The organism is Escherichia sp. WS1152 (genome assembly GCF_046487665.1).
GTDB classification, from domain to species: Bacteria; Pseudomonadota; Gammaproteobacteria; order Enterobacterales; family Enterobacteriaceae; genus Escherichia; species Escherichia coli.
This window is the reverse complement of the sequence record NZ_JBJQJA010000002.1, coordinates 1-57671: the sequence shown is the minus strand read 5'-3', so window position 1 is coordinate 57671 and position 57671 is coordinate 1. Positions and strand designations below refer to the sequence as shown.

52 protein-coding genes, 2 rRNA genes and 1 pseudogene (1 of these 55 running past the window's edge) are annotated in these 57671 nt (G+C 52.2%); 20 read left to right on the top strand and 35 right to left on the bottom strand.

Annotation, left to right across the window (positions count from 1 at the left end):
• Window positions 1–347 carry the 5' end (the start) of a DNA-binding transcriptional regulator HcaR gene (gene hcaR, locus ACJHW7_RS04205; RefSeq protein WP_000423257.1) on the bottom strand. The gene continues 544 nt to the left of window position 1, outside the view, so the window shows 347 of its 891 coding nt (coding positions 1–347); the start codon lies at window positions 345–347; the stop codon falls past the left edge of the window.
• 135 nt (window positions 348–482) lie between these two features.
• Here hcaR and hcaE point away from each other — a divergent pair, with 135 nt between their 5' ends.
• From hcaE to ACJHW7_RS04175, 6 genes are all read left to right on the top strand, one after another.
• On the top strand, window positions 483–1844 hold the full coding sequence (gene hcaE / locus ACJHW7_RS04200) for a 3-phenylpropionate/cinnamic acid dioxygenase subunit alpha (protein ID WP_000211172.1): 1362 nt from the start codon (window positions 483–485) through the stop codon (window positions 1842–1844).
• Window positions 1841–2359, top strand: coding sequence for a 3-phenylpropionate/cinnamic acid dioxygenase subunit beta (gene hcaF / locus ACJHW7_RS04195; RefSeq protein WP_001276072.1), 519 nt, complete (start codon window positions 1841–1843; stop codon window positions 2357–2359). Before hcaE ends, hcaF begins: the two co-directional genes overlap by 4 nt.
• Window positions 2359–2679, top strand: coding sequence for a bifunctional 3-phenylpropionate/cinnamic acid dioxygenase ferredoxin subunit (locus ACJHW7_RS04190; protein WP_021557085.1), 321 nt, complete (start codon window positions 2359–2361; stop codon window positions 2677–2679). The genes hcaF and ACJHW7_RS04190 overlap by 1 nt, the downstream gene beginning before the upstream one ends.
• Window positions 2676–3488, top strand: a complete 813-nt coding sequence (gene hcaB, locus ACJHW7_RS04185; protein WP_001281377.1) for a 3-phenylpropionate-dihydrodiol/cinnamic acid-dihydrodiol dehydrogenase — start codon at window positions 2676–2678, stop codon at window positions 3486–3488. The genes ACJHW7_RS04190 and hcaB overlap by 4 nt, the downstream gene beginning before the upstream one ends.
• A 9-nt stretch (window positions 3489–3497) precedes the next feature.
• Window positions 3498–4700: a phenylpropionate dioxygenase ferredoxin reductase subunit gene (gene hcaD / locus ACJHW7_RS04180; RefSeq protein WP_021557086.1), complete on the top strand. Its 1203-nt coding sequence runs from the start codon at window positions 3498–3500 to the stop codon at window positions 4698–4700.
• A 96-nt stretch (window positions 4701–4796) separates the two neighbouring features.
• Window positions 4797–5219: a DoxX family protein gene (locus ACJHW7_RS04175; RefSeq protein WP_021557087.1), complete on the top strand. Its 423-nt coding sequence runs from the start codon at window positions 4797–4799 to the stop codon at window positions 5217–5219.
• Window positions 5220–5272: 53 nt separating this feature from the next.
• On the opposite strand, the gene ACJHW7_RS04170 is transcribed toward ACJHW7_RS04175, so the two are convergent.
• From ACJHW7_RS04170 to ACJHW7_RS04145, 6 genes are all read right to left on the bottom strand, one after another.
• Window positions 5273–6139: an aldose 1-epimerase gene (locus ACJHW7_RS04170; protein ID WP_072847840.1), complete on the bottom strand. Its 867-nt coding sequence runs from the start codon at window positions 6137–6139 to the stop codon at window positions 5273–5275.
• Between the two features lie 11 nt (window positions 6140–6150).
• Window positions 6151–7245 (bottom strand): zinc-dependent alcohol dehydrogenase family protein, encoded by a 1095-nt coding sequence (locus tag ACJHW7_RS04165; RefSeq protein ID WP_072769041.1) that lies wholly within the window; start codon window positions 7243–7245, stop codon window positions 6151–6153.
• 32 nt (window positions 7246–7277) lie between these two features.
• Complete coding sequence (locus ACJHW7_RS04160) at window positions 7278–8276, bottom strand: ABC transporter permease (protein WP_001276664.1); 999 nt, start codon at window positions 8274–8276, stop codon at window positions 7278–7280.
• 23 nt (window positions 8277–8299) lie between these two features.
• A complete protein-coding gene (locus tag ACJHW7_RS04155) occupies window positions 8300–9811 on the bottom strand; it encodes a sugar ABC transporter ATP-binding protein (protein ID WP_000493446.1) in 1512 nt (503 codons plus the stop codon).
• Between the two features lie 22 nt (window positions 9812–9833).
• The gene (locus ACJHW7_RS04150) at window positions 9834–10817 is read right to left on the bottom strand and encodes a substrate-binding domain-containing protein (protein ID WP_001124889.1); all 984 of its coding nucleotides are present in this window, start codon (window positions 10815–10817) and stop codon (window positions 9834–9836) included.
• A gap of 96 nt (window positions 10818–10913) precedes the next feature.
• Window positions 10914–14195, bottom strand: coding sequence for a DUF5107 domain-containing protein (locus tag ACJHW7_RS04145; protein ID WP_040234883.1), 3282 nt, complete (start codon window positions 14193–14195; stop codon window positions 10914–10916).
• A gap of 117 nt (window positions 14196–14312) precedes the next feature.
• On the opposite strand from ACJHW7_RS04145, the gene ACJHW7_RS04140 reads away from it, so the two are divergent.
• On the top strand, window positions 14313–15506 hold the full coding sequence (locus ACJHW7_RS04140; protein WP_072847839.1) for an ROK family protein: 1194 nt from the start codon (window positions 14313–14315) through the stop codon (window positions 15504–15506).
• Between the two features lie 197 nt (window positions 15507–15703).
• Here the strand turns inward: ACJHW7_RS04140 and glyA are convergent, their stop codons facing one another.
• Window positions 15704–16957, bottom strand: a complete 1254-nt coding sequence (gene glyA / locus ACJHW7_RS04135; protein WP_000919159.1) for a serine hydroxymethyltransferase — start codon at window positions 16955–16957, stop codon at window positions 15704–15706.
• A gap of 327 nt (window positions 16958–17284) precedes the next feature.
• Between glyA and hmpA the strand changes: the two genes are divergently transcribed.
• Window positions 17285–18475, top strand: a complete 1191-nt coding sequence (hmpA, locus tag ACJHW7_RS04130; protein WP_021557090.1) for an NO-inducible flavohemoprotein — start codon at window positions 17285–17287, stop codon at window positions 18473–18475.
• 44 nt (window positions 18476–18519) lie between these two features.
• Here hmpA and glnB read toward each other — a convergent pair whose 3' ends face one another.
• The 5 genes from glnB to purL form a co-directional block, all read right to left on the bottom strand.
• Window positions 18520–18858 (bottom strand): nitrogen regulatory protein P-II, encoded by a 339-nt coding sequence (glnB, locus tag ACJHW7_RS04125; RefSeq protein WP_000717694.1) that lies wholly within the window; start codon window positions 18856–18858, stop codon window positions 18520–18522.
• A 60-nt stretch (window positions 18859–18918) separates the two neighbouring features.
• Window positions 18919–20253 (bottom strand): two-component system response regulator GlrR, encoded by a 1335-nt coding sequence (glrR, locus tag ACJHW7_RS04120; RefSeq protein WP_001307948.1) that lies wholly within the window; start codon window positions 20251–20253, stop codon window positions 18919–18921.
• Window positions 20243–20956 (bottom strand): two-component system QseEF-associated lipoprotein QseG, encoded by a 714-nt coding sequence (gene qseG / locus ACJHW7_RS04115; protein WP_021557091.1) that lies wholly within the window; start codon window positions 20954–20956, stop codon window positions 20243–20245. Before qseG ends, glrR begins: the two co-directional genes overlap by 11 nt.
• Window positions 20957–21120: 164 nt before the next feature.
• Window positions 21121–22548, bottom strand: a complete 1428-nt coding sequence (qseE, locus tag ACJHW7_RS04110) for a two component system sensor histidine kinase QseE/GlrK (protein WP_001297612.1) — start codon at window positions 22546–22548, stop codon at window positions 21121–21123.
• 575 nt (window positions 22549–23123) lie between these two features.
• A complete protein-coding gene (purL, locus tag ACJHW7_RS04105; RefSeq protein ID WP_000970087.1) occupies window positions 23124–27011 on the bottom strand; it encodes a phosphoribosylformylglycinamidine synthase in 3888 nt (1295 codons plus the stop codon).
• 257 nt (window positions 27012–27268) lie between these two features.
• Here purL and mltF point away from each other — a divergent pair, with 257 nt between their 5' ends.
• Window positions 27269–28825, top strand: coding sequence for a membrane-bound lytic murein transglycosylase MltF (gene mltF, locus ACJHW7_RS04100; protein ID WP_021557092.1), 1557 nt, complete (start codon window positions 27269–27271; stop codon window positions 28823–28825).
• Here the strand turns inward: mltF and tadA are convergent.
• Both tadA and yfhb read right to left on the bottom strand, forming a co-directional pair.
• A complete protein-coding gene (gene tadA / locus ACJHW7_RS04095; RefSeq protein WP_001301544.1) occupies window positions 28822–29325 on the bottom strand; it encodes a tRNA adenosine(34) deaminase TadA in 504 nt (167 codons plus the stop codon). The genes mltF and tadA overlap by 4 nt on opposite strands.
• Window positions 29326–29382: 57 nt before the next feature.
• Window positions 29383–30018 carry a phosphatidylglycerophosphatase C gene (yfhb, locus tag ACJHW7_RS04090; RefSeq protein WP_000190644.1) on the bottom strand — a complete coding sequence of 212 codons (636 nt, stop codon included), beginning with the start codon at window positions 30016–30018 and terminating at the stop codon, window positions 29383–29385.
• Between the two features lie 208 nt (window positions 30019–30226).
• Here yfhb and ACJHW7_RS04085 point away from each other — a divergent pair, with 208 nt between their 5' ends.
• Both ACJHW7_RS04085 and yfhL read left to right on the top strand, forming a co-directional pair.
• A complete protein-coding gene (locus tag ACJHW7_RS04085; protein ID WP_001013779.1) occupies window positions 30227–31075 on the top strand; it encodes a MurR/RpiR family transcriptional regulator in 849 nt (282 codons plus the stop codon).
• A 55-nt stretch (window positions 31076–31130) separates the two neighbouring features.
• Window positions 31131–31391 carry a 4Fe-4S dicluster ferredoxin YfhL gene (yfhL, locus tag ACJHW7_RS04080; RefSeq protein WP_001196285.1) on the top strand — a complete coding sequence of 87 codons (261 nt, stop codon included), beginning with the start codon at window positions 31131–31133 and terminating at the stop codon, window positions 31389–31391.
• A 194-nt stretch (window positions 31392–31585) separates the two neighbouring features.
• Here yfhL and shoB read toward each other — a convergent pair whose 3' ends face one another.
• From shoB to rseD, 13 genes are all read right to left on the bottom strand, one after another.
• The gene (gene shoB, locus ACJHW7_RS04075) at window positions 31586–31666 is read right to left on the bottom strand and encodes a type I toxin-antitoxin system toxin ShoB (RefSeq protein WP_000128773.1); all 81 of its coding nucleotides are present in this window, start codon (window positions 31664–31666) and stop codon (window positions 31586–31588) included.
• A gap of 420 nt (window positions 31667–32086) precedes the next feature.
• Entirely contained in the window at window positions 32087–32467 is a 381-nt protein-coding gene (gene acpS, locus ACJHW7_RS04070) for a holo-ACP synthase (protein ID WP_000986037.1), read from the bottom strand.
• On the bottom strand, window positions 32467–33198 hold the full coding sequence (pdxJ, locus tag ACJHW7_RS04065; protein WP_001307950.1) for a pyridoxine 5'-phosphate synthase: 732 nt from the start codon (window positions 33196–33198) through the stop codon (window positions 32467–32469). The genes acpS and pdxJ overlap by 1 nt, the downstream gene beginning before the upstream one ends.
• An 11-nt stretch (window positions 33199–33209) precedes the next feature.
• Window positions 33210–33938, bottom strand: a complete 729-nt coding sequence (gene recO / locus ACJHW7_RS04060) for a DNA repair protein RecO (protein ID WP_000399404.1) — start codon at window positions 33936–33938, stop codon at window positions 33210–33212.
• Between the two features lie 11 nt (window positions 33939–33949).
• Complete coding sequence (era, locus tag ACJHW7_RS04055) at window positions 33950–34855, bottom strand: GTPase Era (RefSeq protein WP_000020749.1); 906 nt, start codon at window positions 34853–34855, stop codon at window positions 33950–33952.
• Window positions 34852–35532, bottom strand: coding sequence for a ribonuclease III (rnc, locus tag ACJHW7_RS04050; protein WP_001068343.1), 681 nt, complete (start codon window positions 35530–35532; stop codon window positions 34852–34854). The genes era and rnc overlap by 4 nt, the downstream gene beginning before the upstream one ends.
• Before the next feature lie 272 nt (window positions 35533–35804).
• Window positions 35805–36779 carry a signal peptidase I gene (gene lepB, locus ACJHW7_RS04045; protein WP_000002542.1) on the bottom strand — a complete coding sequence of 325 codons (975 nt, stop codon included), beginning with the start codon at window positions 36777–36779 and terminating at the stop codon, window positions 35805–35807.
• A gap of 15 nt (window positions 36780–36794) precedes the next feature.
• Complete coding sequence (gene lepA, locus ACJHW7_RS04040) at window positions 36795–38594, bottom strand: translation elongation factor 4 (protein WP_000790168.1); 1800 nt, start codon at window positions 38592–38594, stop codon at window positions 36795–36797.
• A gap of 197 nt (window positions 38595–38791) precedes the next feature.
• Window positions 38792–39271: a SoxR-reducing system protein RseC gene (gene rseC, locus ACJHW7_RS04035; RefSeq protein ID WP_000589072.1), complete on the bottom strand. Its 480-nt coding sequence runs from the start codon at window positions 39269–39271 to the stop codon at window positions 38792–38794.
• Window positions 39268–40224, bottom strand: a complete 957-nt coding sequence (gene rseB, locus ACJHW7_RS04030; RefSeq protein WP_000812053.1) for a sigma-E factor regulatory protein RseB — start codon at window positions 40222–40224, stop codon at window positions 39268–39270. Before rseB ends, rseC begins: the two co-directional genes overlap by 4 nt.
• Window positions 40224–40874 carry an anti-sigma-E factor RseA gene (gene rseA, locus ACJHW7_RS04025; protein ID WP_001168459.1) on the bottom strand — a complete coding sequence of 217 codons (651 nt, stop codon included), beginning with the start codon at window positions 40872–40874 and terminating at the stop codon, window positions 40224–40226. The genes rseB and rseA overlap by 1 nt, the downstream gene beginning before the upstream one ends.
• A gap of 32 nt (window positions 40875–40906) precedes the next feature.
• Window positions 40907–41482, bottom strand: coding sequence for an RNA polymerase sigma factor RpoE (rpoE, locus tag ACJHW7_RS04020; RefSeq protein WP_001295364.1), 576 nt, complete (start codon window positions 41480–41482; stop codon window positions 40907–40909).
• Window positions 41479–41634 carry a rpoE leader peptide RseD gene (rseD, locus tag ACJHW7_RS04015; RefSeq protein ID WP_001303621.1) on the bottom strand — a complete coding sequence of 52 codons (156 nt, stop codon included), beginning with the start codon at window positions 41632–41634 and terminating at the stop codon, window positions 41479–41481. The genes rpoE and rseD overlap by 4 nt, the downstream gene beginning before the upstream one ends.
• Window positions 41635–41889: 255 nt before the next feature.
• Between rseD and nadB the strand changes: the two genes are divergently transcribed.
• Entirely contained in the window at window positions 41890–43512 is a 1623-nt protein-coding gene (gene nadB, locus ACJHW7_RS04010) for an L-aspartate oxidase (protein ID WP_021557094.1), read from the top strand.
• Here nadB and trmN read toward each other — a convergent pair.
• A complete protein-coding gene (trmN, locus tag ACJHW7_RS04005) occupies window positions 43497–44234 on the bottom strand; it encodes a tRNA(1)(Val) (adenine(37)-N(6))-methyltransferase TrmN (RefSeq protein ID WP_021557095.1) in 738 nt (245 codons plus the stop codon). The genes nadB and trmN overlap by 16 nt on opposite strands.
• A 131-nt stretch (window positions 44235–44365) precedes the next feature.
• Here trmN and srmB point away from each other — a divergent pair, with 131 nt between their 5' ends.
• The gene (srmB, locus tag ACJHW7_RS04000) at window positions 44366–45700 is read left to right on the top strand and encodes an ATP-dependent RNA helicase SrmB (RefSeq protein WP_000219193.1); all 1335 of its coding nucleotides are present in this window, start codon (window positions 44366–44368) and stop codon (window positions 45698–45700) included.
• 32 nt (window positions 45701–45732) lie between these two features.
• On the opposite strand, the pseudogene ACJHW7_RS03995 reads toward srmB, so the two are convergent.
• A pseudogene (locus ACJHW7_RS03995) lies at window positions 45733–46613 on the bottom strand (LysR family transcriptional regulator).
• Window positions 46614–46715: 102 nt separating this feature from the next.
• On the opposite strand from ACJHW7_RS03995, the gene eamB reads away from it, so the two are divergent.
• On the top strand, window positions 46716–47303 hold the full coding sequence (gene eamB, locus ACJHW7_RS03990) for a cysteine/O-acetylserine transporter (RefSeq protein WP_021557097.1): 588 nt from the start codon (window positions 46716–46718) through the stop codon (window positions 47301–47303).
• Window positions 47304–47358: 55 nt separating this feature from the next.
• Here eamB and grcA read toward each other — a convergent pair whose 3' ends face one another.
• A complete protein-coding gene (gene grcA, locus ACJHW7_RS03985; RefSeq protein ID WP_000627804.1) occupies window positions 47359–47742 on the bottom strand; it encodes an autonomous glycyl radical cofactor GrcA in 384 nt (127 codons plus the stop codon).
• Between the two features lie 304 nt (window positions 47743–48046).
• Between grcA and ung the strand changes: the two genes are divergently transcribed.
• Entirely contained in the window at window positions 48047–48736 is a 690-nt protein-coding gene (gene ung / locus ACJHW7_RS03980) for a uracil-DNA glycosylase (protein WP_001262723.1), read from the top strand.
• Window positions 48737–48783: 47 nt separating this feature from the next.
• On the opposite strand, the gene ACJHW7_RS03975 is transcribed toward ung, so the two are convergent.
• Window positions 48784–49821 carry a tRNA/rRNA methyltransferase gene (locus ACJHW7_RS03975; RefSeq protein ID WP_000997418.1) on the bottom strand — a complete coding sequence of 346 codons (1038 nt, stop codon included), beginning with the start codon at window positions 49819–49821 and terminating at the stop codon, window positions 48784–48786.
• A gap of 206 nt (window positions 49822–50027) precedes the next feature.
• On the opposite strand from ACJHW7_RS03975, the gene trxC reads away from it, so the two are divergent.
• The 5 genes from trxC to ACJHW7_RS03950 all read left to right on the top strand — a co-directional run bounded on the left by trxC (window position 50028) and on the right by ACJHW7_RS03950 (window position 55744).
• Window positions 50028–50447 (top strand): thioredoxin TrxC, encoded by a 420-nt coding sequence (trxC, locus tag ACJHW7_RS03970; RefSeq protein ID WP_001098726.1) that lies wholly within the window; start codon window positions 50028–50030, stop codon window positions 50445–50447.
• 68 nt (window positions 50448–50515) lie between these two features.
• Window positions 50516–51214, top strand: a complete 699-nt coding sequence (gene tapT / locus ACJHW7_RS03965; RefSeq protein WP_001362449.1) for a tRNA-uridine aminocarboxypropyltransferase — start codon at window positions 50516–50518, stop codon at window positions 51212–51214.
• A 31-nt stretch (window positions 51215–51245) separates the two neighbouring features.
• The gene (gene patZ, locus ACJHW7_RS03960; protein ID WP_000082981.1) at window positions 51246–53906 is read left to right on the top strand and encodes a peptidyl-lysine N-acetyltransferase PatZ; all 2661 of its coding nucleotides are present in this window, start codon (window positions 51246–51248) and stop codon (window positions 53904–53906) included.
• Between the two features lie 113 nt (window positions 53907–54019).
• Window positions 54020–55375, top strand: coding sequence for a CDP-diacylglycerol--serine O-phosphatidyltransferase (gene pssA / locus ACJHW7_RS03955; protein WP_000949265.1), 1356 nt, complete (start codon window positions 54020–54022; stop codon window positions 55373–55375).
• 45 nt (window positions 55376–55420) lie between these two features.
• Window positions 55421–55744, top strand: a complete 324-nt coding sequence (locus ACJHW7_RS03950; protein WP_001300818.1) for a YfiM family lipoprotein — start codon at window positions 55421–55423, stop codon at window positions 55742–55744.
• Here ACJHW7_RS03950 and kgtP read toward each other — a convergent pair.
• The 3 genes from kgtP to ACJHW7_RS03935 all read right to left on the bottom strand — a co-directional run.
• A complete protein-coding gene (kgtP, locus tag ACJHW7_RS03945; RefSeq protein WP_000841103.1) occupies window positions 55741–57039 on the bottom strand; it encodes an alpha-ketoglutarate permease in 1299 nt (432 codons plus the stop codon). The two genes, ACJHW7_RS03950 and kgtP, sit on opposite strands and share 4 nt — an antisense overlap.
• A gap of 322 nt (window positions 57040–57361) precedes the next feature.
• Window positions 57362–57477 (bottom strand): 5S ribosomal RNA (gene rrf, locus ACJHW7_RS03940).
• A 95-nt stretch (window positions 57478–57572) separates the two neighbouring features.
• Window positions 57573–57671, bottom strand: a 23S ribosomal RNA gene (locus tag ACJHW7_RS03935); the annotation flags it as partial.

The following is a 57671-nucleotide window of genomic DNA, read 5'->3' as shown; positions in this document are numbered from 1 at the left end:
TGTCTGAGACGAAACATCGGTAATACTTTTGGCAGTAAATTCACTTCCGCCGATGGCACAAAGCCAATGGTTAATTGTCTGTCTTCCTGAACAATTTTCCGCGCCCGTAATTTGGCATTTTCCGCTTGTTCGAGGATTGCCAGCGCGTCCTGGAGAAAACATTCTCCCGCCGCCGTCAACGCGACTTTACGCTTATCCCTCACCAGTAACGGAACACCGACACAGTTTTCAAGATCGCGGATCTGGCTGCTTAACGAAGGCTGTGAGGTATGCAGTTTTTCCGCCGCACGGGTAAAGTTCAGTGCCTGCGCCACTGCGACGAAATAGCGTAAATGCCGTAGTTCCATCACCTTCCCCTTGTTATCGAAAAAACGTCTCAGCTGGTAGAAATTAACTATTTCACATATTAGCAACCAACCAGCAACATCTTTATGGCACAAAAATAGAAGGTCAATACATCTTATCTTTCAGGATTAAAAAATATGACCACACCCTCAGATTTGAACATTTACCAACTGATTGACACCCAAAACGGTCGGGTCACTCCGCGTATTTATACCGACCCGGACATTTACCAACTGGAGCTTGAGCGTATTTTCGGTCGTTGCTGGCTATTTCTCGCCCACGAAAGCCAGATCCCAAAACCCGGTGATTTCTTTAACACCTACATGGGAGAAGATGCAGTTGTCGTGGTGCGCCAGAAAGACGGCAGCATCAAGGCGTTTCTCAACCAATGCCGCCACCGGGCCATGCGTGTGAGTTATGCAGATTGCGGCAACACTCGCGCCTTTACCTGCCCGTATCACGGCTGGTCTTATGGCATTAACGGCGAGTTGATCGATGTACCGCTGGAACCTCGCGCCTACCCACAAGGGTTGTGTAAATCCCACTGGGGGCTAAACGAAGTTCCTTGTGTGGAGAGTTATAAAGGGCTGATTTTTGGCAACTGGGATACCAGCGCACCGGGCCTGCGTGATTACCTGGGTGACATTGCCTGGTATCTGGATGGCATGCTGGATCGTCGCGAAGGCGGCACCGAAATTGTCGGCGGCGTACAAAAGTGGGTGATCAACTGCAACTGGAAATTCCCGGCAGAGCAGTTCGCCAGTGACCAGTATCATGCTCTGTTCAGCCATGCTTCTGCCGTTCAGGTATTAGGGGCGAAAGATGATGGCAGCGATAAGCGCCTCGGTGATGGACAAACCGCCCGCCCGGTGTGGGAAACCGCCAAAGATGCGCTGCAATTTGGTCAGGACGGTCACGGTAGCGGTTTCTTCTTTACTGAAAAACCGGATGCTAATGTCTGGGTCGATGGCGCAGTTTCAAGCTATTACCGCGAAACCTATGCCGAAGCAGAACAACGTTTAGGTGAAGTTCGCGCCCTGCGCCTGGCGGGTCATAACAATATTTTCCCCACGCTTTCATGGCTCAACGGCACTGCCACGCTCCGCGTCTGGCATCCGCGCGGCCCTGATCAAGTTGAAGTGTGGGCGTTCTGTATTACTGACAAAGCCGCCTCCGATGAAGTTAAAGCCGCTTTTGAAAACAGCGCCACTCGTGCTTTTGGTCCTGCTGGTTTTCTCGAGCAGGATGACTCGGAGAACTGGTGTGAAATCCAGAAATTGCTTAAAGGCCACCGCGCCCGCAACAGCAAACTGTGTCTGGAAATGGGGCTTGGTCAGGAAAAGCGCCGCGACGACGGCATTCCTGGCATTACTAACTATATCTTTTCAGAAACTGCCGCTCGTGGAATGTACCAACGCTGGGCCGATCTTCTGAGTAGCGAAAGCTGGCAGGAAGTGCTCGATAAAACCGCCGCTTACCAGCAGGAGGTGATGAAATGAGTGCGCAAGTTTCACTAGAGTTACATCACCGCATTAGCCAGTTTCTCTTTCACGAAGCCAGCTTACTGGACGACTGGAAATTTCGTGACTGGCTGGCGCAGCTCGACGAAGAGATTCGTTACACCATGCGCACCACGGTTAACGCGCAAACGCGCGACCGCCGCAAAGGCGTCCAGCCGCCGACGACCTGGATTTTTAATGACACTAAAGACCAGCTGGAGCGGCGAATCGCCCGTCTGGAAACGGGCATGGCCTGGGCAGAAGAGCCACCGTCACGCACCCGTCACTTAATCAGCAACTGCCAGATAAGCGAAACCGACATCCCAAACGTATTTGCCGTGCGGGTAAATTATTTGCTTTATCGGGCACAAAAAGAGCGCGATGAAACGTTCTATGTCGGGACTCGTTTTGACAAAGTTCGCCGTCTGGAAGATGACAACTGGCGCTTGCTGGAACGGGATATCGTCCTGGATCAAGCGGTAATCACTTCCCATAACCTGAGTGTACTGTTCTGATGAATCGAATTTATGCGTGTCCCGTTGCGGATGTGCCGGAGGGTGAGGCTCTCCGGATCGATACCTCGCCCGTCATCGCCCTGTTCAACGTTGGCGGCGAGTTTTATGCCATTAACGATCGTTGCAGCCATGGTAATGCGTCGATGTCAGAAGGGTATCCGGAAGATGACGCCACGGTGGAGTGCCCGCTACACGCCGCCAGTTTTTGCCTGAAAACGGGGAAAGCGTTATGCCTGCCCGCCACCGATCCGCTCACCACTTATCCAGTACACGTTGAAGGTGGTGACATTTTCATCGACTTACCGGAGGCGCAGCCATGAGCGATCTACATAACGAGTCCATCTTTATTACCGGCGGCGGATCGGGATTAGGCCTGGCGCTGGTCGAGCGATTTATCGAAGAAGGCGCGCAGGTTGCCACGCTGGAACTGTCGGCGGCGAAAGTCGCCAGTCTGCGTCAGCGATTTGGTGAACATATTCTGGCGGTGGAAGGCAACGTGACCTGTTATGCCGATTATCAACGCGCGGTCGATCAGATCCTGACTCGTTCCGGCAAGCTGGATTGTTTTATCGGCAATGCGGGCATCTGGGATCACAATGCCTCACTGGTTAATACTCCCGCAGAGACGCTCGAAACCGGCTTCCACGAGCTGTTTAACGTCAACGTACTCGGTTACCTGCTGGGCGCAAAAGCCTGCGCTCCGGCGTTAATCGCCAGTGAAGGCAGCATGATTTTCACACTGTCAAATGCCGCCTGGTATCCCGGCGGCGGTGGCCCGCTGTACACCGCCAGTAAACATGCCGCAACCGGGCTTATTCGCCAACTGGCTTATGAACTGGCTCCGAAAGTGCGGGTGAATGGCGTCGGCCCGTGTGGTATGGCCAGCGACCTGCGCGGCCCACAGGCGCTCGGGCAAAGTGAAACCTCGATAATGCAGTCTCTGACGCCGGAGAAAATTGCCGCCATTTTACCGCTGCAATTTTTCCCGCAACCGGCGGATTTTACGGGTCCGTATGTGATGTTGGCATCGCGGCGCAATAATCGTGCATTAAGCGGTGTGATGATCAACGCTGATGCGGGTTTAGCGATTCGCGGCATTCGCCACGTAGCGGCTGGGCTGGATCTTTAAGGAAGTACGATGAAAGAAAAAACGATCATTATTGTCGGTGGCGGGCAAGCGGCGGCAATGGCTGCGGCCTCGCTACGCCAGCAAGGGTTCACCGGTGAGCTGCATCTGTTTTCCGATGAGCAACATCTTCCTTATGAACGCCCCCCGCTCTCGAAATTCATGTTGCTGGAAGATTCCCCACAGTTGCAGTCTGTGTTACCCGCTCACTGGTGGCAGGAAAACAATGTTCATCTGCATTCCGGTGTAACCATCAAAACATTGGGCCGCGACACACGAGAGTTAGTGTTAGCCAACGGCGAAAGCTGGCACTGGGATCAGCTTTTTATAGCAACCGGCGCGGCAGCTCGACCGCTGCCGTTGCTTGATGCACTGGGAGAACGCTGCTTTACCCTGCGCCATGCCGGTGATGCCGCCAGACTGCGAGAAGTTCTGCAGCCCGAACGGTCAGTCGTGATTGTCGGTGCCGGAACTATTGGTCTGGAACTGGCTGCCAGCGCCACGCAGCGCAGATGTAAGGTGACAGTGATTGAACTGGCGGCAACCGTCATGGGCCGTAATGCACCACCGCCCGTGCAACGCTATCTTTTACAGCGCCATCAACAGGCTGGTGTGCGCATTCTGCTCAATAATGCCATTGAACATGTGGTCGATGGTGAAAAAGTAGAACTGACGCTGCAAAGTGGCGAGACGCTTCAGGCCGATGTGGTGATTTACGGTATTGGTATCAGCGCCAACGACCAACTGGCTCGCGAGGCCAACCTTGATACTACCAATGGCATTGTCATTGATGAGGCTTGCCGCACCTGCGATCCCGCGATCTTTGCCGGTGGCGATGTGGCAATCACCCGTCTTGATAATGGCGCACTACACCGCTGCGAAAGTTGGGAAAACGCCAATAACCAGGCGCAAATTGCCGCTGCCGCAATGTTAGGGCTACCGCTTCCGCTACTGTCGCCGCCGTGGTTCTGGAGCGATCAGTACAGTGATAACTTACAGTTTATGGGCGATATGCGTGGCGATGACTGGCTTTGTCGTGGCAACCCGGAAACTCAGAAGGCGATTTGGTTTAATCTGCAAAACGGCGTGCTTATCGGTGCGGTAACGCTGAATCAGGGACGTGAGATTCGCTCAATCCGCAAATGGATCCAGAGCGGCAAAACGTTTGATGCGAAACAGCTGACAGATGAGAACATCGCGCTTAAATCACTGTAACCAGGATAATTAGCGAATATCTCAACGCCTGGGGCGTGGCGAGGTACCAGAGTGTGTATTACGTTTAAATCACATTATCTTGCAAAGGGATTGGTTATGAACTCACTACGTTATTTTGATTTTGGTGCTGCCCGCCCCGTTTTGTTATTAATTGCCCGTATCGCCGTGGTCCTAATTTTCATTATTTTTGGTTTTCCCAAAATGATGGGCTTTGACGGTACGGTCCAATATATGGCCTCGCTGGGCGCACCGATGCCGATGCTGGCAGCGATTATTGCGGTAGTTATGGAAGTGCCCGCCGCGATATTAATCGTGCTTGGCTTTTTCACCCGTCCGCTGGCGGTACTGTTTATTTTCTACACGCTGGGTACGGCGGTGATTGGTCACCATTACTGGGATATGACCGGCGATGCCGTCGGGCCAAATATGATTAATTTCTGGAAGAATGTCAGTATCGCTGGCGCGTTCTTGCTATTGGCAATTACCGGGCCGGGGGCAATTTCTCTCGATCGCCATTAGGAAAGATGCCGGATGCGGCGTGAACGCCTTATCCGGCATTTTATAAATTACAGTCACTCTACCCGCAACGACATCTCTGAGGTTGTTGATTCCCCCGGCGCAAGCGCAATGAGGTCCCCCCCTTCCGGGCGATGATGGTCATCCGGCGCATGGCTCATCGGCTCCAGACAGAAGAAATCAAACGCATATCCTTTATCAAACGCCGGGTCGGAAACAAAGATGAAATAACACGGTGCAGGTGGCGTCGTTTCTATGATGATGGCATAACCCTCCTGCGGCTGCTCGATGCGGGCCTGACCATTCCATCCGGCAAAACCATTGTTCACCCACTGGCGCGGCAACGGCGCGAGCTGGTTAAAATCCAATTCTTGCGGTAGCTGCTCGCAAAACTCACCCGCCAGCCACTGCTCCCGCTCCAGCCAGTAACCGCTCGCCTGTGCCTGAATCCGCGTTTGCGGCGACAACGGAAAATAAGGATGCCAGCCGGTACCAAATGGCAGCGTCTCTGCCCCTTGATTGGTGACAGAGAGCGTCACCGTCAGCGTATCCGCCGTTAAATGAAACGCCTGACTTACCCGATAGTGATAGACACCGCTGCGATGTTCATACACCAGACACAAACTATCATCGCTGTGCGAGACACATTGCCACTCGCCCAGCCAGCCATCGCCGTGTAGATAGTGCGCATCCCACTCAACATTCGGTTGCAGTTGATACTCACGCCCCTGCCAGACAAAACGGTTGCCGCTCACCCGGTTTGCAAATGGCACCAGCGGAAAACAAGAGGCATCGGTTGCCACACCGCTTTTTTTACCAGGACGTAAGAGCGGCGTCGTATCGCGCCAGAAGCCTTCGATTACGCCGCCCTGGTCAGAAACGCCCAGCTTTAGCGACCCGTGGGATAAGGTATAGATGGTCATCCGCTAACTCCTTAATCCGGGAAGTTAATCACAACTTTCCCGCATTTGCCGCTCGCCATCAGCGCATAGGCATCACCTGCCTGTTCCAGCGAGAAGCGATGGGTAATGGCGTTACGCGGCCACAGCTTCCAGTCAGTCAAATCGTGGGCGCATTTTTCCATATGGAACAGACTGGTCACCCAGGAGCCAATAATCCGCCGTTGATGGTGCATCAGATCGGCGCTGACCTCGAATTCCACTTTTCCGGTTTCACCAATGTAAACCACCCGCCCCCAGTCAGCAGTGGATTGCAGTGCCAGCAAGCGACCTGCGGCATTACCGGAACAATCGAGCGCAACATCCGCGCCACCGTGGGTAAGTTCAGCAATTATCTGCGGCAGACCTTCGGTGGTCGCTAAATAACTGTGATCCATCACCCCTAACTGTTTTGCCATCGCCAGACGTTCCGGCAGCATATCAACGCCGATGATCCGTTTTGCACCGCGACCTTTCGCCAGCATCATCGCCATCATGCCGACCGGCCCCAGACCGACCACCAGCACGTTATCGCTGCCGGAAACTTCGCCGCGCAAAATCCCTTCATAGGCCGTGCCAACGCCGCAACTGATAAACGCACCATCTTCGTAGCTCAGCGCATCCGGCAGGAGGATCAGATCTTTTTCTTCCGCCAGCAGATATTCGGCATGACCGCCGTCACGCTGCCAGCCGTAAGCCGCTTTTCCTTTGCCAGTACAAGAGATAGGAAAGCCGCGGCGGCAGTTCGGGCAAAAACCACAGCCAGAAATGTGATACACCAGCACGCGATCACCCTCTTTAAAATGGCGACAGCCTTGCCCCATCGCCACAATTTGCCCGCACGGCTCATGACCGTTGATAAAGCCCTGGTATAACGGTTTATCGGGCGCCGCCGCCGTGGCGCGGTGTTGATGGTAGATATAGTGGACATCGCTTCCGCAAATCCCGGAGGATTTCATTTTGATCAGTACCTGGTTAATCCCCGGCGTCGGCACCGCAACTTCCCGCAGATCGACGGTCGAATTTCCTGGTAAATAAGCTGCCAGCATCGTTTTCATAAATCCCTCATTAACAATACGATTAATTTTCATCCCTGCCGCACCCGCGCCAGGGGCGTTAAGGTTTAGCGTTTCGCTTTACTGCTACGCTGGGTCAGCAAGATATTCGCCAGCACCGCCACCACGATGATGACGCCGCGCACCACCTGCTGGAAAAAGGAGTTAATCCCGAGCAGCACCAGACCGTTACCGATTAGCGTAATCACCAGCACACCAAGCAATGTACCGAACAGGGAACCGCGACCGCCGGAAAGTGCCGTACCGCCGACCACGACCGCGGCGATGACGTCAAACTCCAGACCGTTTGCCGCACCTGCGTTACCAGAACCGAGGCGCGCCGCCAACAAAATGCCGGTCACCGCCGCTAATAATCCCGAAAGGGTAAAGATAAGAATGCGCACCCGACGAACGTTGATGCCGCACAACTGCGCCGCCGTAGCATTACCACCAACGGCAAAAACCGAGCGCCCGAAGGCGGTTTTGCGGCTGATGAACACAAACAGCGCAAACAACACCATCATGATCAGCGCGGATACTGGCACACCTAGAAATTGTCCGCCCAGCCAGTCCAGCACCTCGTTTTCGTCAATCGGCACTGGCAGGGCGTTGGTCATAAACAAGCCCATTCCGCGCAGGGCGCTCCACAGCCCCAGCGTGGCCACGAAACTTGGCACGTTAAACACGCCACGCAGCACCCCGGCGAGCGTTCCCATCAGCGCGCCTAACAGCAACACCAGCAGACAAGCAATCGCCAACGGAACTTCAAATTGCAGCAAAAATGCCAGGCACACCGAGACAAAAGCCACCATCGGCCCAACGCTGACATCAATTTCACCGGAGATAATAATCAGCGTCATCGCCCAGGCGGCAATCCCAATGGTGGCGGCATCGCGCAGCACGTTCATCTGGTTATTCAATGAGATAAAGCCAGGCGCGTTCAGGGAGAAGACCAGATAAAGAATGGCAATCACCACCAGCAAACCGATCTCATTAATATGGCGACTGACAAATTGTTTGAGCGAGACGCTCTTGCCCTGCGGCAATGGTAATGACGAAGCAGACATCTTAGGTTCCTCGGTAAAATTCATCAGTGCACAGACAGAATGGCGGACATCAGCTCATCCACATTGACCGGAGCGTGAAACTCCTGCGAGAACGTACCGTGCTGTAACAACAGAATGCGGTCGCACACCAGCGGTAACTCCTCCACTTCACTGGAGATAAACACCACGCTTTTTCCTTCGGCAGCCAGCTCACGGACAATACGGTAAATCTGCTGTTTGGCTTCGATATCGACGCCGCGCGTTGGCTCGTCGAGCAACAAAATCTGGCTGGCGGCATAGACCCAACGACCGATCACCACTTTTTGCTGATTGCCGCCAGAAAGCGTGCCGATGGGTGTTTCGCTACTGGCGGCCTTGACCGTCATCCGCTGCATCACCTCTTCGGTCAGGCGGCGGATGGTGGACCATTGCAGCACACCGTTGGCGCTGATTTTTTGCCGATTGGTCAGCACTGTATTTTCGTCAACGCCCAGCCAGGGAATGATCCCCGCTTCTTTGCGGTTTTCTGGCGTGTAGCCAATGCCGCGTTTCAGCATGTCGCCGTAATCGGGGCGCATGATTTTCTCGCCGTTGATAACAATTTCGCCCTGTTCATACGTCTCCAGCCCAACAATCGCCTTCAGCAATTCACTGCGCCCTGCCCCCAGCAGACCAGCAATGCCGAGCACTTCGCCACGACGTAGCGTAAAACTGATATCCTCCAGCTTGGGCTTATGGCGTAACGCACGGACTTCCAGCACGGCCTGATCCACAATTTCCTGAGGTGCAACCGGCGCAATATCAACGTGATCGCGCCCTAGCATTAGCGACACAATATGATGCGTGGAAGTGTTTTCGAGCATCACATCGCCAGCCACCTGCCCGTCGCGCATAACGGTGGCACAGGAGGCAATGCGGCGAATTTCTTCCATCCGGTGGCTGACATAAATCACCGCCACGCCCAGTGCCGACATCTTTTTCACCGCGCTGATCACCAGTTCAACTTCCGCACTCGCAAGCGAACTGGTAGGTTCATCAAGAATGACCACGCGCGGCTCGCCCTTCATCACCCGCGCAATTTCCACCAGCTGCTTATGCGCCGGGCTTAGTGTTGAAACAAGTTGTTCAGGACTAACGTCAACGCCCAGCGCCTGTAAGCAACGTTGGGCATCCTGCGCCATTTGCAGGTAATCAATCATGCCGTTGTGGCGGGGCCACTGACCGAGGCAGAGGTTTTCCGCTACCGTCAGCCCTTCCACCAGACTTAACTCCTGATAAACCGCGCGTACCCCCAGTTCAGCGGCACGGCGAGTCAACGTAGCTTCGTCACCTTCCAGTCGCGTCTCGCCAATCCAGATATCACCGCTATCCGGGCGTTCGCTGCCGGTAAGCATTCGAATGAGGGTCGATTTTCCCGCACCGTTTTTGCCTAACAGCGCGCGAACTTCACCTTTATTGAGCGTGAAGTTAACGTTATCCAACGCAACGACGCCGGGATAACGCTTATTTCCTGCCACCACTTTTGCTACCGGGACTGCCTCTGTTGCCGTGAACATAGGGACCTCTGCGAATCAGCGATTAGGGCAGACCATCAACGTGCGTTGCCAGCCACTGTTTACCGTCTTCCGTTTTGGTATAGAGATCGATAGGCACCTGAATCACTTTTTCACCGTCGGCTTGTTTATTGATAACCTTCAATGTTTGCGCGAAAACAGCATTGCCCATTTTCTTACCGGAAATATCCACTACCGCTTTCAGCACCTGGTTGTTTTCCAGCTCCTGAGCAATTTCAGTGGTCATATCCGAACCGAAAACGGCAATTTTTCCTGCCTGATTTTGATTACGTACCGCTTTTACCGCGCCGAGTGTCGCACCGCCCGATTCTCCCATAATGGCGTTGAGATCCGGCGTGGAGATAATTAGTTTTTCACCAACGGAAATCGCTTTATCTAAAACAGTCCCTTCCTGATTAGCGACAATTTGCGCGCCGGGAACGCGGGCTTTTAATACTTCTTCAAACCCTTTACGTCGTTGCACACAAACTTCAAAGGCTTCGCAATTGATGACGGCAATTTTCGGCTGGTCAATTTTGTTGGCAATAAAATAATCGGCGGCAGCGTTACCCAGTTTTTTACCAAATTCCAGCGGGTCACCCACCAGATATGCCGAGACATATTTATCGACACCCTTTTGATTAATACAGGTGTTGTAGCAAATCACCGGAATACCCGCTTCACTGGCGCGACGAACGGTACGGCTACTGCCATTTTCAGACACTGCCGATAAAATAATAGCATCGACATTACGCGCCACGAGGGTATCAACAAAGGTACTTTCTTTCGAAATATCACCCTGGGCGTTAGTTTCAATTAACTGTACCTGTACTGAAGAATCTTTTGCCGCATCCTGAACGCCCTGACGCACTCCAGCGTAATATCCCTGAGTATCAAGGTATATTGCGCCAATGGTCATTTCTTTATCCGCAGCCCTGGCAAATAAAGCGCTACCTAATAGCGTAGCCATTAATAATAGATTACGGGTTGTTCTCATTTTTTTAGGCATAGAGCCTCCTGTAGGGTTTTTATTAACAACGGCTTATTCTAATTATTTTGTGATGAGCGGCAGCGCGTGCCGCTCAAATATTACAGTTAATAGGGTTTAGTGAACGTAGTTAAAAATAAAAGGCATCACAGTGGTGAATAATGCCGCTTTCGGCCAGGCCGGATTAATCGCCGTCAATTCAGCGCGAGCAGACTCATATTGCGCAACCTCCCCGAGTCCCGCGGACGCCAGCATCGCCACCATCAGGCATTTTTCTTTATGCTGCTGTTGTAAATCGCCATACAGCGACAACAAGTCAGGTTGCGAGACGGCAAAGAAATCCGCTTCGATACTGGTTTTCGCCATCTCTTGCGCCCACTGTTTCATTTCACTAAACAGTTGCTGTGCGATTTGTTGTTCGCCCAGCAGTCGCAGCGCCATTCCTTGCCAGAAGAGATAATCAACCGGCTGATCGTTGTAATAACTGTGAATGTTAATGGTGCGATCGCCAGTCGCCGCCAGACGTAAACAACGCGTCGCTTCAGTTTCATCGCCCTGCGCGTTGGCGCATATCGCCTGCCAGAACCAGATGTCGTTATCAGTTTGCCCCGTTAAACGGCCTTCGCTTAAATTCTCCGGATAATGCAGCGCGGCATGAAGCAGTTCGCTGGCCTGCTGCGGCTGTCTGGCATCAAGATGCTGCCAGGCGCGTAATAACTGGTTGAGGATAAACTGACTGGTGACCTTCCCTTCCCCGCCTTCCCACGGGTGGAATTTGCGCGTGGCGAGAATGTCCGCCGCTTTGTCTGCCTGCCCCGTGAGATGCCACAAATTGAGCAGTTCTGCGGTCATGTCGTCGCGTTTCAGCGCAATTTCCAGATTATTTTCCAGACGCGCCAGTCGTTTCTCCGGTGTGGCTCCACTTAACTTATCAAGCAAATCCCGTTCGAAAAGCAGACGTGCATCCTGCGGCGCAAGCTGATAAGCATTATCAAGATAACGCGCGGCCAGCTCATAATCGTGTTGCTTATTCCACGCATGGATCGCTAACCCGCGCCAGCCGTCGGCAAACTCCGGCGACATCTCTACGCAACGTTGCCATAAGGCAATGGCTTTGTTGTAGCTACGTTTGTTGTAGTAGAAGCAGGCCAGTAAATGGCGAGCAAACCAGCACTCTTCAATACTCTCCAGCGCCGCCACTTCTTCCAGCGTATTCGGGAAACGGACAAACTGCGGGAAGAGATCAATGGCTTTTGCGACCAGTTCGTCACGTTCGGCTTTCGGCAGCAAGCTGGCTTGCAGGTAAAGCGGCAGCGTGCGCTGGCAGTCCAGTGCGTTCAGCATCTCTGCCGCCAGGGTGGGCATTCCCCAGTTAATCAGTTGCCCGGCGGTCATCAGGGCGTTAACGTCGCGTCCCTGACACAGACCGCGCCACTGCGCGAGAGCTGATTCGCTACGACCATCGAACCAGTTCAGCCACCACAGAGTGGCGTTCAGCGGATAATCGCGCAGCAGTTTCTCGCGCTGCAAACGCGCGTTGTCCTGACGACCACTTAACACCAGCAGCAGATTATGCAGGCAAAGCACTTCCTGATTGGTTGGGCAGGCGCGAAGACTTTGTTGGCAAAAATCCAGACCCGCGTCGAAGTTACCATTACGCGCCGCCAGTCGTGCCAGACCATAATAGCCTCCGGCTTTACTGTTGCCGCTCCAGACCGCACGCCAGAAATCCTCTTCGGCTTGTTGATATTGTCCCTGACGTTCGTAAGCACTGGCGCGAATCAAACTCGCCTGTCCGCACTGCGGATTTTTGTTCAGCGCATGTGCGCGTTTCAGCGCCTGAGTGGCATACGCCACCGCTTGCGGGAAATCTGCGCGGTTATACTCCAGCATCGCCAGCGCCAGATTACAGCGGTAATCCAGCGGATCCAGCGCCACGCCGCGCAGGTAGTAATCGAACGGTGAACGGCTAGCGTGATGATATTGCTCCAGATGCTGACCGATAAACCAGGCTTCATCTGTACTGGTAATGTCTTGTGCTGCCAGTGGCGCTTTGGCGACGTCCGGCAACGGCAACTCTTGCGGCTGATGTTCCTGATAACTCAGTACAATATTGCCGTCGGCATCGGAGAGCTCAATGGTCAGCCTTTCAGGATTGATACCGTGCAACACGCCCTGGATGGCGGTCGCAGGCATCAGTGCCACGGCATCATCAAGTAACGCGTTGCATTTGCCGATTTCGCGGATCGCCAGGCGGTATCCGTTCAACGGAGAGATGGCATACAGCCCCCACTCAATCCCCCGCTCACTACGCTGGAGTTTTATCACCGCATCGCGGGAGGCATTTTGCACCATGCCCAAAGAATGATAAGGCAGGAAATACTGCTCAAAACGCTTCTCTTCGTAAGCATCAAGCCAGGTAAAATCGGGCTGGTTATCGGCAAAAATACCGGTCATCAGTTCGATATACGGGCCGTTATTATCAGTTAGGCTCTTATCCCACGCCTGGCCAAATTCACTGTGTCCCCAGCTCCACTGCTTTTTACCTGGCGCAATATGGTGGTTGGCAACGTGTAGCAAACCGCCATCTTCATCGTGACACCACGCGCCAACAAAATCGTACTGTGATTTTTCAGCCATATATGAGGTTGGAACAGGCACATTTTTATAGCGAGAAATGTCCACTCCAGCGGAGTAGTCCACTTTGTAGTAAGTGCCGGTGGCGATAGGGAAAGCGGAGACGGCCCGTTTGCCGTGATCAAACACCGCCGTTACATCCGGCGGGAAGACGCTCTGATGCCCTTCCCCCCCTTTCACTGCCGGGTTGGCCCACCACAAGAAATGACGCGGTGTGGCGTTGCCGTTATAGACGCGGCTGGCGATTTCCAGCGCCGCCCGGTCAGGGCGCAGGGTGAAACCTGTCATCACCTGTAAACCATGCATCGGCTCCGTTTCGCCTACCCACACCGTCTGTGCGCCGTCTTCATGGGCTTCGAGGGTGAAATCAATGGGCATAAAGGTGGTCGGGCGATGGTGTTGCGGCCAGTTAAACTCAATCCCACCGGAGATCCACGGTCCCAGCAGCCCCACCAGCGCAGGTTTAATGACTTCATTGTGATAGACAAAATCGCGCTGTTTCACTTTATCCCATGCGCGATGCACCCGACCGCCCAATTCCGGCAGGATCATCACTTTGATGTAGTCGTTTTCCAGCCACACCGCCTGCCAGGATTTCAGGGTTTTCTGCTCGCTCAGCGTATCGGTCACGCCGTAGGGATAAACCGCGCCGGACGATCCCTGATAAACGCGATTTTCGAGGAACATGGGATGTATATCCTGCGGCCCGGTTTCATAGGTCGGGATCTCAACGCGCTCTTGCCACACTTTTACTGGAGTCATGGTGCCCTCAATATTAACAAGACATACTGAATTAAAAGATTTGTGGCAGTGTATTGAACAATCTGGCAATGTTTTCGCGGAATAATCACGCAATTAACTAAACAAGGTTTAGTGAAGATGAGAGCCTGCATTAACAATCAACAGATTCGCCACCATAACAAATGCGTGATTCTGGAACTGCTGTACCGGCAAAAGCGCGCCAATAAATCAACGCTGGCCCGGCTGGCGCAAATTTCGATTCCGGCAGTCAGTAATATTTTGCAGGAACTGGAAAGCGAAAAACGGGTGGTGAATATCGACGATGAAAGCCAGACGCGCGGGCATAGTAGCGGTACATGGCTGATTGCGTCGGAGGGTGACTGGACGCTGTGTCTGAACGTGACGCCCACCAGTATTGAGTGTCAGGTTGCTAATGCTTGTTTAAGTCCGAAAGGTGAATTTGAGTATTTACAGATTGATGCACCGACGCCGCAGGCGCTGCTGTCCGAAATCGAAAAATGCTGGCATCGCCACCGTAAATTGTGGCCGGACCGCACCATCAATCTGGCGCTGGCAATCCACGGTCAGGTTGATCCTGTGACCGGAGTGTCGCAAACCATGCCGCAAGCGCCCTGGACAACGCCGGTTGAGGTGAAGTATCTGCTGGAAGAGAAGCTCGGCATTCGGGTGATGGTCGATAATGACTGCGTGATGCTGGCGCTGGCGGAAAAATGGCAAAATAATTCGCAGGAACGGGATTTCTGCGTGATCAACGTTGATTACGGCATTGGCTCGTCGTTCGTGATTAACGAGCAAATTTATCGCGGCAGTTTGTATGGTAGCGGACAGATTGGTCACACCATCGTTAATCCGGATGGCGTCGTCTGCGACTGTGGACGTTACGGCTGCCTGGAAACCGTCGCCTCGTTAAGCGCATTAAAAAAACAGGCGCGGGTATGGCTAAAATCACAACCGGTTAATACTCAGCTTGATCCTGAAAAACTGACTACAGCGCAGTTAATCGCTGCCTGGCAAAGTGGAGAACCGTGGATCACCAGCTGGGTTGATCGCTCTGCCAATGCCATTGGTTTGAGTCTGTATAACTTCCTCAACATCCTCAATATTAATCAGATTTGGTTGTACGGTCGCAGTTGTGCCTTTGGTGAGCACTGGCTTAATACCATTATTCGCCAGACAGGATTTAACCCGTTCGACCGCGACGAAGGACCGAGCGTGAAAGCGACGCAAATTGGCTTCGGGCAATTAAGCCGCGCACAACAGGTGCTGGGGATTGGCTATTTGTATGTTGAGGCGCAGTTACGACAGATTTGATGGCGCGATAACGTAGAAAGGCTTCCCGAAGGAAGCCTTGATGATCATAAACGAAAAATTGCCTGATGCGCTACGCTTATCAGGCCTACACGGAGATTGCAATATATTGAATTTGCAAGATTTTGTAGGCCTGAGAAGGTGTTCATGCCGCATCCAACATGAACAACGAGCACATTGTCAGCAAATCACCGTTTCGCTTATGCGTAAACCGGGTAACGTGCGCAGATGTCGAGAACTTTACCTTTGATGCGCTCGATAACGGCTTCATCATTGATGCTGTCCAGCACGTCACACATCCAGCCAGCCAGTTCTTTCGCTTCTGCTTCTTTGAAGCCGCGACGCGTAATTGCCGGAGTACCCACGCGAATACCGGAGGTCACAAACGGGCTCTTCGGATCGTTCGGTACGCTGTTTTTGTTGACGGTGATGTTAGCACGGCCCAGAGCGGCGTCTGCTTCTTTACCGGTCAGGTTTTTATCGACCAGATCAACCAGGAACAGATGGTTATCAGTACCGCCGGAAACCACTTTGTAGCCGCGTTCCAGGAACACTTCTACCATCGCTTTAGCGTTTTTAGCGACCTGCTGCTGGTAAGTTTTGAACTCAGGCTCCATCGCTTCTTTCAGAGCAACCGCTTTACCGGCGATTACGTGCATCAACGGACCGCCCTGACCACCAGGGAAAACGGCAGAGTTCAGTTTTTTGTACAGCTCTTCGCTACCACCTTTCGCCAGGATCAGACCGCCGCGCGGACCCGCCAGGGTTTTGTGAGTGGTGGTAGTAACAACGTGAGCATGAGGAACCGGGTTCGGGTAGACGCCAGCAGCAACCAAGCCCGCAACGTGCGCCATATCAACGAACAGGTAAGCACCGATGCTGTCAGCGATTTCACGCATTTTCGCCCAGTCCACCACGCCGGAATATGCAGAGAAGCCACCGATAATCATTTTCGGTTTGTGTTCTTTGGCTTGTTTTTCCAGATCGGCGTAGTCGATATGACCGGTAGCATCAATACCGTAAGGAACGATGTTGTACAGTTTACCGGAGAAGTTAACCGGAGAACCGTGAGTCAGGTGACCGCCATGCGCCAGGTTCATACCCAGAACGGTATCACCTGGTTCCAGCAGCGCGGTGTAGACCGCAAAGTTAGCCTGGGAGCCGGAGTGCGGCTGGACGTTAGCGTAGTCAGCGCCGAACAGTTCTTTCGCACGATCGATCGCCAGTTGTTCAACGATATCAACATACTCGCAACCGCCGTAGTAGCGTTTACCCGGATAACCTTCAGCATATTTGTTGGTCAGCTGAGAACCCTGCGCCTGCATTACGCGCGGGCTGGTGTAGTTTTCGGAGGCGATCAGTTCGATGTGCTCTTCCTGACGTACTTTTTCCTGCTCCATAGCCTGCCACAGTTCGGCATCATAATCGGCAATGTTCATTTCACGCTTTAACATCCGCATCTCCTGACTCAGCTAACAATAAAATTTTTGGCCTTTATAGGCGGTCCTGTTGGACAACGGCGAACAGTATAACCGAATCATTGTGCGATAACAGGTCTTGACAAAGGAATTTACGCAAACGATTACCTTCAGGCTACGCAAGGCTTTGGAGAATAAAGAGCTTGCAACCGGAAACGGATTTCTTTTCAGGTTTGTGATGCAAATTTTTCACTTCATCACATTCTTTCTGAAAAACACCAAAGAACCATTTACATTGCAGGGCTATTTTTTATAAGATGCATTTGAGATACATCAATTAAGATGCAAAAAAAGGAAGACCATATGCTTGACGCTCAAACCATCGCTACAGTAAAAGCCACCATCCCTTTACTGGTGGAAACGGGGCCAAAGTTAACCGCCCATTTCTACGACCGTATGTTTACTCATAACCCAGAACTCAAAGAAATTTTTAACATGAGTAACCAGCGTAATGGCGATCAACGTGAAGCCCTGTTTAACGCTATTGCCGCCTACGCCAGTAATATTGAAAACCTGCCTGCGCTGCTGCCAGCGGTAGAAAAAATCGCGCAGAAGCACACCAGTTTCCAGATCAAACCGGAACAGTACAACATCGTCGGTGAACACCTGTTGGCAACGCTGGACGAAATGTTCAGCCCGGGGCAGGAAGTGCTGGACGCGTGGGGTAAAGCCTATGGTGTACTGGCTAATGTATTTATCAATCGCGAGGCGGAAATCTATAACGAAAACGCCAGCAAAGCCGGTGGTTGGGAAGGTACTCGCGATTTCCGCATTGTGGCTAAAACACCGCGCAGCGCGCTTATCACCAGCTTCGAACTGAAGCCGGTCGACGGTGGCGCAGTGGCAGAATACCGTCCGGGACAATATCTCGGCGTCTGGCTGAAGCCGGAAGGTTTCCCGCATCAGGAAATTCGTCAGTACTCTTTGACTCGCAAACCGGATGGCAAAGGCTATCGTATTGCGGTGAAACGCGAAGAGGGTGGGCAGGTATCCAACTGGTTGCACAATCACGCCAATGTTGGCGATGTCGTGAAACTGGTCGCTCCGGCAGGTGATTTCTTTATGGCTGTCGCAGATGACACACCAGTGACGTTAATCTCTGCCGGTGTTGGTCAAACGCCAATGCTGGCAATGCTCGACACGCTGGCAAAAGCAGGCCACACAGCACAAGTGAACTGGTTCCATGCGGCAGAAAATGGCGATGTTCACGCCTTTGCCGATGAAGTTAAGGAACTGGGGCAGTCACTGCCGCGCTTTACCGCGCACACCTGGTATCGTCAGCCGAGCGAAGCCGATCGCGCTAAAGGTCAGTTTGATAGCGAAGGTCTGATGGATTTGAGCAAACTGGAAGGTGCGTTCAGCGATCCGACAATGCAGTTCTATCTCTGCGGCCCGGTTGGCTTCATGCAGTTTGCCGCGAAACAGTTAGTGGATCTGGGCGTGAAGCAGGAAAACATTCATTACGAATGCTTTGGCCCGCATAAGGTGCTGTGATTTGATGTTGCCGGATGGAAACATCCGGCAACCCTTGACGCGGTTTAAATTGCCGCGTCGTCCTCTTCACCGGTACGGATGCGAATGACCCGTGCCACGTCAAAGACGAAGATTTTACCGTCACCGATTTTGCCGGTTTGCGCCGTGCGAATAATGGTATCGACACAGGTATCGACAATGTCGTCCGGTACGACAATCTCAATTTTCACTTTCGGCAGAAAATCCACCATATACTCCGCGCCGCGGTACAGCTCGGTATGGCCTTTCTGGCGGCCAAAACCTTTCACCTCAGTGACCGTCATGCCGGTAATGCCGACTTCAGCCAGTGCTTCGCGGACATCGTCCAGCTTGAAGGGTTTAATAATCGCATCAATCTTTTTCATGCTATTCCTTGAAAAGGTCGCCTGTCTTTTGATCTGCTAAACGTAACACATAACGCCAATTCATTCCTTGAAATCGTTTGCATCCAGCTCGTGTCGGGAAAGCAGTTTATAAAATTCTGTCCGGTTGCGCCCCGCCATTCTCGCCGCGTGGGTGACGTTGCCTTTGGTAATTTGCAGCAGCTTACGCAAATAGTTGAGTTCAAACTGATTACGTGCCTCAACAAAGGTTGGCAGCGCCGTGTTTTCGCCCTCCAGCGCCTGCTCTACTAATGCATCACTAATCACCGGAGATGAGGTCAGCGCCACGCACTGTTCAATCACGTTGACCAACTGGCGCACATTACCCGGCCAGCTCGCGGTCATCAGGCGTTTCATCGCATCGGTAGAGAACGCGCGGACAAACGGTTTATGTCGCTCTGCCGCCTGGCGCAACAGGTGATTTGCCAGTAGCGGAATGTCTTCTGTGCGTTCCGCCAGTGCCGGAATTTTCAGGCTGACAACGTTGAGGCGGTAATAGAGATCTTCACGGAATTCCCCGCGCGCCATCGCTTTTGGCAGGTCACGGTGAGTGGCAGAAATAATCCGCACGTCGATATCAATATCGCGGTTACTGCCCAGCGGGCGCACTTTACGCTCCTGCAACACGCGCAGCAGTTTGACCTGCAACGGTGCGGGCATATCGCCAATCTCATCGAGAAACAGCGTACCGCCTTCCGCTGCCTGGAATAAACCTTCGCGATTGCTGACAGCGCCAGTAAACGCGCCACGCGCATGACCAAACAGCTCCGACTCCAGCAATTGCTCGGGCAATGCACCACAGTTAATAGCAATAAATGGTTTGCTGTTGCGCGGGCTGGCGTTATGGATAGCCTGAGCAAAAATCTCTTTCCCGGTGCCGCTCTGGCCATTAATCAAAACGCTGACGTCTGATTGCGCCACCAGCCGCGCCTGTTCCAGCAAACGCAGCATCAGCGGGCTGCGGGTGACAATCGCCTCGCGCCAGCGTTCGTCGGTGGCTGGCGCGGATTGCTCCAGCGCATCGTCAATTGCCTGATATAGCGCATCTTTATCGACAGGCTTGGTGAGGAAACTGAACACGCCCTTCTGTGTTGCAGCAACGGCATCGGGAATAGAACCATGCGCGGTAAGAATAATTACTGGCATTCCCGGCTGCACTTTCTGGATTTCAGCAAACAGCTGCATACCGTCCATTTCATCCATCCGCAGGTCGCTGATGACTAAATCTACTTTTTCGCGATTCAGTACCCGTAATCCTTCAGCGCCACTTTCCGCCGTGACCACACTGTAGCCTTCGCTGGTCAGGCGCAGGCCAAGCAGTTTCAGCAATCCCGGATCGTCATCGACCAATAATAAATGCGCAGGTTTATGGCTCATCAGGAGTGACCTCATGGGTGGATGGCGCGGGCTTTTCACCCTCGTGCGGCGTATCCGGCGAGAAATTTCCAGCCGGTTTGCGAGTTGAGAGCTGGCGTTCAATATCGGTCAGGTTTTCCAGCTTGCGGGTGGTGAGTTCCAGCTGCTGTTGTAGAACGTGATGTTGCTGGCGCAAAGTATCCAGCTCGCTGTCGCTGGACTGCTGGAGTTTACTGTAGCGTTGGCGCTCTTCCGCCAGTTGCAGTTGCAGCGCCTGACCGTCGCGCCAGAGTTGATACAGTGGGCGAACCTGTGCCGGGATCTCGGTACTTAACGCTTCAATACGCGCGACCAGCTGGCGGCGCTCATACGGCGTAATTTTGGCGTCGGCGAGCAAAATCCCTTGTTTAAAGGTATTTTGCCAGCTGCCGTCGTCATATTGGCGGGCTTGCTGACGCGACTGTGCAGGCATTAAACGATCAGCACAATCCATCGCCCGCAGCCAGTAAAGCGGATTGGTTTCAGTTGATTTACCTTGCAGCGCCCAGATGTCGCTACATTCAGTAGAAAGATAGTCAGCCAGTTGATAAACCGGAATTTTTTCTTCTGCTGGCGTATCAATGGCTGGCTTATTGTGACTCTGCACGCAACCCAGCAATGCCAGACATGGCAGCCCTGCCAGCCACAGCCGTCGGGGCAATAATCGTTGAAAAATGTGTCGCATATTCACCAGACTTAAAGCCTATCCCAGTGGGCGTAATTGTTGCAGACAGTCTGGACATGGACAGCGCGGAGAAACCGGAGCGTACACGTCGTACGTGAGGATTTCGAGCACTGCCCGGGGCCGAACTGGCAAATAAAATAGCCTGATGGGATAGGCTGTTAGTATTATTTCGTGTTTTTCGACGACGGTAATTCAATGCGGAAACAAACGTCTTGCCCGCTCTCGTCGACCAGATACAGTTCCCCTTGCATACGGCGAATACAATCCCTGGCAATGCTTAATCCCAGACCGCTGCCCTTCACCGCCCCTTTTCGCTGGTGGCTTCCCTGAAAAAAGGGTTCGAAGATCATGGCGCGTTCCTCTTGCGGAATGGGCGTGCCTGTATTGATGACATCAATATAAACCCGCGCACCATGTAAACTGCTGCGAAGGCAAATGTTACCGGATTCAGCCCCGTAGTGCACCGCATTGGAGTAAAGATTATCCAGTACGCTCATCAGCAGCATTGGCTCCGCCAGGCAAGCTGTTGCTTTGAGATCGACGTCGGTATGCATCATTTTAGCCCGTGCGGGCAGGCTATGAGCAGAAACTACTGTCTCCACCAGCGGTGCTAACTCAACATTCTCCAGTTCCACCGCACTGTCCGCCTGTTTACGGTTGTAATCAAGCAGTTGTTCGATCAGCTTTTGCAAATTGCGGCTGCTGCTATCAAGAATGCTCACCACCTCTTTTTGCTCTGGCGTAAGCGGCCCGACAACCTGGTCAGCCAGTAATTCAGTGCCCTCGCGCATACTCGCCAGTGGCGTTTTTAATTCATGAGATAAATGTCTTAAAAATTGATGGCGTTGGGATTCCAGCCATGACAGGCGCTCACTTAACCAAAGAATACGTTGCCCAACCGAGCGTAACTCGCTCGGTCCACTGAACGAGACGCTATTGCCCAGTGAACGCCCTTCCCCCAACCGGTTGATCATCCTCTCGATATTTTTCACCGGACCGATAATCATCCGCGTGAAAAGTAGCACCATCACCAGACTCACCAGAAATAGCACCAGCGATTGCCAACCAAAATATTGCCCACGTTCGGCGATTTCACGCTGAAGTTGCTGCCCACGAGAGAACACCACGGTGCGCGTGGCCTGCACCATTTCGGTATTGGCACTGGCAAAGGCTTCAAGACGCGCGGCGGCAGCAGCATCGGGACCACTGTTGTTACACTGAAGTTGGGCCAGATTGTTCAAGTCCTGACGCAATGCCTGGTAAAGTTTATCGTCAGGCAGCACGCCTGCGTGAGCATCGAGCATTTCGCTGTAACGCTTGCGCTGGCTTTGATAAACCTTCGCAAGCGTAGGGTCGTCCAGCACGCAATACTGACGGTAGCTGCGCTCCATCTCCAGTGCCGCGTTGGTCATCGCTTCACTGCGCCGGGCATCAATAAGCGTAGTGCGGTTAACCAGCGCCGCCTGATCGCTAAGCGCATTCAGGCTTTGCCAGGCTTGCCATGCCAGCACCAACAGGGGTAGCAGAATCAGCAAAAATGCCAGCATTACCAGTTGTCGTAATGAGCGGGGAAAAACGGGCCAGCGTTTCAAGGTGTTACTCTCGTCAGACGCGAATAGCCTGATGCTAACCGAGGGGAAGTTCAGATACAACAAAGCCGGGAATTACCCGGCTTTGTTATGGAATAAGGCGGTGCCTAACTCGACGTTTCGCCCGATGGTTGATATAGCTACGCTGATATCAGAAGTTGGACGGCAGGCACCTTGTTGTGCGTCATTCGAATTTTATGTAGCACGTACCGAAGGGGCTGACATAAGTCGGTGAATGAGCCACTGGTTACTATTATGCAGTAACTGTGCCAATAAAGAAAATAGTTTGGTAACGTACTGATTATACGTTGCTTTGAGGGGTTTATGGCTTCCCCGCTATTTGAATGTAAATCAGCCACTGTGTCGCTAAAAAGAGACAACTTAAGAAAAACTTATTAGATGACATTAAAATCAATGAGTTAAATGTCACCAAAAAGCGACACAGCAAACCACCCATTGTCGTGATTTACAGACACAAAAAAGCTCCCTGAGTTGGGAGCTTATAATAGCGGTTGGTATTTAATGCCGGATGCGGCGTGAATGCCTCATCCGGGCTGCAAAACCAATGGGCTGATGACTTACCCCAACTGCTTACGTGCATTGCGGAAAATGCGCATCCATGGGCCATCCTCGCCCCAGTTTTCCGGATGCCAGGAGTTGCTGACAGTACGGAAAACACGTTCCGGGTGCGGCATCATAATGGTGACTCGACCGCTTTCAGTCGTGACCGCCGTAATACCGTTCGGAGAACCGTTCGGGTTAGCCGGGTAGGTTTCAGTGACTTTGCCGAAGTTATCGACATAGCGCAGTGCCACCAGCCCTTTGCTTTCCAGCGCCGCCAGATGCGCCGCATCACGCACTTCCACGCGCCCTTCACCATGAGAGACAGCAATCGGCATTTGCGAGCCCACCATCCCCTGCAACAGCAGCGACGGGCTTTGGGTCACTTCAACCAGGCTGAAACGCGCTTCAAAGCGATCGGAGGTATTGCGCACAAAACGTGGCCACAACTCACTACCTGGGATCAGTTCACGCAGATTAGACATCATCTGGCAACCGTTACATACCCCCAGCGCCAGCGTTTGCGGACGGTGGAAGAAGGTTGCAAACTCATCGCGTACACGGTCATTGAACAGGATAGACTTCGCCCAACCTTCACCGGCACCCAGCACATCACCGTAGGAGAAACCTCCGCACGCGACCAGGGCGTGAAAATCCTCCAGGCCCGTGCGTCCAGCCAGCAGGTCGCTCATATGCACATCGATTGCATCGAAGCCTGCACGGTGGAAGGCTGCCGCCATTTCAACATGTGAGTTCACACCCTGCTCACGCAGCACGGCAACTTTCGGACGTGCGCCAGTGGCAATATACGGTGCTGCCACATCTTCGTTGATATCGAACGACAGTTTCACATTCAGGCCAGGATCGGCGTCGTTTGATTTCGCCTGGTGCTCCTGGTCGGCACACTCCGGGTTGTCACGCAGGCGCTGCATCTGCCAGGTAGTTTCTGCCCACCAGACACGCAACGTAGTGCGGCTTTCGCTGAATACAGTCTGCCCGTTGGCGGTAATCACAAAACGGTCACCGGAAACCGCCTGCCCAACATAATGGACGCAATCCGCAAGCCCATGCTGTGCCAGTACGGACTCGACCGCTTCACGGTCAGCGGCACGAACCTGAATGACCGCACCCAGTTCTTCGTTAAACAACGCCGCCAGGCGATCGTCACCCAGAGTGGCGATATCCGCGTCAATGCCACAATGACCAGCAAAGGCCATTTCCGCCAGCGTTACCAGCAGGCCGCCATCAGAGCGGTCGTGATACGCCAGCAGCTTACGCTGTGCAACCAGCGCCTGAATCGCGTCATAGAAGCCTTTCAGTTGCGCGACATCGCGTACATCTGCCGGTTTGTCGCCAAGCTGACGATAAACCTGCGCCAGCGCCGTTGCGCCCAGCGCGTTATTGCCTTTGCCCAAATCAATCAGCAGCAGTGCGTTATCTTCGGTAGAAAGCTGCGGCGTGATGGTGTGACGTACATCTTCCACGCGGGCAAATGCAGAAATCACCAGCGACAGCGGCGACGTCATTTCGCGCTCTTCGTTACCTTCCTGCCAGCGGGTTTTCATCGACATAGAGTCTTTACCCACCGGGATCGTCAGGCCCAGCGCCGGACAAAGCTCTTCGCCCACGGCTTTAACGGCTTCATACAGGCCCGCATCTTCACCTGGGTGGCCTGCCGCCGCCATCCAGTTGGCGGAAAGTTTAATGCGTTTGATATCGCCAATCTGTGTTGCGGCAATATTGGTTAACGCTTCACCGACCGCCAGACGGGCAGAGGCGGCGAAATCCAGCAGCGCAACCGGCGCACGCTCGCCAATCGCCATCGCTTCACCGTAGTAGCTGTCGAGGCTGGCGGTAGTGACCGCGCAGTTAGCGACTGGCACCTGCCACGGCCCCACCATCTGATCGCGCGCCACCATGCCGGTTACGCTGCGGTCACCGATGGTCACCAGGAAAGTTTTCTCCGCCACGGTCGGCAGATGCAGTACGCGTTTCACCGCGTCTGCAATGGTGATCCCTTCACGGACCAGCGCATCGCCCTTCGCTTTCAGCGTTTGTACATCGCGGGTCATCTTCGGCGTTTTACCAAGCAGGACGTCCAGCGGCAGATCGATCGGCTGATTATCAAAATGACGATCGTGCAGAGAAAGATGCAGTTCTTCGGTCGCTTCACCAATCACCGCGTAGGGTGCGCGCTCACGCTTACACAGTTCGTCAAACAGCGGTAACTGATCGGCAGCAACCGCCAGCACGTAGCGTTCCTGGGATTCGTTACACCAGATTTCCAGCGGGCTCATGCCAGGTTCGTCGCTCAGAATATCGCGCAGTTCGAATTTACCGCCGCGTCCGCCGTCGCTCACCAGCTCCGGCATCGCGTTAGAAAGACCGCCTGCACCAACGTCGTGGATAAACAGGATTGGGTTGGCATCACCAAGCTGCCAGCAACGGTCGATCACTTCCTGGCAGCGACGCTCCATTTCCGGGTTGTCGCGCTGGACGGAAGCAAAGTCGAGGTCGGCATCAGACTGACCTGACGCCATGGAAGACGCCGCTCCGCCGCCAAGACCGATGTTCATTGCCGGGCCGCCGAGAACGACCAGCTTCGCACCGACGTTGATCTCGCCTTTTTGTACGTGATCGGCGCGAATGTTGCCGATCCCGCCCGCCAGCATGATCGGTTTGTGATAACCGCGCAGCTCTTCGCCGTTGTGGCTGTTCACTTTTTCTTCATAAGTACGGAAGTAGCCATTCAGTGCCGGACGACCAAATTCGTTGTTAAACGCCGCGCCGCCCAGCGGGCCTTCGGTCATGATGTCCAGCGCGGTGACAATGCGCTCAGGCTTACCGAAATCTTCTTCCCACGGCTGTTCGAAGCCAGGAATTCGCAGGTTGGAAACGGAGAAACCAACCAAACCCGCTTTCGGCTTCGCGCCGCGCCCGGTGGCACCTTCATCGCGGATTTCACCGCCGGAACCGGTCGCCGCGCCCGGCCACGGAGAAATCGCCGTCGGGTGGTTGTGAGTTTCGACTTTCATCAGAATATGCGCCGGTTCCTGATGGAAATCGTAGCGGCCCGTTTCGTGGTCAGCAAAGTAGCGGCCCACTTCAGAACCTTCCATTACGGCGGCGTTATCTTTATAAGCAGAGAGAACGTGATCTGGCGTGGTTTCGAAAGTATTTTTGATCATCTTGAACAGCGATTTCGGCTGCTGTTCACCGTCGATAATCCAGTCGGCATTAAAAATTTTGTGGCGGCAGTGCTCAGAGTTCGCCTGAGCGAACATATACAGCTCGATGTCGTTCGGGTTACGACCAAGCTTTGTGAAAGCATCCTGCAGATAGTCAATTTCATCTTCCGCCAGAGCCAGGCCAAGACGCAGGTTAGCGTCGATCAGCGCCTGACGGCCCTGCCCCAGCAAATCAACGCTGGTAACCGGAGTCGGTTGATGGTGGGCAAACAACTGCTCTGCATCATCTAAAGCAAAAAAGACCGTTTCCATCATGCGGTCGTGCAGTTCAGCGGTAACCTGCTGCCATTGTTCATTGGTCAGCGTACCGGCTTCTATATAGTAAGCAACGCCGCGCTCAAGGCGGTTTACCTGTTGTAGCCCGCAGTTATGGGCAATATCGGTCGCTTTCGAAGACCAGGGAGAGATGGTGCCAGGACGCGGGGTCACCAGCAGGAGTTTGCCTTGCGGGGCGTGGCTGGCGAGTGCCGGGCCATATTTCAGCAGGCGTTCAAGTTGTGCGTGCTCATCATCGTTTAACGGCGCATTGAGGTCAGCAAAATGGACATACTCGGCGTAAATATTGTGAACCGGGAGCCTGGCAGCCTGAAAACGTGCCAGCAGTTTGTTAATTCGGAATGCCGACAGTGCAGGCGAACCACGCAGAATTTCCATCATAAGTCTCTCGTCTTCTAAGCTTTCGGTGTACCCAAGGGGGGGAAACGGGCGTCATTATAAAGAATCTGATGCGCTGACGAAACCGTTTGCGTGGAAATAAAATCACCATCGTGAATTAGCAACGCGTGCCGCCAATGGCTGTAATAAGTTGCCATCTGGCGCAGGTTTACGCAAAATGCCGCTCATTTATGAGTAAACCTTTCACTATTATTACGTTTTTTCAAGCTGGGACGCGCACGACACAGAGAATTAACTAATTGAAAAAATTAAAGATTAATTATCTGTTCATCGGCATTCTGGCACTGCTGCTCGCGGTCGCTCTCTGGCCATCCATTCCCTGGTTTGGTAAAGCCGACAACCGTATCGCCGCCATTCAAGCGCGGGGAGAGTTGCGTGTGAGCACCATTCATACTCCCCTGACTTATAACGAAATCAACGGGAAACCTTTTGGCCTGGATTACGAACTGGCGAAACAGTTTGCCGATTACCTCGGTGTAAAACTGAAAGTGACCGTGCGGCAGAATATCAGCCAGCTGTTTGACGACCTCGATAATGGTAACGCCGACCTGCTGGCGGCAGGACTTGTCTATAACAGTGAGCGGGTAAAAAATTATCAGCCTGGCCCTACCTATTATTCCGTGTCACAACAACTGGTTTATAAAGTGGGTCAGTATCGCCCACGTACGCTGGGCAACCTGACGGCGGAGCAACTCACCGTTGCACCGGGTCATGTGGTGGTTAACGATCTCCAGACCCTGAAAGAAACAAAATTCCCGGAATTAAGCTGGAAGGTAGACGACAAAAAAGGCTCTGCGGAATTAATGGAAGATGTCATCGAAGGAAAACTCGATTACACCATTGCTGATTCTGTCGCCATCAGCCTGTTTCAGCGCGTTCACCCGGAGCTCGCCGTAGCGCTCGATATCACCGATGAACAACCGGTGACTTGGTTTAGCCCGTTAGATGGCGATAATACCCTTTCCGCCGCCCTGCTCGACTTCTTCAACGAAATGAATGAAGACGGTACGCTGGCACGCATTGAAGAGAAATACCTGGGGCATGGCGATGATTTTGATTACGTCGATACGCGCACATTTTTACGCGCCGTCGATGCGGTACTGCCGCAGTTAAAGCCCCTGTTTGAGAAATACGCCGAAGAAATTGACTGGCGTTTGCTGGCCGCTATTGCTTATCAGGAATCGCACTGGGATGCACAGGCCACTTCACCGACGGGTGTGCGCGGCATGATGATGTTAACCAAAAATACCGCGCAAAGCCTCGGCATTACGGATCGTACCGATGCCGAACAGAGCATCAGCGGTGGCGTGCGTTATTTGCAGGATATGATGAGTAAAGTGCCGGAAAGTGTGCCGGAGAACGAGCGGATCTGGTTTGCCCTCGCTGCGTACAATATGGGCTATGCGCATATGCTGGATGCCCGCGCCCTGACGGCAAAAACCAAAGGGAATCCTGACAGTTGGGCTGACGTAAAACAGCGTCTGCCTTTACTTAGCCAGAAACCCTATTACAGCAAGCTGACTTACGGCTACGCTCGTGGGCATGAAGCCTACGCTTATGTCGAAAATATTCGTAAGTATCAGATTAGCCTGGTGGGTTATCTGCAAGAGAAAGAGAAGCAGGCTACAGAAGCGGCGATGCAACTGGCGCAGAATTATCCGGCGGTATCGCCTACGGAGTTGGGCAAAGAGAAATTTCCTTTTCTCTCGTTTCTTTCCCAGTCGTCATCAAACTATTTGACCCATTCTCCCTCTCTGCTGTTTTCCAGGAAAGGGAGTGAAGAGAAACAAAATTAATCCGTCGAGGATTGCGCTTTTTTCTGCGCTTTAATTTCCTGGCGGCGCATGCGAAAGAAGTCACTGAGCAACGCCGCGCACTCATCCGCCAGTATTCCTTCCGTAATTTCCACTCGGTGATTCATACCCGGATGATGCAGCACATCCATTAAAGATCCCGCAGCGCCAGTTTTCGCGTCACGCGCACCAAAGACCACGCGACCAATGCGACTGTGGATCATCGCTCCGGCACACATTACACATGGTTCAAGCGTGACATACAACGTGGCGTCGATCAGACGATAATTTTGCATCACCAGACCGCCCTGCCTCAGGGCCATGATTTCTGCATGTGCGGTGGGATCATGTCGACCAATCGGACGGTTCCAGCCTTCGCCAATAACACGATTGTTATGCACTAATACCGCGCCGACCGGTACTTCCCGCTCATCCCAGGCACGCTTCGCCAGCGTCATTGCATGACGCATCCAGTATTCGTGGCTAAATTCGACTTCAGACAAAAAGAAAACTCCGGTTATAAAAGCGCGGCGCATTATACACGGACGCTATGCTTTACTCTATTCCAGTTGCTGGAGTTCACCGCGCGGGGTTACTCGCCAACGATGCTGACAGAAATAAAGCAGCGGATTGTCCTGATTACTGTCGCTATAGCCACTGTACAGCCGCAGCGGCGTGCCGATTTTGCGCTCCAGTTGTGCGACCTTTTCATGTCCCAGACAACGCATCGTCAATACCCAACCACCATAGCCACGCTGAATTTGGCTGGCGATAAGATTAACCCGCGGCAGCCAGGGCGTATCGAAATAAACCGCTTCAACCAGCGGCTGCGGAGAGCCGGTAATCAACCAGATATCAGCATCGGAACTTAACAGGTAGGTGGTTAATCGCTCCTGAACCAGCGGAAAGGCGGTAACATTGTCACGAAACCAGCGTACGAAATCGGCCTGCAACGCCTGCAAACGCGCTTCATTGTGACCAAAAGTGCATCCCCACAGAAGCAGACTCATCGGCCAGCGTGCCGCACGACCTTTTATCAATAACGCAATGGCTATGATCGGCAACAACGGCAGGACAAGTAACGCATTCAGCGGCTGGCGACGCAGTAAATAACGCAAAAAACTGCCGAACATATCCTGCTGATGCAATGTTCCATCTAAGTCAAAAAACACCACACGACGCTCGTGAGTTGCCAAACCATACTCCTCTGGACTGAAACATCCTGATTAATTTTCGCTACTACATAGCCTAACAGATAGATCATCACTTTTCCGGCAACAATCGACCGCATCATGGCTAACTGGAATTTTTAATTCATGGCAATTAGCGGCAATGGAATATAAAATTCACTCGCGTGTGTCTCATATTGCCTGTTGTCGCCACTATTTCATCGCGAGGAAAGATATGAACGGCTTACTTCGTATCCGTCAGCGTTACCAGGGGCTTGCCCAGAGTGATAAAAAACTGGCGGATTATCTGCTGCTACAACCTGATACGGCGCGCCATTTAAGCTCTCAGCAACTGGCCAACGAAGCCGGAGTCAGTCAGTCCAGCGTCGTGAAGTTCGCGCAAAAACTCGGCTATAAAGGTTTTCCGGCGCTTAAGTTGGCGTTGAGTGAAGCGCTGGCAAGCCAGCCGGAATCGCCCTCCGTGCCCATTCATAACCAAATCCGCGGTGATGATCCGTTACGGCTGGTCGGCGAAAAACTGATTAAAGAAAATACTGCCGCTATGTACGCAACGCTAAACGTTAATAGTGAAGAGAAACTGCATGAATGCGTAACAATGTTGCGCTCTGCGCGGCGGATAATTCTGACCGGTATTGGCGCTTCGGGTCTGGTGGCGCAAAACTTTGCCTGGAAGCTGATGAAGATTGGCTTCAATGCTGCCGCAGTGCGCGATATGCATGCGCTACTCGCTACCGTACAGGCGTCGTCCCCTGACGATCTGTTATTAGCCATTTCTTACACCGGTGTACGACGCGAGTTAAACCTGGCGGCAGATGAGATGCTGCGAGTGGGCGGAAAAGTGCTGGCGATTACCGGCTTTACTCCCAATGCCCTGCAACAGCGTGCTTCTCATTGCCTGTATACCATTGCCGAAGAACAAGCGACAAACAGTGCTTCAATCTCTGCTTGTCACGCGCAGGGAATGTTAACGGATTTGCTGTTCATTGCGCTGATTCAGCAGGATCTGGAACTGGCACCAGAACGTATTCGTCATAGTGAAGCGCTGGTGAAAAAACTGGTCTGAGTAAAGAATGCGCGTATAATGCCCGCCCGGTTTGTGTTGTTTTGAGAGTTTCCTTATGGCGCTGTTAATCACTAAAAAATGCATCAATTGTGATATGTGTGAACCCGAATGCCCGAATGAGGCGATTTCAATGGGAGATCATATCTATGAGATTAACAGCGATAAGTGTACCGAATGCGTAGGGCACTACGAGACACCAACCTGCCAGAAGGTGTGCCCGATCCCCAATACTATTGTGAAAGATCCGCAACATGTCGAGACAGAAGAACAGTTGTGGGATAAATTTGTGCTGATGCACCACGCGGATAAAATTTAATATTCTGCTCCTGAAGTAGAGTATTAATTATTTTATAGGGAAACCTTAACGCTATTATATTTATTTAATTGATGATTATTAGCATAAACATTCACTAAGTTAATTTATATAGTATCTGCCCAGACACTTATTTATAGTTATTAAAGGTGCGTCCGACTGGTTCACCGGACGCACCTTAAGTACGTTTCCTTGTGTTATAAGAACAGAAGGATCAGCTGTAAAACAGCAATGATGATTTTGATGGCCCGTTTAATAAGGTATCGGCAATCAGTCATTCGTTTTTCCTTAAACAAGGAATGCAGCCGTTCAGATTAGCCCTTACATCTCCCCAAAACTGAACGTGCGAGTTATTGAGGGTGCATGCTGCACTCCACACCAGAGCTTTGACGACACCACTCGTTTCAATGGGGGAATTCTGTGGCATGGTGTAAAGCACAGCAAAATCGCCAATAACGAAACCAATTTTAATGTACTTACGAATTGGCGGTCACGTTAATCTTGCCATCAATATCGCTTTCTTCGTAAAGGCTCGAGTTTTTATGATAAAGATTGCAAGTTGCTTGTAAAAGATAACTACCCTGATCCATAATCGCTGTTGTTGAGGGTGCGTGCTGCACTAAATTAAAGTTACAAAGTAAAACCCCCGTTCCTTACCAGTTCGGGGGTTTTACTTTTTAAAGAGAACGGTATTATTTTTAACTTTCAATAATTACCGTGGCGCAAGCATAGTGGCGCTCATCGGCCAGCGTCACATGCATATTTGCAACGCCCAGCTTTTCCGCCAGTTTTAATGCCTCGCCCCACAGTCGCAGCCGTGGCTTACCAAGCTCATCGTTAAATACTTCAAACTGATTAAACGCCAGACCATTGCGGATCCCGGTGCCAAACGCTTTTGCTGCGGCTTCTTTTACGGCAAAGCGTTTCGCCAGAAAACGCACCGGCTGGTGGTGCGTTTTCCAAATTTCCCATTCGTTATCGCTTAATACGCGGCGTGCCAGGCGCTCACCGGATCGGGCGATCACTGCTTCTATGCGAGCGATCTCGACGATATCCGTGCCTAAACCTAATATTGCCATTAGCCACGCGCTTCCAGCATCAGGCGCTTCATTTCTGCCACCGCATCTTTCAGTCCGGTCATCACTGCACGACCAATAATGGCATGACCGATATTCAGTTCGTGCATCTCAGGAATGGCGGCAATGGCTTTTACGTTGTGATAGGTCAGACCGTGTCCGGCGTTAACTTTCAAACCGAGACTAGCGGCAAAGGTCGCGGCTTTGGCGATACGCGCCAGCTCTTGCGCCTGTTCGGCGTCAGTTTTGGCATCAGCATAGCAACCGGTGTGGATCTCGATAAACGGTGCGCCAACCTCTGCCGCAGCTTTGATCTGCTCTTCATCGGCGTCGATAAACAGAGAAACCTGAATCCCGGCATCCGCCAGACGTTTGCAGGCATTGCGCATTTTTTCACGCTGCCCTGCAACGTCCAGGCCGCCTTCGGTTGTTACTTCCTGACGCTTTTCTGGTACCAGGCAGCAAAAATGCGGCTTCGTCTCAACCGCGATCGCCAGCATCTCTTCGGTCACCGCCATCTCCAGATTCATGCGGGTATCCAGCGTCTGACGCAGGATGCGCACATCGCGGTCAGTAATGTGGCGGCGATCTTCACGTAAATGCACGGTAATGCCGTCCGCCCCCGCCTGCTCGGCAATAAACGCGGCCTGCACCGGATCCGGGTAAGCGGTACCGCGCGCGTTGCGCAGCGTAGCGATATGGTCAATGTTGACGCCTAACAGTAATTCAGCCATGACAATCCTCATCATTCATAATGTGTTTTCACCGTTCGCTTAGGCATAAATTGCCGGAACAGTTCCCTGCTCTTTAAAGGTTTACCGCCAAGATACGGCTTAAGCGCCATGCGGGTAAAGCGTTTCGCGGCGCGCAGTGTGTCTGCGTCAGGAAATTCCCGTGCGTTTAACGCTTTTAACTGCCTTCCGGTGAACGTTTTATTGTCGATAACGACGCTTGCGATAAACCCTTTTTCTTCGCGATAACGATACGTCATGGTGTCATCTACCGGCTCGCCGCTACCCGCACAATGGGTAAAATTGACGCCATAACCCAGATGCCCGAGCAGTGCCAGTTCAAAGCGGCGCAGCGCGGGTTCTGGCGTACCAGTGACCCCTGCAAGAGACTGAATGCAGTGCAAGTAATCGAAAAAGAGTTCAGAGAAGCGCGTCTCGTATTCCAGTACGCGGGAGAGAAGTTCGTTGATGTACAGACCGCTGTAAAGCGTGATACCGCTTAATGGCAGCGCCAGCGAGACAGCTTCAGCACTGCGCAGCGTTTTGACTTCGCCACGCCCGCCAAAACGTAGCAAGAGAGGGGTGAAAGGCTGTAATGCACCTTTCAGGGTAGAGCGTTTAGAGCGTGCGCCTTTGGCAACCAGACGCACGCGACCCGATTCCTCCGTGAAGACGTCCAGCATCAGGCTGGTTTCGCTCCACGGGCGACTATGCAGGACAAATGCGCGCTGCCAGCCTTCCATCGGAGTTACTCTTAAAGATCGTCAACGTAACCGAGACTGCGCAGTGCGCGTTCGTCGTCGGCCCAACCGGATTTCACTTTTACCCACAGCTCAAGGTGAACAGGCGCTTCAAACATTTCCTGCATGTCTTTACGCGCTTCAATCCCGATGGTTTTGATCTTGGCCCCTTTGTTGCCAATGACCATCTTCTTCTGCCCTTCACGCTCAACGAGAATCAAACCGTTGATGTCATAACCACCGCGTTCGTTAGAGACGAAACGTTCGATCTCCACGGTCACGGAGTACGGCAGTTCAGCGCCGAGGAAACGCATCAGTTTTTCGCGGATGATTTCAGACGCCATAAAACGCTGTGAGCGATCGGTGATGTAATCTTCCGGGAAGTGATGAGTCGCTTCAGGTAGATGCTTACGCACGATTGCCGCAATAGTGTCAACATTCAGCCCGGTTTCGGCAGAGATTGGCACGATATCGAGGAAGTTCATCTGGCTTGCCAGAAACTGCAGGTGCGGCAGCAGATCGGCTTTCTCCTGCACGTTGTCCACTTTGTTCACCGCGAGGATTACCGGCGCTTTGCCTTCGCGCAGTTTGTTGAGCACCATTTCGTCGTCCGGCGTCCAGCGGGTGCCTTCAACGACAAAAATCACCAGCTCAACATCGCCAATAGAGCTGCTCGCCGCTTTGTTCATCAGGCGGTTAATGGCGCGTTTTTCTTCCATATGCAGGCCCGGTGTATCGACGTAGATCGCCTGATACGCGCCTTCAGTATGGATCCCCACAATGCGGTGACGAGTTGTCTGCGCCTTGCGGGAGGTGATGGAGATTTTCTGCCCCAGCAGTTTGTTCAACAATGTGGATTTGCCAACGTTCGGACGTCCGACGATGGCAATAAATCCGCAGTAACTTTTATCGATGCTCATTCCAGCTCCAGTTTTTTCAACGCCTGTTCGGCGGCAGCCTGCTCAGCCTTACGACGGCTTGAACCTGTGCCAACCACCGGTTCACTCAGGCCGCTGACCTGGCAGTGGATTGTAAATTCCTGATCGTGCGCTTCGCCACGTACCTGGACTACCAGATAAGTCGGCAGCGGCAGATGACGACCCTGCAAATATTCTTGCAAGCGCGTTTTCGGATCTTTTTGTTTATCGCCTGGGCTAATTTCGTCCAGACGAGTTTGATACCAGTTGAGGATTAATTTCTCGACGGTTTGAATATCACTGTCGAGGAATACGCCACCAATTAATGCTTCGACGGTGTCGGCGAGAATTGACTCACGACGAAATCCACCGCTTTTAAGTTCACCTGGTCCTAAACGTAAGCACTCGCCTAACTCAAATTCGCGCGCCAGTTCCGCCAGCGTATTGCCACGGACCAGCGTGGCGCGCATCCGGCTCATATCGCCTTCATCCACACGAGGGAAACGGTGATAAAGCGCATTGGCGATAACGTAGCTCAGAATAGAGTCGCCTAAAAATTCTAAACGCTCGTTATGTTTGCTGCTGGCACTACGATGAGTTAATGCCTGCTGCAACAGTTCCTGATGATTAAAAGTGTAGCCCAGCTTCCGTTGAAGCCGATTAATTACGATGGGGTTCATGCGATACCAATAAATAAATGCGTCAACAATTCAGCACACGAAACAGACCTGATATACATGGCTCTGCTAACTGCTTCGCTGCAGTTTCAGTTTAGCGGTATATGGGGACCAACGCTGTTTCGTGTGCCGTGGCAACCTGGAGGTGCCAACCTTAAACTTCGGGGGAATATTCTATACACAACGACGGGGGATGTCGTTAGCCACGGGAGATTTATCTCATAAATAATTCACGTTGTCGCCATAACGGCGACAACGTGAACGAAGATGAGCTATTAATGGATGCCGCCAATGCGACTTAAGCGCACACCTGTCGGCCATTCGCCTTCTTGCTTATCGAAGCTCATCCAGATAGCCGTTGCCCGACCGACCAGATTCGCTTCAGGCACAAAGCCCCAGTAACGGCTGTCCGCGCTGTTGTCGCGGTTGTCGCCCATCATGAAGTATTGTCCCGGAGGAACAATCCAGGTTGCCAGTTGTTGCCCTGGCTGCTGGTAATACATCCCCACCTGATCCTGCGCAATCGGCACTGTCAGAATGCGGTGCGTCACATCACCCAGTGTCTCTTTACGCTCGGAAAGACGAATTCCATTTTCTTTGGTTTCGTTTTTCGGCACTTCAAAGAATCCGCTGGTCGCTTCCCCACCATTACGGCGTGAGAAGGTCTGAACGAAATCGCTCGGTTCCACGTTTGAGTAGGTGACCGGCAGCGCGTTTTCACACGCCTGGCCGGAACTGCATCCCGGTTGAATCGTCAGCTCTTTTGAGACCGGATCGTAAGTGACTTTATCGCCCGGTAAACCCACCGCGCGCTTGATGTAATCAAGCTTTGGATCTTCCGGATATTTAAAGACCACGATATCGCCGCGTTTCGGATGACCGGTTTCGATCAGCGTTTTCTGGTAGATAGGATCTTTAATGCCATAAGCAAACTTCTCTACCAGAATAAAATCACCGATTAACAGAGTCGGCATCATCGAACCTGACGGAATCTGGAACGGTTCATAAATAAACGAACGCACAATCAATACGATAGCCAGTACCGGAAAAACAGAAGCACCGGTTTCCAGCCAGCCAGGCTTCGGCGCAACCTTTTTCAACGTTGCTTTATCCAGTGAGTCACCGGCAGCCGCCTGCGCCGCTGCCTGACGTTCCCGCCGTTTAGGTGCGAAAAAGAATTTATCCACGCACCATAAAATGCCCGTCACCAGTGTGGCAATCACCAGAATCAGGGCAAACATATTCGCCATGCCAACTCCTAAGGGTTATTTGTTGTCTTTGCCGACGTGCAGAATGGCGAGGAACGCTTCCTGCGGCAGCTCGACGTTACCGATCTGCTTCATGCGTTTCTTACCTTCTTTCTGCTTCTGCAGCAGCTTTTTCTTACGGCTGATATCGCCGCCATAACATTTAGCCAGTACGTTTTTACGCAGCTGTTTCACGGTGGATCGCGCAATAATGTGCGTACCAATCGCTGCCTGAATGGCGATATCAAACTGCTGGCGTGGGATCAGATCTTTCATCTTCTCCACCAACTCGCGACCGCGGTTTTGCGAATTATCACGGTGGGTGATCAACGCCAGCGCATCAACACGTTCACCGTTGATTAATACGTCTACACGTACCATGTCGGACGCCTGGAAGCGTTTGAAGTTGTAATCCAGAGACGCATAACCACGCGAGGTAGATTTCAGGCGATCGAAGAAGTCGAGCACCACTTCCGCCATCGGGATCTCGTACGTCAGCGCCACCTGATTACCGTGGTAAACCATATTGGTCTGCACGCCGCGTTTTTCTACGCACAGCGTAATAACGTTGCCGAGATATGCCTGCGGCAGCAGCATGTGACACTCTGCAATCGGCTCGCGCAGTTCGTAAATGTTATTTACCGCAGGCAGCTTGGATGGGCTGTCGACGTAGATAACTTCCCTTGACGTGGTTTCAACTTCATACACTACGGTCGGCGCAGTGGTGATCAGATCCAGATCGTATTCACGTTCCAGACGCTCCTGGATGATCTCCATGTGCAGCAGGCCAAGGAAGCCGCAGCGGAAACCAAAGCCCAGCGCGCTGGAGCTTTCCGGCTCATAGAACAGTGAGGCATCGTTCAGGCTGAGTTTACCCAGCGCGTCACGGAAGGCTTCATAGTCGTCGGAACTTACCGGGAACAGACCGGCGTATACCTGCGGTTTGACTTTCTTAAAGCCAGGCAGCGCCTTTTCTGCCGGATTACGCGCCAGCGTTAAGGTATCGCCGACTGGAGCGCCGTGGATATCTTTAATCGCACATACGAGCCAGCCTACTTCGCCACATTTCAGTTCAGTGCGGTCAACCTGTTTCGGCGTGAAGATGCCAAGACGGTCGGCGTTATAGGTCTGCCCGGTACTCATGACTTTCACTTTGTCGCCCTTACGCAGGGTGCCGTTTTTAATACGGATAAGTGAAACAACGCCCAGGTAGTTGTCGAACCATGAGTCGATAATTAGTGCCTGCAACGGGCCTTCCGGATCGCCTTCCGGCGGCGGAATGTCGCGCACCAGACGTTCGAGAACGTCCTGCACGCCAACGCCGGTTTTCGCTGAACAGCGCACCGCGTCAGTGGCGTCGATGCCGACGATATCTTCAATTTCTTCCGCCACGCGTTCAGGATCGGCTGCCGGCAGGTCAATCTTGTTCAGTACCGGCACCACTTCGAGATCCATTTCCATGGCGGTGTAACAGTTTGCCAGGGTTTGCGCTTCCACGCCCTGCCCGGCGTCGACCACCAGCAATGCACCTTCACAGGCAGCCAGCGAACGGGAAACTTCATAGGAGAAGTCTACGTGGCCCGGGGTGTCGATAAAGTTAAGCTGATAGGTTTCGCCGTCAGACGCTTTGTAGTCCAGCGTCACGCTTTGCGCTTTGATAGTAATGCCACGCTCACGCTCAAGATCCATGGAATCGAGAACCTGCGCCTCCATTTCACGGTCAGACAGGCCACCGCAGATCTGGATAATACGGTCAGACAGCGTCGATTTACCGTGGTCAATGTGAGCTATGATCGAAAAGTTACGTATATTCTTCATAAAGTATGATTATTGTGCCTTAATGCCCGGTTAACCAGGCTTTTAGAAGTCGCTGTTCTGAGCTTAACGTCTGTATTAATAGAAACGCCGCATTCTACACTACAACATTGAGGCGAGGAAATGTTCATACCGTATGGATTGTGGTATCTGGAAACGTCCTCGCATTTGTTATGCAAAATGCAACAAAGCCAGTGAAATCACTGGCTCGCGTCTTCCGAAGATGTTTCAAATCGCACAAGGCCAGGCGGCAATGCCACGCTTAATATGATCGGTTGCCATTCTGCCCGGGCAGCAAACTTACGCGAGTAGCCGCGAGCAATCAGGAACCCGCCAATACCGCCGAGGACCGCACCACATAATGCTGCGACGTCAGAAGCAAAGAGTAGCTGAAATAGCGAAGCGATGAGGAGTAATCCCACCAGCGGCGACATATAAACCAGTAATGCGGAGCTAAGCAGGCTGCCTTCGGCGATCCCCAATTCCACTTTTTGCCCCGGCACTAACGGCTCATCACAGGGTACGACAATGGTATGCGTGGTTTGCGGGCCAAGTTTATTCAACACGCGGCTACCGCAACCGGCGCGTGAAGCGCAGCTGCTGCATGAGGCTTTAACATCACAACTGACCAGCGCCTGCCCGTTTTGCCAGGAGACGACGGTAGCCCACTCTTTGATCATTGCGCTGCCCCGAACTTAATATTCTCGGCAATGCGTTTCGCCGTTTGCGGCGGCAGTTCACCGACAATGGTGATTTCGGCGTTATCACGTACGCTTGTACTGACGGTTCTGCGTCCGGTGCGCAACATCTGATCGGTGCTCGATGGCGTAGCGCGGTTAACGTTTACCGAGAAGCTGAATAATCCGTCGGAATAGAGACGTGATTCGATAGGCATGTTGTCCATCGTCGGTAGCGGACGTCGACTACTGGAAACTTCGCTAAAACCCTGTGGCAACCAGGTTGGCGTCCAGCTGAATTTAGCTTTTTCACCTACAGGAACAGAAAGCAACGGCGGCAAATTTGCCTTCGCCAGCGTCTGCATACTGCTGCTGATATCCTGATTGACGTTAAAAGCAATCACGCGAAATTGTTCCAGCGTTTCACCATCGCGATCAAGAAGATCAACCCGCATCGGTAATTTCGATTCGGTGTCCATCCACACGATGTAGCTGTAGCGTGTGCCATCACGAGCAACCACGCGAATAACTTCACAAAGACGATCAGCAATACGCGTGCGCCCGACGGAGATAAAGTCGTAGTAAGGAGAAAGGCGTTTGAAATCGGTATAGATGAGCGATGGCAGAGAATCAACAATGTAATCGCCATTAAGAGTAAACGGTTCAAGGCCCGGTTCAAAATAGCTGATTTCATTGCCGCGCTGTACCACTTCCCGGCGCGGGCCATCCATTTGCAACAATTGTGCAAGAGGACGGTTATCGAGGCGTGCATGTCGATAACGCAGAGACTCAACACCCTGTTTATTGATGCTGATGAATGACAGCTCGTAATTCAGTGACTGACTGGCCAGGTTCATCTGCTGTAATAACGCCCCGGACGCGGGAGTGGCCGAGGCGTTAGCAGAGAATAACAGGCTACCTGTCACTAATGACATGGCAAACCAAAGTTGCTTCATTACTGCGATTGCGTTCCTAAAGTTTGAATTCCTGGCACCTGTACAGCGGCTTGCTGGGTTTGCGCCTGCTCAAACTGAAGCTGTTCAGAGTGGAGTCGGCGTTGCAGTTCGTAATCCTGCAACATTGCATTAATGCGACGACGCTGCTCCTGTACCTGCTGCTGTTGACCATTATTTGCGGTCGCTTCAGAAGGTACTCCCAGGCTAACCGGGCTGGCTTTACCCATCATCGGCAGTGTATTAAATACCGGTGTTTCGGGCTGCTGGGACGTTTCAGATTGTCCATTATAGTGCTGGACGCCAACGATAACTGCAAGCGATACGCATGCGGCTACGCCCATTTGGGTAAGCTGTGCCGCCCACGGACGTACTTTCTGCCAGAATGGCATTTTCTGCCATTGATGCGGCGCAGGCTGGGCTTCCGGGATCAATGTCGCCGGTTGACGTACTGGCTCTTCTTCAATGGCGGCCATCACGCGTGAAGAGATATCGAAATGGAGCACCTCGGGAGTATCACCCCGCATTGAGTCACGGATTAAGTGATAGCTTTCCCAGGTTTTCTGCATTTCTGGGTTATGAGCCAGTTCGTTAAGCAGCTCACTATCCAGCGTTTCGCCATCCATTAAAGCGGAAAGTTGTTCTTTCTGCATGCCTAATACCCTTATCCAGTATCCCGCTATCGTCAACGCCTGATAAGCGGTTGAACTTTGTTATCAATAGCTTCCCTCGCTCGGAAGATACGTGAACGCACCGTACCTACCGGACAATCCATGATAGCGGCTATCTCTTCATAGCTCAGGCCATCCAGCTCCCGCAAGGTTATTGCCATGCGTAAATCTTCCGGGAGGGACTCAATAGTTCGGAAAACTATCTGTCTCAGTTCTTCTGACAACATTAAGTTCTCAGGGTTCGAAATTTCTTTCAACGCGCCGCCACTTTCGAAGTTTTCAGCTTCAATGGCATCCACATCACTGGAAGGTGGACGACGCCCCTGAGCAACCAGGTAATTTTTCGCTGTATTTACAGCAATCCGATACAGCCATGTATAAAAAGCACTATCTCCCCGGAACGAATCCAGCGCACGATAGGCTTTAATAAAAGCTTCTTGTACCACATCGGGAACATCACCCGACGGCACATAGCGGGAAACCAGACTCGCCACTTTATGCTGATAGCGCACTACCAGTAAGTTAAAGGCTTTCTGATCTCCCTTCTGGACCCGTTCAACCAGGACCTGGTCCGTTAACTGCTCGCTCATCCGAGGTAAAGTCTCCCCAAACCAAATTTCCACGCGCTATCGAAACGCCACTCCATTAGCTGCAATTTGAGCAAGCAAAGGGTTAGAGTGTCTCGTTTTTGTAAAGTTCCGTAACGCATCTGTTTTTGTTTGTCATGCTGTAGACGGATCATTATCTATCATTATAAGTCTACAGAATCTGAACATCGCATTATCTGTGTAGAAATGCCCATTTAACTGCCTGAAGAGTAACCCAACGGCCTTTTTATTTCACCACCTAATCCTCCACCAGCCAGTAACTTCTCTTTTTCTCGCCGCCCTGCGTCAGCGTGTTTAGCCACTGTAACAAATATTAAAATAGCAGGTGTTTATTCGCACAACATGATGCTATGCTGACCAAACCATGTTTAGTAAATTAAACAAAGAAAATGAATACTCTCCCTGAACATTCATGTGACGTGTTGATTATCGGTAGCGGCGCAGCCGGACTTTCACTGGCGCTACGCCTGGCTGACCAGCATCAGGTCATCGTTCTAAGTAAAGGCCCGGTAACGGAAGGTTCAACATTTTATGCCCAAGGCGGTATTGCCGCCGTGTTTGATGAAACTGACAGCATTGACTCGCATGTGGAAGACACATTGATTGCCGGGGCTGGTATTTGCGATCGCCATGCAGTTGAATTTGTCGCCAGCAATGCACGATCCTGTGTGCAATGGCTAATCGACCAGGGGGTGTTATTTGATACCCACATTCAGCCGAATGGCGAAGAAAGCTACCATCTGACCCGTGAAGGTGGACATAGTCACCGTCGTATTCTTCATGCCGCCGACGCAACTGGTAGAGAAGTAGAAACCACGCTGGTGAGCAAGGCGCTGAACCATCCGAATATTCGCGTGCTGGAGCGCAGCAACGCGGTTGATCTGATTATTTCTGACAAAATTGGCCTGCCGGGCACGCGACGGGTTGTTGGCGCGTGGGTATGGAACCGAAATAAAGAAAAGGTGGAAACCTGCCACGCAAAAGCGGTGGTGCTGGCAACCGGCGGTGCGTCGAAGGTTTATCAGTACACCACCAATCCGGATATTTCTTCTGGCGATGGCATTGCTATGGCGTGGCGCGCAGGCTGCCGGGTTGCCAATCTCGAATTTAATCAGTTCCACCCTACCGCGCTGTATCACCCACAGGCACGCAATTTCCTGTTAACAGAAGCACTGCGCGGCGAAGGCGCCTATCTCAAGCGCCCGGATGGCACGCGTTTTATGCCCGATTTTGATGAGCGCGGCGAACTGGCCCCGCGCGATATTGTCGCCCGCGCCATTGACCATGAAATGAAACGCCTCGGCGCAGATTGTATGTTCCTCGACATCAGCCATAAGCCCGCCGATTTTATTCGCCAGCATTTCCCGATGATTTATGAAAAATTGCTCGGGCTGGGGATTGATCTCACACAAGAACCGGTACCGATTGTGCCTGCTGCACATTATACCTGCGGTGGTGTAATGGTTGATGATCATGGGCGTACGGACGTCGAGGGCTTGTATGCCATTGGTGAGGTGAGTTATACCGGCTTACACGGCGCTAACCGCATGGCCTCGAATTCATTGCTGGAGTGTCTGGTCTATGGCTGGTCGGCGGCGGAAGATATCACCAGACGTATGCCTTATGCCCACGGCGTCAGTACGTTACCGCCGTGGGATGAAAGCCGCGTTGAGAACCCTGACGAACGGGTAGTAATTCAGCATAACTGGCACGAGCTACGGCTGTTTATGTGGGATTACGTTGGCATTGTGCGCACAACGAAGCGCCTGGAACGCGCCCTGCGGCGGATAACCATGCTCCAACAAGAAATAGACGAATATTACGCCCATTTCCGCGTCTCAAATAATTTGCTGGAGCTGCGTAATCTGGTACAGGTTGCCGAGTTGATTGTTCGCTGTGCGATGATGCGTAAAGAGAGTCGGGGGTTGCATTTCACGCTGGATTATCCGGAACTGCTCACCCATTCCGGTCCGTCGATCCTTTCTCCCGGCAATCATTACATAAACAGATAAAAAGCCTGGGTCAGCGCCGTATACGCTTCGGAATAGTTCTGGTCTGGCCCACGAATGACTAAGCGATCGCTAAAGCATTCTCCCGCCTGCGGGGAGAATGCCAGCAGCACCCGATGCGGCAGTCGCGCTTCGTTTTCCGCCACATCCGTCCGCAAACGTAAATGCCAGCCCATGCTTAATGCCAGTTCAGTAAAACCATTACCAATCTGCTCTGGCAGCACCACGCAGAAAAATCCCTCTTCGGTAATGCACTCCGCCGCACAGGTTAGCAGCGATGGGTGATCAAGCGTAGTGGTATAGCGAGCCTGTTCCCGTTGAGGTGTCGCGCACTCTACTCCCTGCTGATAGTAAGGTGGGTTACTGATGATTAAATCGAAGCGTACTGTCTGCTGTGTGATCCACTGCTGAATATCCGCCGTATGGACGTTAATCCGCTCTGCCCACGGGCACTGGTTGATATTTTCCTGCGCCTGCGCGGCAGCTTCACTTTCCAGTTCAACTGCATCAATCATCACGCTGTCATCGGTTCGCTGCGCCAGCATTAATGCCAGCAACCCGCTACCAGTGCCGATATCAAGGCAACGTTTTACCCCAGCCACCGGTGCCCATGCGCCCAATAAAATACCATCCGTTCCCACTTTCATCGCACAGCGATCGTGAGCAACAAAAAACTGTTTAAAAGTAAATCCATTACGACGAAGCACGGATGTAGACTGTGACATGAAAATAAAACCTTGCAGGAAAAACGGCGATAGCACCGGGTGAGAACAATACCCGAGAAGCGATATCCATACAAACAGATGAAGATTGCAGCCGTAACGTCTATAATCAGCGCCCCACACAGAGGTAGAACATGACTGTAACGACTTTTTCCGAACTTGAACTCGACGAAAGCCTGCTGGAAGCCCTCCAGGATAAAGGTTTCACTCGCCCGACCGCCATTCAGGCTGCCGCCATTCCGCCTGCGCTCGATGGCCGTGATGTACTCGGTTCTGCGCCGACAGGCACCGGTAAAACGGCGGCGTATCTGCTGCCAGCGTTGCAGCACCTGCTCGATTTCCCGCGTAAGAAATCCGGTCCGCCGCGTATTTTGATCCTCACCCCAACTCGCGAGCTGGCGATGCAGGTGGCCGATCATGCCCGCGAACTGGCGAAACATACGCATCTGGATATCGCCACCATCACCGGCGGCGTAGCCTATATGAACCACGCGGAAGTGTTCAGCGAAAATCAGGACATCGTGGTCGCCACGACCGGACGTCTGCTGCAATACATAAAAGAAGAGAACTTCGATTGCCGCGCGGTTGAAACGCTGATCCTCGACGAAGCAGACCGTATGCTGGATATGGGCTTCGCTCAGGATATCGAACATATTGCTGGCGAAACGCGCTGGCGTAAACAGACCCTGCTCTTTTCGGCAACGCTGGAAGGCGATGCGATTCAGGACTTTGCCGAGCGTCTGCTGGAAGATCCGGTGGAAGTTTCTGCCAATCCGTCCACCCGTGAGCGCAAAAAAATTCATCAGTGGTATTACCGCGCCGATGATCTTGAGCATAAAACCGCGTTGCTGGTGCATCTGTTAAAACAGCCGGAAGCGACCCGCTCAATTGTGTTTGTGCGTAAGCGTGAGCGTGTGCATGAGCTGGCAAACTGGCTGCGCGAAGCGGGCATCAACAACTGCTATCTCGAAGGTGAGATGGTACAGGGCAAGCGTAACGAAGCGATCAAGCGTTTGACCGAAGGTCGCGTAAACGTACTGGTTGCAACCGATGTTGCTGCGCGCGGTATCGACATTCCTGACGTCAGCCACGTCTTTAACTTCGATATGCCGCGCAGTGGCGATACTTATTTGCACCGTATCGGACGTACCGCGCGCGCCGGTCGTAAAGGCACCGCAATTTCGCTGGTAGAAGCCCATGACCATCTGCTGCTGGGCAAAGTCGGTCGCTATATTGAAGAGCCAATTAAAGCTCGCGTAATTGATGAGTTACGCCCGAAAACGCGTGCACCAAGCGAGAAGCAGACCGGCAAGCCATCGAAGAAAGTACTGGCAAAACGCGCCGAGAAGAAAAAAGCTAAAGAGAAAGAGAAGCCGCGGGTGAAAAAACGCCATCGCGATACCAAAAATATTGGTAAGCGCCGTAAACCAAGCGGAACGGGCGTGCCACCGCAAACGACAGAAGAGTAATCTCAATGCCGGGTTTAAGCCCGGCATTATTTTTATCCCGGCAAAAAACACTCTTCAACACACTGAATAAAAATGTGCATCGCCGGGCTAACCGCTTTTCCAGCATGATGTGCGCACATTGCCGTAATGGCTGCGACTGTTCGCCAAAAGGCAATTCAATTAATTCTCCGCTCTCAAGCTCTTTTTCCACCGCAAAGCGGGGCAAGTAACTGACACCGATATTCGCCGCGACACAACGTTTGATACTTTCAATGCTTAACAGCTCAATGGTAGTTTCCACCGTGATCCGCCGCTGGCGCAGCGTGCTCTCAAATATCTGCCGGAATACACATTGCGGTTCGTTGATAATAAAGCTACAGGCGTTATGTCTTCCCGGCTCAGTAAAATCGACATCTGCAATTTGCGGTGAAGCCACCAGCACCAGTGATTGTTCACCCAACTCTCGTCGATTCAGAGCATCATCATTCCCTACACGATAAAAGACGCCAACATCGGCCTCATCATTCAGTAGCGCATCACGGATCACGTAACAGTTCAGCGACTGCAACGATAAACGCACTTTTGGGGCGCGTTGCCGAAAACGCTGCAACACCTGCGGCATTCGGTAAGAGAGCAACGTTTCGCCCGAAACAACGCGTAGTTCCCCGTCCGGATCCGACTCCTTTTTGGCAGCCTCACGAAGGGTATCCATCACTCTGGTAAGTTCATAGATGTGCGGCAGCAGCTTTTTCCCTTCGCGGGTAAGGCACATTCGTCGACCAATTTTCTCAAATAACTGTACTGAGAACTCCTGCTCAAGCTGCTGAATATGAAAAGTCACCGTCGATTGTGTGCAGCACAATTTTTGCGAAGCTCGCAAAAAGGAACCCTCTTCCACCACGGTTTTAAGCGTAATAAAACGGCGCAGATCCATAACCCCAAACCTATCGAAAATATCGAATTTAGAATGTAAAAACATTCATTTTTTTAAATGTTCCGTGTCGGGTACTGTCTACCAAAACAGAGGAGATAACAAGTGACACCGACCCTTTTCAGTGCTTTTTGGACTTACACCCTGATTACCGCCATGACGCCAGGACCGAACAATATTCTCGCCCTTAGCTCAGCCACAACGCACGGATTTCGTCAGAGTACCCGCGTGCTGGCAGGGATGAGTCTGGGATTTTTAATCGTCATGTTGCTGTGTGCGGGCATTTCGTTTTCACTGGCTGTTATCGACCCGGCAGCTGTGCATCTGTTGAGTTGGGCGGGGGCGGCATATATTGTCTGGCTGGCGTGGAAAATCGCTACCAGTCCAACAAAGGAAGACGGGCTTCAGACAAAACCAATCAGTTTTTGGGCCAGCTTTGCTTTGCAGTTTGTGAACGTCAAAATCATTTTGTACGGTGTTACGGCACTGTCGACATTTGTTCTGCCGCAAACACAGGCGTTAAGCTGGATAGTTGGCGTCAGCGTTTTGCTGGCAATGATTGGGACGTTTGGTAATGTGTGCTGGGCGCTGGCGGGGCATCTGTTTCAGCGATTGTTTCGCCAGTATGGTCGCCAGTTAAATATCGTGCTGGCGCTGCTGCTGATCTATTGCGCGGTACGCATTTTCTATTAATGAAAAAAAGCGGAAGAGGTCGCCCTCTTCCGCTTAGTAACTTGCTACTTAAGCCTTACAGGCTTTCAGTAAAGGTACGAGCGATAACGTCGCGCTGTTGTTCCGGAGTCAGAGAGTTAAAGCGAACTGCATAACCGGATACACGGATGGTCAGCTGCGGATATTTTTCCGGATGCTTAACTGCATCTTCCAGAGTTTCACGACGCAGAACGTTAACGTTCAGGTGCTGACCACCTTCAACGCGAACTTCTGGTTTCACTTCTACTGGAACTTCACGGTACTCAATGTCACCCAGTTTGCTTACTGCAACCACTTCGTCTTCTGCAAAACCTGCTTTCGCAACGATGCAACGCGCTTCGCCTTTTTCGCTGTCCAGCAGCCAGAAAGAGTTCAGCAGATCGTCGTTAGCGGCTTTAGTAATCTGGATACCTGTAATCATGTGATGCCTCCCCGGCAAAATTATTTGATTTGTTCAGCCTGTCGCGGCCAATTGGTAAAACCATTGTTGCTTGAGTGTATATATACTCCTCAAACACCCTTGAATCTTTGATTTAAATCAATAAAAACCACACATCAAGTGTGGTCGCAAATGGATTTTATTGTTTTACATCAACTTATGCGGGTGTGAAATTTTACCAATTTACATTTTTTTGCACTCGTTTAAGTCTAAAAAATGAGCATGATTTTGTTCTGTAGAAAGAAGCAGTTAAGCTAGGCGGATTGAAGATTCGCAGGAGAGCGAGATGGCTAACGAATTAACCTGGCATGACGTGCTGGCTGAAGAGAAGCAGCAACCCTATTTTCTTAATACCCTTCAGACCGTCGCCAGCGAGCGGCAGTCCGGCGTCACTATCTATCCACCACAAAAAGATGTCTTTAACGCGTTCCGCTTTACCGAGTTGGGTGACGTTAAAGTGGTGATTCTCGGCCAGGATCCTTATCACGGACCGGGACAGGCGCATGGGCTGGCATTTTCCGTTCGCCCCGGAATCGCCACTCCTCCGTCACTGCTGAATATGTATAAAGAGCTGGAAAATACTATTCCGGGCTTCACCCGCCCTAATCATGGTTATCTTGAAAGCTGGGCGCGTCAGGGCGTTCTGCTACTCAATACTGTGTTGACGGTACGCGCAGGTCAGGCGCATTCCCACGCCAGCCTCGGCTGGGAAACCTTCACCGATAAAGTGATCAGCCTGATTAACCAGCATCGCGAAGGCGTGGTGTTTTTGTTGTGGGGATCGCATGCGCAAAAGAAAGGGGCGATTATAGATAAGCAACGCCATCACGTACTGAAAGCACCGCATCCGTCACCGCTTTCTGCGCATCGTGGATTCTTTGGCTGTAACCATTTTGTGCTGGCAAATCAGTGGCTGGAACAACGTGGCGAGACGCCGATTGACTGGATGCCAGTATTACCGGCAGAGAGTGAGTAAATTTGCGGGAAAATGCCGGATGGCAAAGTTGCCACCCGGCTGATTTATCAGGCTTTATTCTGACGCCACCATTCGCCAAGAAGAACGCCGGTTGCGACAGAGATATTCAGCCCGGCAACGTTGCCAGTACCATCAATCTTCACGCGCAGATCGTTCGGATCGCGTGCGGCATCCGGTAACCCTTCATATTCCTGACCCAGCACCAGTACCATTTTCGCTGGCAGACTGGTTTTGAACAGCGGTTTACCCTGCTCGCTGGAAGTTGTCACTACGGTGTAACCCGCCTGACGGAAATCATCCAGCACGTTAACAATGTTGTCGCCAGTAATCGGCTGAACGTGCTCTGCGCCGCCTTCTGCGGTACGGATAGCCGCACCCGACTCCAGCAGTGCCGCATCCTGCACCACAACGCCTTTCACGCCGAAGTGCGCGCAGCTGCGCATCATGCCACCCAGGTTATGCGGGTTAGATTCGTTTTCCAGTGCCAGAACGCAATCCTGCGCACCTGCCTGGCTTACCCACTGCTGCACGGTTGTGCCATTACGCTTTTTGATCAGGAAGCAAACGCCGCCGTGATGTTCCGTGCCTGACGCTTTTGTCAATTCCGCTTCATCCACCACATGGTACGCTTTGCGGTTTGCCGCCATCCAGCGCAAGGCTTCTTTAAAACGTGGCGTTACACTCTGAATAAACCAGGCGCGAACAATCGCTTCCGGGCGGCTCTGGAACAGTGCCTGACAGGCGTTTTCGCCGTAGACGCGGGTTTCTTCCGCACGCTGACGACGCAACACTTCCGGATCAATAAAACTTTTACCACTGATACCACCGTGATCGGCCTTTTCCGGCGTCTCATCACCCGGCGCGCGGGAAACCGTGCGCCACGGCGACTCTTCCCACTTGCGGTCACGGGGCTGACTCTGTTTGTCATCGCGGGCGGGGCGACGGCCACCGTCAGCACGAGATTTTCCTGGACGCCCGCCCCCTTTCCCGGTACGCGGGTTGTGGGTACGTTTATCAGAATCATCATCACTGCGGACATACATCACTTTGACCTTGCCGCTTTTACCTTTCATTTCATCGTTCATGCTTTTCTCCACCAGCGCTGCGCGAAGCGCGCAGATTACCCGAAGTCCGCGCGGTTCGCCATGATTTCGTACCAAAGCCTGCGACTATCATACCTATTGAATAAAACAGATTGTTGTCTGGAACAATGTCCCCGATAATATGTAACATATTAGAAACATACCGGCGTCGTTGCCGATAAGTCTCCTTACTCATCCCGAGGTTAGTTATGAATACCGTTTGTACCCATTGTCAGGCCATCAATCGCATTCCCGACGATCGGATCGAAGATGCGGCAAAATGCGGACGCTGCGGTCACGACTTGTTTGACGGAGAGGTGATTAATGCGACCGGTGAAACGCTCGACAAATTGCTGAAAGATGATCTACCTGTGGTGATCGACTTCTGGGCACCGTGGTGCGGCCCCTGCCGTAATTTCGCACCAATTTTTGAAGATGTCGCGCAAGAGCGTAGCGGTAAAGTGCGCTTTGTGAAAGTGAATACCGAAGCTGAACGTGAATTGAGCAGTCGCTTTGGAATTCGTAGTATACCGACGATCATGATTTTCAAAAACGGTCAGGTTGTCGACATGCTTAATGGTGCAGTACCGAAAGCGCCGTTCGACAGCTGGCTGAACGAATCTCTTTAATCTTACCGGGGCGCATCTTGTGCCCCGTTTTCTCCTCTGCGACAATGGTGTTTTTTCGACGCTCTCTTATGACCGAAAACGCTGTTCTCCAGTTACGCGCCGAGCGTATTGCGCGCGCAACACGTCCTTTTCTTGCCCGCGGTAATCGCGTTCGTCGCTGCCAACGCTGTCTTTTGCCAGAGAAATTATGTCTCTGTTCGACAATTACCCCAGCACAAGCAAAAAGCCGCTTTTGTTTGTTGATGTTTGACACCGAGCCAATGAAGCCCAGTAATACCGGGCGTCTGATTGCTGATATTTTGCCTGATACCGTTGCGTTTCAATGGTCGCGTACCGAACCCTCGCAAGATTTGCTGGATCTGGTACAAAACCCGGACTATCAGCCAATGGTGGTCTTTCCAGCCTCGTATGCTGATGAGCAACGGGAAGTGATCTTCACCCCGCCTTCCGGTAAGCCACCGCTGTTTATCATGCTCGATGGTACCTGGCCGGAAGCTCGCAAGATGTTTCGTAAAAGTCCGTATCTGGATAATCTTCCCGTCATTTCCGTCGATCTTTCCCGGCTTTCTGCCTATCGCCTGCGTGAAGCCCAGGCTGAAGGCCAATATTGTACTGCCGAGGTAGCCATCGCACTGTTAGATATGGCCGGCGATACCGGGGCGGCAGCAGGGTTAGGCGAGCATTTTACCCGCTTTAAAACACGCTATCTGGCAGGAAAAACGCAACATCTGGGTAGCATCACAGCAGAACAGTTAGAAAGCGTTTAAAATCATTCGGTCACTTCTGCGGGAGACCGGTATGAGTCAGCGAGGACTGGAAGCACTACTGCGACCAAAATCGATAGCGGTAATTGGCGCGTCGATGAAACCCAATCGCGCAGGTTACCTGATGATGCGTAACCTGCTGGCGGGAGGCTTTAACGGACCGGTACTCCCGGTGACGCCAGCCTGGAAAGCGGTGTTGGGTGTGTTGGCCTGGCCGGATATTGCCAGCTTGCCCTTTACACCCGACCTTGCGGTTTTATGTACCAATGCCAGCCGTAATCTTGCTCTTCTGGAAGAGCTCGGCGAGAAAGGCTGTAAAACCTGCATTATTCTTTCCGCCCCGGCATCGCAACACGAAGATCTCCGCGCCTGCGCCCTGCGCCATAACATGCGCCTGCTTGGACCAAACAGTCTGGGTTTACTGGCTCCCTGGCAAGGTCTGAATGCCAGCTTTTCGCCGGTACCTATTAAACGCGGCAAGCTGGCGTTTATTTCACAATCGGCTGCCGTCTCCAACACCATCCTCGACTGGGCGCAACAGCGTGAGATGGGCTTTTCCTACTTTATTGCGCTCGGCGACAGCCTGGATATCGACGTTGATGAATTGCTTGACTATCTGGCACGCGACAGTAAAACCAGCGCCATCCTGCTCTATCTCGAACAGTTAAGCGACGCGCGACGCTTTGTTTCGGCGGCCCGTAGTGCCTCGCGTAATAAACCGATTCTGGTGATTAAAAGCGGACGTAGCCCGGCGGCACAGCGACTGCTCAACACGACGGCAGGAATGGACCCGGCATGGGATGCGGCTATTCAGCGTGCCGGTTTGTTGCGGGTACAGGACACCCACGAACTGTTTTCGGCGGTAGAAACCCTTAGCCATATGCGCCCGCTGCGTGGCGACCGGTTGATGATTATCAGCAACGGTGCTGCGCCTGCCGCGCTGGCGCTGGATGCCTTATGGTCACGCAATGGCAAGCTGGCAACACTAAGCGAAGAAACCTGCCAGAAACTGCGCGATGCACTGCCAGGACATGTGGCAATCTCTAACCCGCTCGATCTGCGCGATGACGCCAGCAGCGAGCATTATGTCAAAACGCTGGACATTCTGCTCCATAGCCAGGATTTTGATGCGCTGATGGTTATTCATTCGCCCAGCGCCGCTGCTCCCGCAACAGAAAGTGCGCAAGCATTAATTGAAGCGGTAAAGCATCATCCCCGCAGCAAGTATGTTTCTCTGCTGACGAACTGGTGCGGCGAGCACTCCTCGCAAGAGGCACGACGTTTATTCAGCGAAGCCGGGCTGCCGACCTACCGTACCCCGGAAGGAACCATCACTGCTTTTATGCATATGGTGGAGTACCGGCGTAATCAGAAGCAACTACGCGAAACGCCGGCGTTGCCCAGCAATCTGACTTCCAATACCGCAAAAGCGCATCTTCTATTGCAACAGGCGATTGCCGAAGGGGCTACGTCGCTCGATACCCATGAAGTTCAGCCCATCCTGCAAGCGTATGGCATGAACACGCTCCCTACCTGGATTGCCAGTGATAGCACCGAAGCGGTGCATATTGCCGAACAGATTGGTTATCCGGTGGCGCTGAAATTGCGTTCGCCGGATATTCCACATAAATCGGAAGTTCAGGGCGTCATGCTGTACCTGCGTACAGCCAATGAAGTCCAGCAAGCGGCAAACGCTATTTTCGATCGCGTAAAAATGACCTGGCCGCAGGCGCGGGTCCACGGCCTGTTGGTGCAAAGTATGGCTAACCGTGCTGGCGCTCAGGAGTTGCGGGTTGTGGTTGAGCACGATCCGGTTTTTGGGCCGTTGATCATGCTGGGTGAAGGCGGTGTGGAGTGGCGTCCTGAAGATCAAGCCGTCGTCGCACTGCCGCCGCTGAATATGAACCTGGCCCGCTATCTGGTTATTCAGGGGATCAAAAGTAAAAAGATTCGTGCGCGCAGTGCGCTACGCCCATTGGATGTTGCAGGCTTGAGCCAGCTTCTGGTGCAGGTTTCCAACTTGATTGTCGATTGCCCGGAAATTCAGCGTCTGGATATTCATCCTTTGCTGGCTTCTGGCAGTGAATTTACCGCGCTGGATGTCACGCTGGATATCGCGCCGTTTGAAGGCGATAACGAGAGTCGGCTGGCAGTGCGCCCTTATCCGCATCAGCTGGAAGAATGGGTAGAATTGAAAAACGGTGAACGCTGCTTGTTCCGCCCGATTTTGCCAGAAGATGAGCCACAACTTCAGCAATTCATTTCGCGAGTCACCAAAGAAGATCTTTATTACCGCTACTTTAGCGAGATCAACGAATTTACCCATGAAGATTTAGCCAACATGACGCAGATCGACTACGATCGGGAAATGGCGTTTGTAGCGGTACGACGTATTGATCAAACGGAAGAGATCCTCGGCGTCACGCGTGCGATCTCCGACCCTGATAACATCGATGCCGAATTTGCCGTGCTGGTTCGCTCGGATCTCAAAGGGTTAGGCTTAGGTCGACGCTTAATGGAAAAGTTGATTACCTATACGCGAGATCACGGACTACAACGTCTGAATGGTATTACGATGCCAAACAATCGTGGCATGGTGGCGCTGGCCCGCAAGCTCGGGTTTAACGTTGATATCCAGCTCGAAGAGGGGATCGTTGGGCTTACGCTAAATCTTGCCCAGCGCGAGGAATCATGAGTAAGGTACTGGAAATGTTGACCACTTAATCGGGACTGGTGTTATTATTGCCCGCTTATGTCGTCTGCATTGCACAGAGGACCCTTCAATGAACAGAGAAGAAATGCACTGTGATGTTGTCAAAATTTAAGCGTAATAAACATCAACAACACCTTGCCCAACTACCCAAGATTTCTCAATCAGTTGATGATGTCGATTTCTTTTACGCTCCCGCCGACTTCCGGGAGACGCTGCTGGAAAAAATAGCCAGCGCGAAGCAGCGCATTTGCATTGTCGCCCTGTATCTCGAACAGGATGACGGTGGCAAAGGCATTCTGAACGCGTTGTATGAAGCTAAAAGGCAGCGTCCGGAACTGGATGTGCGGGTGCTGGTCGACTGGCATCGTGCACAACGTGGACGCATTGGCGCTGCGGCATCTAACACTAACGCTGACTGGTACTGCCGCATGGCGCAGGAAAATCCGGGCGTAGATGTTCCAGTTTATGGCGTTCCAATCAATACCCGTGAAGCCCTTGGCGTTCTGCACTTTAAAGGCTTTATCATCGACGATAGCGTACTTTATAGCGGTGCCAGCCTGAACGATGTTTACCTGCATCAGCACGATAAATATCGCTACGACCGTTATCACCTTATCCGTAACCGTAAGATGTCAGACATTATGTTTGAATGGGTTACACAGAATATTATGAATGGCCGCGGCGTTAATCGTCTGGATGATGTTAATCGGCCAAAAAGCCCGGAAATCAAGAACGATATTCGTCTGTTCCGCCAGGAGCTGCGTGATGCCGCTTATCATTTCCAGGGCGATGCCGACAACGATCAGCTTTCCGTAACGCCGCTAGTGGGGCTGGGGAAATCGAGTCTGTTGAACAAGACCATTTTCCATCTTATGCCTTGTGCCGAGCAGAAACTAACCATCTGTACGCCATACTTCAACCTGCCAGCAATCCTTGTGCGCAATATTATCCAGTTGCTGCGCGAAGGGAAAAAGGTCGAAATTATTGTTGGTGATAAAACCGCGAACGACTTCTACATTCCGGAAGATGAACCTTTCAAGATAATTGGCGCATTGCCTTATCTCTATGAGATCAATCTGCGTCGTTTCCTGAGCCGTTTGCAGTATTACGTCAATACTGACCAGCTAGTGGTTCGGTTATGGAAAGATGACGACAACACCTATCACCTAAAAGGGATGTGGGTTGATGATAAGTGGATGTTGATCACCGGTAATAACCTGAACCCGCGCGCCTGGCGTCTGGATCTGGAAAACGCCATTTTGATCCACGATCCACAACTGGAGCTTGCGCCGCAGCGAGAGAAAGAACTGGAGCTGATCCGCGAGCATACCACCATCGTTAAGCACTATCGCGATCTGCAAAGTATTGCCGATTATCCGGTGAAGGTTCGTAAACTCATCCGCCGTTTGCGCCGTATCCGCATCGACCGATTAATTAGCCGCATCCTGTAATCACAACCCCGTCCTGTACGGGGTTTGTTTTTTGGAGGCCACGTTTTGCGTATTCTTTTTGTCTGTTCGCTATTGTTACTTTCTGGATGCAGCCATATGGCTAACGATAGCTGGAGCGGGCAGGATAAAGCTCAACACTTTATCGCCTCGGCGATGCTTTCCGCCGCCGGAAATGAATATTCACAGCATCAGGGGATGAGCCGGGATCGCAGTGCCATGTTTGGATTGATGTTCTCTGTCAGTTTGGGGGCGTCAAAAGAGCTTTGGGATAGCCGCCCCGAAGGGAGCGGCTGGAGCTGGAAGGATTTGGCCTGGGATGTCGCCGGTGCAAGCACCGGCTATACCGTCTGGCAACTGACCCGTCACTAAAGACGCATCCCCTTCCCTTTGCGATGTAGCATCAAAGAAACCAGAAACGCCACCACGGCCATCAAGGTCACATACCAGAAGAAGGCTGTTTCCATTCCTATTGATTTCAGCGACAACGCTACGTACTCCGCCGAACCACCAAATATAGCATTAGCGACCGCATATGACAGACCAACGCCTAATGCGCGAACCTGTGCCGGGAACATCTCAGCCTTCAGTATTCCACTGATTGATGTATAAAAACTCACTATCAGCAGGGCACACATCACCAGACCAAAAGCGGCATAAGGCGAGGAAACGTTTTGCAATGCTGAGAGAATAGGAACGGTAAAAATGGCTGCCAGTGAACCGAAACATAACATTGAGGTACGGCGACCAATCTTATCCGACAGCGCGCCAATGAGTGGTTGAATAAGCATGAATACAAACAATGCGGCAGTCATAATGCCACTCGCCACGTTGGCATGCATTCCCGCAGTATTTACCAGATACTTCTGCATATAAGTGGTGAAGGTATAGAAACAAAGGGAGCCCGCAGCGGTAAAACCGAGAACCATGATGAATGCACGGCGATTGCGCCATAATCCTTTCAGAGATCCAGCTTCTTTTAAAGCGCGCGTTTCTTGTTGCGAAGTTTCATCTAACTGACGACGTAACCACAACGCCACAACAGCTAACACAGCTCCTAACGCGAAAGGAATACGCCATCCCCACTCTCTGAGTGCAGCGTCTTCCATGGTGTGTTGTAAAACCACGACAACCAGTAGGGCTAGCAGTTGTCCGCCGATCAACGTCACATACTGAAATGATGCGTAAAAACCTTTGCGCCCTTCAACGGCAACTTCACTCATATAGGTGGCGCTGGTGCCATATTCTCCGCCAACGGATAATCCCTGAAATAAACGCGCGAGAAGCAATAATGCCGGAGCCCACGTACCGATTGTTTCATAACCAGGCAAACAGGCGATTACCAGTGAGCCGAAACACATCATACACACCGATAGCAGCATCGATTTTTTGCGACCATGTTTATCGGCTATGCGGCCAAATAGCCAACCGCCTATTGGGCGCATGAGGAATCCCGCAGCAAAAACACCTGCTGTTTGTAGTAGTTGAGTCGTCGTGTTCCCGGAAGGGAAGAAGATGTGGGCAAAGTAGAGTGAACAGAACGAGTAGACATAGAAATCGAACCACTCGACCAGATTACCTGAAGAGGCCCCCACAATCGCCCAAATGCGGCGACGTGTATCACTACTTGTCAGTTTGCTGTCTGCCGTTACAGTACTTTCAGCCATGCCATTATGTCTCCTGCCGTAATCCGATGCTTTTGTCGGTCGCTTTTGTTTATTTCTTTTGGTAAAGAAAATGTTATACATTTGTTGCGTGTCATTATGCAACCTTAACCATGAATTTAGTTAGCAGGAAAATGGTTATTGAGGAGCTTAAGGATAAATTTCTGGTGAGGAGAACACGTATGGAGGTGGGCAAGTTGGGGAAGCCGTATTCGCTGCTGAATCTGGCATATGTGGGAGTATAAGACGCGCAGCGTCGCATCAGGCATTTTTTTCACCAACGCAAAAAGGCCATCCGTCAGGATGGCCTTTCGCTTTATTTGATGCCTGGCAGTTCCCTACTCTCGCATGGGGAGACCCCACACTACCATCGGCGCTACGGCGTTTCACTTCTGAGTTCGGCATGGGGTCAGGTGGGACCACCGCGCTACGGCCGCCAGGCAAATTCTGTTTTATCAGACCGCTTCTGCGTTCTGATTTAATCTGTATCAGGCTGAAAATCTTCTCTCAATCCGCCAAAACAGCTTCGGCGTTGTAAGGTTAAGCCTCACGGTTCATTAGTACCGGTTAGCTCAACGCATCGCTGCGCTTACACACCCGGCCTATCAACGTCGTCGTCTTCAACGTTCCTTCAG

Excerpts from the sequence above, each read along its gene's own strand:
- ACJHW7_RS04140 (WP_072847839.1), top strand. The coding sequence starts at position 14,313 with ATGAGAGCCTGCATTAACAATCAACAGATTCGCCACCATAACAAATGC.
- ACJHW7_RS04165 (WP_072769041.1), bottom strand. The coding sequence starts at position 7,245 with ATGAAAATTAATCGTATTGTTAATGAGGGATTTATGAAAACGATGCTG.
- patZ (WP_000082981.1), top strand. The coding sequence starts at position 51,246 with ATGAGTCAGCGAGGACTGGAAGCACTACTGCGACCAAAATCGATAGCG.
- nadB (WP_021557094.1), top strand. The coding sequence starts at position 41,890 with ATGAATACTCTCCCTGAACATTCATGTGACGTGTTGATTATCGGTAGC.
- qseG (WP_021557091.1), bottom strand. The coding sequence starts at position 20,956 with ATGCGACACATTTTTCAACGATTATTGCCCCGACGGCTGTGGCTGGCA.
- trmN (WP_021557095.1), bottom strand. The coding sequence starts at position 44,234 with ATGTCACAGTCTACATCCGTGCTTCGTCGTAATGGATTTACTTTTAAA.
- srmB (WP_000219193.1), top strand. The coding sequence starts at position 44,366 with ATGACTGTAACGACTTTTTCCGAACTTGAACTCGACGAAAGCCTGCTG.
- rseD (WP_001303621.1), bottom strand. The coding sequence starts at position 41,634 with ATGATCCGTCTACAGCATGACAAACAAAAACAGATGCGTTACGGAACT.
- tapT (WP_001362449.1), top strand. The coding sequence starts at position 50,516 with ATGACCGAAAACGCTGTTCTCCAGTTACGCGCCGAGCGTATTGCGCGC.
- era (WP_000020749.1), bottom strand. The coding sequence starts at position 34,855 with ATGAGCATCGATAAAAGTTACTGCGGATTTATTGCCATCGTCGGACGT.
- yfhL (WP_001196285.1), top strand. The coding sequence starts at position 31,131 with ATGGCGCTGTTAATCACTAAAAAATGCATCAATTGTGATATGTGTGAA.
- acpS (WP_000986037.1), bottom strand. The coding sequence starts at position 32,467 with ATGGCAATATTAGGTTTAGGCACGGATATCGTCGAGATCGCTCGCATA.
- ACJHW7_RS03975 (WP_000997418.1), bottom strand. The coding sequence starts at position 49,821 with ATGAACGATGAAATGAAAGGTAAAAGCGGCAAGGTCAAAGTGATGTAT.
- rnc (WP_001068343.1), bottom strand. The coding sequence starts at position 35,532 with ATGAACCCCATCGTAATTAATCGGCTTCAACGGAAGCTGGGCTACACT.
- glnB (WP_000717694.1), bottom strand. The coding sequence starts at position 18,858 with ATGAAAAAGATTGATGCGATTATTAAACCCTTCAAGCTGGACGATGTC.
- hcaF (WP_001276072.1), top strand. The coding sequence starts at position 1,841 with ATGAGTGCGCAAGTTTCACTAGAGTTACATCACCGCATTAGCCAGTTT.
- pssA (WP_000949265.1), top strand. The coding sequence starts at position 54,020 with ATGTTGTCAAAATTTAAGCGTAATAAACATCAACAACACCTTGCCCAA.
- grcA (WP_000627804.1), bottom strand. The coding sequence starts at position 47,742 with ATGATTACAGGTATCCAGATTACTAAAGCCGCTAACGACGATCTGCTG.
- hcaB (WP_001281377.1), top strand. The coding sequence starts at position 2,676 with ATGAGCGATCTACATAACGAGTCCATCTTTATTACCGGCGGCGGATCG.
- hcaD (WP_021557086.1), top strand. The coding sequence starts at position 3,498 with ATGAAAGAAAAAACGATCATTATTGTCGGTGGCGGGCAAGCGGCGGCA.
- ACJHW7_RS04150 (WP_001124889.1), bottom strand. The coding sequence starts at position 10,817 with ATGCCTAAAAAAATGAGAACAACCCGTAATCTATTATTAATGGCTACG.
- ACJHW7_RS04190 (WP_021557085.1), top strand. The coding sequence starts at position 2,359 with ATGAATCGAATTTATGCGTGTCCCGTTGCGGATGTGCCGGAGGGTGAG.
- purL (WP_000970087.1), bottom strand. The coding sequence starts at position 27,011 with ATGATGGAAATTCTGCGTGGTTCGCCTGCACTGTCGGCATTCCGAATT.
- trxC (WP_001098726.1), top strand. The coding sequence starts at position 50,028 with ATGAATACCGTTTGTACCCATTGTCAGGCCATCAATCGCATTCCCGAC.
- glrR (WP_001307948.1), bottom strand. The coding sequence starts at position 20,253 with ATGAGCCATAAACCTGCGCATTTATTATTGGTCGATGACGATCCGGGA.
- rseB (WP_000812053.1), bottom strand. The coding sequence starts at position 40,224 with ATGAAGCAACTTTGGTTTGCCATGTCATTAGTGACAGGTAGCCTGTTA.
- kgtP (WP_000841103.1), bottom strand. The coding sequence starts at position 57,039 with ATGGCTGAAAGTACTGTAACGGCAGACAGCAAACTGACAAGTAGTGAT.
- lepA (WP_000790168.1), bottom strand. The coding sequence starts at position 38,594 with ATGAAGAATATACGTAACTTTTCGATCATAGCTCACATTGACCACGGT.
- ung (WP_001262723.1), top strand. The coding sequence starts at position 48,047 with ATGGCTAACGAATTAACCTGGCATGACGTGCTGGCTGAAGAGAAGCAG.
- lepB (WP_000002542.1), bottom strand. The coding sequence starts at position 36,779 with ATGGCGAATATGTTTGCCCTGATTCTGGTGATTGCCACACTGGTGACG.
- glyA (WP_000919159.1), bottom strand. The coding sequence starts at position 16,957 with ATGTTAAAGCGTGAAATGAACATTGCCGATTATGATGCCGAACTGTGG.
- hcaE (WP_000211172.1), top strand. The coding sequence starts at position 483 with ATGACCACACCCTCAGATTTGAACATTTACCAACTGATTGACACCCAA.
- ACJHW7_RS04155 (WP_000493446.1), bottom strand. The coding sequence starts at position 9,811 with ATGTTCACGGCAACAGAGGCAGTCCCGGTAGCAAAAGTGGTGGCAGGA.
- rseC (WP_000589072.1), bottom strand. The coding sequence starts at position 39,271 with ATGATCAAAGAGTGGGCTACCGTCGTCTCCTGGCAAAACGGGCAGGCG.
- ACJHW7_RS04160 (WP_001276664.1), bottom strand. The coding sequence starts at position 8,276 with ATGTCTGCTTCGTCATTACCATTGCCGCAGGGCAAGAGCGTCTCGCTC.
- pdxJ (WP_001307950.1), bottom strand. The coding sequence starts at position 33,198 with ATGGCTGAATTACTGTTAGGCGTCAACATTGACCATATCGCTACGCTG.
- shoB (WP_000128773.1), bottom strand. The coding sequence starts at position 31,666 with ATGACTGATTGCCGATACCTTATTAAACGGGCCATCAAAATCATCATT.
- recO (WP_000399404.1), bottom strand. The coding sequence starts at position 33,938 with ATGGAAGGCTGGCAGCGCGCATTTGTCCTGCATAGTCGCCCGTGGAGC.
- ACJHW7_RS04085 (WP_001013779.1), top strand. The coding sequence starts at position 30,227 with ATGAACGGCTTACTTCGTATCCGTCAGCGTTACCAGGGGCTTGCCCAG.
- rpoE (WP_001295364.1), bottom strand. The coding sequence starts at position 41,482 with ATGAGCGAGCAGTTAACGGACCAGGTCCTGGTTGAACGGGTCCAGAAG.
- ACJHW7_RS04175 (WP_021557087.1), top strand. The coding sequence starts at position 4,797 with ATGAACTCACTACGTTATTTTGATTTTGGTGCTGCCCGCCCCGTTTTG.
- ACJHW7_RS04145 (WP_040234883.1), bottom strand. The coding sequence starts at position 14,195 with ATGACTCCAGTAAAAGTGTGGCAAGAGCGCGTTGAGATCCCGACCTAT.
- ACJHW7_RS04170 (WP_072847840.1), bottom strand. The coding sequence starts at position 6,139 with ATGACCATCTATACCTTATCCCACGGGTCGCTAAAGCTGGGCGTTTCT.
- rseA (WP_001168459.1), bottom strand. The coding sequence starts at position 40,874 with ATGCAGAAAGAACAACTTTCCGCTTTAATGGATGGCGAAACGCTGGAT.
- hmpA (WP_021557090.1), top strand. The coding sequence starts at position 17,285 with ATGCTTGACGCTCAAACCATCGCTACAGTAAAAGCCACCATCCCTTTA.